At 63.1% G+C, this 57,671-nt stretch carries 49 protein-coding genes (2 of these 49 only partly in view); 20 read left to right on the top strand and 29 right to left on the bottom strand.

Annotation, left to right across the window (positions count from 1 at the left end; translation table 11 throughout):
* A protein-coding gene (locus AC1DVW_RS22010) for a M20/M25/M40 family metallo-hydrolase (RefSeq protein ID WP_477325861.1) crosses the window boundary here: on the bottom strand, positions 1–1,163 show its 5' portion. Its footprint begins 223 nt before the window's first position; 1,163 of the gene's 1,386 nt are visible here — the first part of the coding sequence; it begins with the start codon at positions 1,161–1,163; its stop codon lies beyond the left edge, outside the window.
* 412 nt (positions 1,164–1,575) lie between these two features.
* Between AC1DVW_RS22010 and polA the strand changes: the two genes are divergently transcribed.
* Complete coding sequence (gene polA, locus AC1DVW_RS22005; protein ID WP_477325859.1) at positions 1,576–4,536, top strand: DNA polymerase I; 2,961 nt, start codon at positions 1,576–1,578, stop codon at positions 4,534–4,536.
* Positions 4,537–4,542: 6 nt separating this feature from the next.
* Here the strand turns inward: polA and AC1DVW_RS22000 are convergent, their stop codons facing one another.
* A complete protein-coding gene (locus AC1DVW_RS22000) occupies positions 4,543–4,947 on the bottom strand; it encodes a Fur family transcriptional regulator (protein ID WP_023675234.1) in 405 nt (134 codons plus the stop codon).
* A gap of 247 nt (positions 4,948–5,194) precedes the next feature.
* On the opposite strand from AC1DVW_RS22000, the gene AC1DVW_RS21995 reads away from it, so the two are divergent.
* The 5 genes from AC1DVW_RS21995 to amrB all read left to right on the top strand — a co-directional run bounded on the left by AC1DVW_RS21995 (position 5,195) and on the right by amrB (position 13,317).
* Entirely contained in the window at positions 5,195–7,411 is a 2,217-nt protein-coding gene (locus tag AC1DVW_RS21995) for a caspase family protein (protein WP_477325857.1), read from the top strand.
* A 103-nt stretch (positions 7,412–7,514) separates the two neighbouring features.
* A complete protein-coding gene (locus AC1DVW_RS21990; RefSeq protein ID WP_477325855.1) occupies positions 7,515–7,892 on the top strand; it encodes a hypothetical protein in 378 nt (125 codons plus the stop codon).
* Positions 7,889–8,599: a DUF4760 domain-containing protein gene (locus AC1DVW_RS21985; protein ID WP_477325853.1), complete on the top strand. Its 711-nt coding sequence runs from the start codon at positions 7,889–7,891 to the stop codon at positions 8,597–8,599. The genes AC1DVW_RS21990 and AC1DVW_RS21985 overlap by 4 nt, the downstream gene beginning before the upstream one ends.
* A gap of 75 nt (positions 8,600–8,674) precedes the next feature.
* Positions 8,675–11,638, top strand: coding sequence for a caspase family protein (locus AC1DVW_RS21980; RefSeq protein ID WP_477325851.1), 2,964 nt, complete (start codon positions 8,675–8,677; stop codon positions 11,636–11,638).
* Positions 11,635–13,317, top strand: a complete 1,683-nt coding sequence (amrB, locus tag AC1DVW_RS21975) for an AmmeMemoRadiSam system protein B (protein ID WP_477325849.1) — start codon at positions 11,635–11,637, stop codon at positions 13,315–13,317. The genes AC1DVW_RS21980 and amrB overlap by 4 nt, the downstream gene beginning before the upstream one ends.
* A 29-nt stretch (positions 13,318–13,346) precedes the next feature.
* Here the strand turns inward: amrB and AC1DVW_RS21970 are convergent, their stop codons facing one another.
* Together AC1DVW_RS21970 and AC1DVW_RS21965 are read right to left on the bottom strand one after the other, a co-directional pair.
* On the bottom strand, positions 13,347–15,152 hold the full coding sequence (locus AC1DVW_RS21970) for an MORN repeat-containing protein (RefSeq protein WP_477325847.1): 1,806 nt from the start codon (positions 15,150–15,152) through the stop codon (positions 13,347–13,349).
* Positions 15,153–15,340: 188 nt separating this feature from the next.
* The gene (locus AC1DVW_RS21965) at positions 15,341–16,423 is read right to left on the bottom strand and encodes a trypsin-like serine peptidase (RefSeq protein ID WP_477325845.1); all 1,083 of its coding nucleotides are present in this window, start codon (positions 16,421–16,423) and stop codon (positions 15,341–15,343) included.
* Positions 16,424–16,817: 394 nt separating this feature from the next.
* Between AC1DVW_RS21965 and AC1DVW_RS21960 the strand changes: the two genes are divergently transcribed.
* Positions 16,818–17,906 (top strand): S1 family serine peptidase, encoded by a 1,089-nt coding sequence (locus AC1DVW_RS21960; protein ID WP_477325843.1) that lies wholly within the window; start codon positions 16,818–16,820, stop codon positions 17,904–17,906.
* A gap of 68 nt (positions 17,907–17,974) precedes the next feature.
* On the opposite strand, the gene mgrA is transcribed toward AC1DVW_RS21960, so the two are convergent.
* The 7 genes from mgrA to AC1DVW_RS21925 all read right to left on the bottom strand — a co-directional run bounded on the left by mgrA (position 17,975) and on the right by AC1DVW_RS21925 (position 25,727).
* Positions 17,975–19,021, bottom strand: a complete 1,047-nt coding sequence (gene mgrA / locus AC1DVW_RS21955) for an L-glyceraldehyde 3-phosphate reductase (RefSeq protein WP_477325841.1) — start codon at positions 19,019–19,021, stop codon at positions 17,975–17,977.
* A 137-nt stretch (positions 19,022–19,158) separates the two neighbouring features.
* Positions 19,159–20,301 carry a Gfo/Idh/MocA family protein gene (locus AC1DVW_RS21950; protein WP_477325839.1) on the bottom strand — a complete coding sequence of 381 codons (1,143 nt, stop codon included), beginning with the start codon at positions 20,299–20,301 and terminating at the stop codon, positions 19,159–19,161.
* Between the two features lie 11 nt (positions 20,302–20,312).
* The gene (locus AC1DVW_RS21945) at positions 20,313–21,059 is read right to left on the bottom strand and encodes a sugar phosphate isomerase/epimerase family protein (RefSeq protein WP_477325836.1); all 747 of its coding nucleotides are present in this window, start codon (positions 21,057–21,059) and stop codon (positions 20,313–20,315) included.
* 37 nt (positions 21,060–21,096) lie between these two features.
* Positions 21,097–22,194, bottom strand: a complete 1,098-nt coding sequence (locus AC1DVW_RS21940; RefSeq protein ID WP_477325834.1) for an ABC transporter ATP-binding protein — start codon at positions 22,192–22,194, stop codon at positions 21,097–21,099.
* Positions 22,195–22,199: 5 nt separating this feature from the next.
* The gene (locus AC1DVW_RS21935) at positions 22,200–23,135 is read right to left on the bottom strand and encodes a carbohydrate ABC transporter permease (protein ID WP_477325832.1); all 936 of its coding nucleotides are present in this window, start codon (positions 23,133–23,135) and stop codon (positions 22,200–22,202) included.
* Entirely contained in the window at positions 23,132–24,022 is an 891-nt protein-coding gene (locus AC1DVW_RS21930; protein ID WP_477325830.1) for a carbohydrate ABC transporter permease, read from the bottom strand. Before AC1DVW_RS21930 ends, AC1DVW_RS21935 begins: the two co-directional genes overlap by 4 nt.
* 178 nt (positions 24,023–24,200) lie before the next feature.
* Positions 24,201–25,727, bottom strand: coding sequence for an ABC transporter substrate-binding protein (locus tag AC1DVW_RS21925; RefSeq protein ID WP_477325828.1), 1,527 nt, complete (start codon positions 25,725–25,727; stop codon positions 24,201–24,203).
* 139 nt (positions 25,728–25,866) lie between these two features.
* Here AC1DVW_RS21925 and AC1DVW_RS21920 point away from each other — a divergent pair, with 139 nt between their 5' ends.
* The gene (locus AC1DVW_RS21920; protein ID WP_477248689.1) at positions 25,867–26,919 is read left to right on the top strand and encodes a LacI family transcriptional regulator; all 1,053 of its coding nucleotides are present in this window, start codon (positions 25,867–25,869) and stop codon (positions 26,917–26,919) included.
* Between the two features lie 10 nt (positions 26,920–26,929).
* Here AC1DVW_RS21920 and gndA read toward each other — a convergent pair whose 3' ends face one another.
* The 7 genes from gndA to AC1DVW_RS21885 all read right to left on the bottom strand — a co-directional run bounded on the left by gndA (position 26,930) and on the right by AC1DVW_RS21885 (position 33,135).
* Positions 26,930–28,357 (bottom strand): NADP-dependent phosphogluconate dehydrogenase, encoded by a 1,428-nt coding sequence (gndA, locus tag AC1DVW_RS21915; protein WP_477325826.1) that lies wholly within the window; start codon positions 28,355–28,357, stop codon positions 26,930–26,932.
* A 235-nt stretch (positions 28,358–28,592) separates the two neighbouring features.
* Positions 28,593–30,230, bottom strand: a complete 1,638-nt coding sequence (locus tag AC1DVW_RS21910) for a copper resistance CopC/CopD family protein (RefSeq protein WP_477325824.1) — start codon at positions 30,228–30,230, stop codon at positions 28,593–28,595.
* A 56-nt stretch (positions 30,231–30,286) separates the two neighbouring features.
* A complete protein-coding gene (locus tag AC1DVW_RS21905; protein WP_477325822.1) occupies positions 30,287–30,805 on the bottom strand; it encodes a YcnI family copper-binding membrane protein in 519 nt (172 codons plus the stop codon).
* Between the two features lie 40 nt (positions 30,806–30,845).
* On the bottom strand, positions 30,846–31,364 hold the full coding sequence (locus AC1DVW_RS21900; RefSeq protein WP_477325820.1) for a copper chaperone PCu(A)C: 519 nt from the start codon (positions 31,362–31,364) through the stop codon (positions 30,846–30,848).
* A gap of 102 nt (positions 31,365–31,466) precedes the next feature.
* Positions 31,467–31,823, bottom strand: a complete 357-nt coding sequence (locus AC1DVW_RS21895) for a DUF2946 family protein (protein WP_477325982.1) — start codon at positions 31,821–31,823, stop codon at positions 31,467–31,469.
* A 92-nt stretch (positions 31,824–31,915) separates the two neighbouring features.
* On the bottom strand, positions 31,916–32,842 hold the full coding sequence (locus AC1DVW_RS21890; RefSeq protein ID WP_477325818.1) for a GntR family transcriptional regulator: 927 nt from the start codon (positions 32,840–32,842) through the stop codon (positions 31,916–31,918).
* 62 nt (positions 32,843–32,904) lie between these two features.
* Positions 32,905–33,135 (bottom strand): hypothetical protein, encoded by a 231-nt coding sequence (locus tag AC1DVW_RS21885; protein ID WP_477248682.1) that lies wholly within the window; start codon positions 33,133–33,135, stop codon positions 32,905–32,907.
* Between AC1DVW_RS21885 and AC1DVW_RS21880 the strand changes: the two genes are divergently transcribed.
* The 6 genes from AC1DVW_RS21880 to AC1DVW_RS21855 all read left to right on the top strand — a co-directional run bounded on the left by AC1DVW_RS21880 (position 33,116) and on the right by AC1DVW_RS21855 (position 40,782).
* Complete coding sequence (locus AC1DVW_RS21880) at positions 33,116–34,621, top strand: UxaA family hydrolase (protein WP_477248681.1); 1,506 nt, start codon at positions 33,116–33,118, stop codon at positions 34,619–34,621. The two genes, AC1DVW_RS21885 and AC1DVW_RS21880, sit on opposite strands and share 20 nt — an antisense overlap.
* A gap of 60 nt (positions 34,622–34,681) precedes the next feature.
* Positions 34,682–35,680, top strand: a complete 999-nt coding sequence (locus AC1DVW_RS21875; protein ID WP_477271245.1) for an aldo/keto reductase — start codon at positions 34,682–34,684, stop codon at positions 35,678–35,680.
* 294 nt (positions 35,681–35,974) lie between these two features.
* Positions 35,975–36,970: a substrate-binding domain-containing protein gene (locus AC1DVW_RS21870; RefSeq protein WP_477248679.1), complete on the top strand. Its 996-nt coding sequence runs from the start codon at positions 35,975–35,977 to the stop codon at positions 36,968–36,970.
* A 149-nt stretch (positions 36,971–37,119) separates the two neighbouring features.
* A complete protein-coding gene (locus tag AC1DVW_RS21865; protein WP_477271243.1) occupies positions 37,120–38,673 on the top strand; it encodes a sugar ABC transporter ATP-binding protein in 1,554 nt (517 codons plus the stop codon).
* Positions 38,670–39,638 (top strand): ABC transporter permease, encoded by a 969-nt coding sequence (locus AC1DVW_RS21860; RefSeq protein ID WP_477248677.1) that lies wholly within the window; start codon positions 38,670–38,672, stop codon positions 39,636–39,638. Before AC1DVW_RS21865 ends, AC1DVW_RS21860 begins: the two co-directional genes overlap by 4 nt.
* Before the next feature lie 124 nt (positions 39,639–39,762).
* Positions 39,763–40,782, top strand: coding sequence for a zinc-binding alcohol dehydrogenase family protein (locus tag AC1DVW_RS21855; RefSeq protein ID WP_477325816.1), 1,020 nt, complete (start codon positions 39,763–39,765; stop codon positions 40,780–40,782).
* Between the two features lie 144 nt (positions 40,783–40,926).
* Here AC1DVW_RS21855 and AC1DVW_RS21850 read toward each other — a convergent pair whose 3' ends face one another.
* The 3 genes from AC1DVW_RS21850 to AC1DVW_RS21840 all read right to left on the bottom strand — a co-directional run bounded on the left by AC1DVW_RS21850 (position 40,927) and on the right by AC1DVW_RS21840 (position 44,250).
* The gene (locus tag AC1DVW_RS21850; RefSeq protein ID WP_477325814.1) at positions 40,927–41,778 is read right to left on the bottom strand and encodes a sugar phosphate isomerase/epimerase family protein; all 852 of its coding nucleotides are present in this window, start codon (positions 41,776–41,778) and stop codon (positions 40,927–40,929) included.
* A gap of 73 nt (positions 41,779–41,851) precedes the next feature.
* On the bottom strand, positions 41,852–43,042 hold the full coding sequence (locus AC1DVW_RS21845) for a Gfo/Idh/MocA family protein (protein ID WP_477325812.1): 1,191 nt from the start codon (positions 43,040–43,042) through the stop codon (positions 41,852–41,854).
* Positions 43,043–43,194: 152 nt separating this feature from the next.
* Entirely contained in the window at positions 43,195–44,250 is a 1,056-nt protein-coding gene (locus tag AC1DVW_RS21840) for a sugar phosphate isomerase/epimerase family protein (RefSeq protein ID WP_477325810.1), read from the bottom strand.
* 399 nt (positions 44,251–44,649) lie between these two features.
* Here AC1DVW_RS21840 and AC1DVW_RS21835 point away from each other — a divergent pair, with 399 nt between their 5' ends.
* The 5 genes from AC1DVW_RS21835 (at position 44,650) to AC1DVW_RS21815 (ending at position 48,982) form a co-directional block, all read left to right on the top strand.
* On the top strand, positions 44,650–45,537 hold the full coding sequence (locus AC1DVW_RS21835; protein ID WP_477248660.1) for a sugar phosphate isomerase/epimerase family protein: 888 nt from the start codon (positions 44,650–44,652) through the stop codon (positions 45,535–45,537).
* Between the two features lie 58 nt (positions 45,538–45,595).
* Entirely contained in the window at positions 45,596–46,765 is a 1,170-nt protein-coding gene (locus AC1DVW_RS21830) for a mandelate racemase/muconate lactonizing enzyme family protein (protein WP_477325808.1), read from the top strand.
* 2 nt (positions 46,766–46,767) lie between these two features.
* Positions 46,768–47,484, top strand: coding sequence for a FadR/GntR family transcriptional regulator (locus AC1DVW_RS21825; RefSeq protein ID WP_477248658.1), 717 nt, complete (start codon positions 46,768–46,770; stop codon positions 47,482–47,484).
* Positions 47,485–47,572: 88 nt separating this feature from the next.
* The gene (locus tag AC1DVW_RS21820; RefSeq protein WP_477248657.1) at positions 47,573–48,553 is read left to right on the top strand and encodes an NAD(P)-dependent oxidoreductase; all 981 of its coding nucleotides are present in this window, start codon (positions 47,573–47,575) and stop codon (positions 48,551–48,553) included.
* Between the two features lie 42 nt (positions 48,554–48,595).
* Positions 48,596–48,982 (top strand): hypothetical protein, encoded by a 387-nt coding sequence (locus tag AC1DVW_RS21815; RefSeq protein WP_477325806.1) that lies wholly within the window; start codon positions 48,596–48,598, stop codon positions 48,980–48,982.
* An 8-nt stretch (positions 48,983–48,990) separates the two neighbouring features.
* On the opposite strand, the gene AC1DVW_RS21810 is transcribed toward AC1DVW_RS21815, so the two are convergent.
* Positions 48,991–50,286 (bottom strand): amidase, encoded by a 1,296-nt coding sequence (locus AC1DVW_RS21810; protein ID WP_477325804.1) that lies wholly within the window; start codon positions 50,284–50,286, stop codon positions 48,991–48,993.
* Positions 50,287–50,407: 121 nt separating this feature from the next.
* On the opposite strand from AC1DVW_RS21810, the gene AC1DVW_RS21805 reads away from it, so the two are divergent.
* Entirely contained in the window at positions 50,408–50,737 is a 330-nt protein-coding gene (locus AC1DVW_RS21805) for a GFA family protein (RefSeq protein ID WP_477248654.1), read from the top strand.
* Here AC1DVW_RS21805 and AC1DVW_RS21800 read toward each other — a convergent pair whose 3' ends face one another.
* From AC1DVW_RS21800 to AC1DVW_RS21770, 7 genes are all read right to left on the bottom strand, one after another.
* Positions 50,738–51,178, bottom strand: a complete 441-nt coding sequence (locus AC1DVW_RS21800; protein WP_477248653.1) for a hypothetical protein — start codon at positions 51,176–51,178, stop codon at positions 50,738–50,740.
* The gene (locus tag AC1DVW_RS21795; RefSeq protein ID WP_477248652.1) at positions 51,175–52,263 is read right to left on the bottom strand and encodes an ABC transporter ATP-binding protein; all 1,089 of its coding nucleotides are present in this window, start codon (positions 52,261–52,263) and stop codon (positions 51,175–51,177) included. The genes AC1DVW_RS21800 and AC1DVW_RS21795 overlap by 4 nt, the downstream gene beginning before the upstream one ends.
* Position 52,264: 1 nt before the next feature.
* Positions 52,265–53,203, bottom strand: a complete 939-nt coding sequence (locus AC1DVW_RS21790; RefSeq protein ID WP_020629045.1) for a carbohydrate ABC transporter permease — start codon at positions 53,201–53,203, stop codon at positions 52,265–52,267.
* A gap of 3 nt (positions 53,204–53,206) precedes the next feature.
* Entirely contained in the window at positions 53,207–54,268 is a 1,062-nt protein-coding gene (locus AC1DVW_RS21785; protein ID WP_477248651.1) for a carbohydrate ABC transporter permease, read from the bottom strand.
* An 80-nt stretch (positions 54,269–54,348) separates the two neighbouring features.
* Complete coding sequence (locus AC1DVW_RS21780) at positions 54,349–55,782, bottom strand: ABC transporter substrate-binding protein (protein ID WP_477248650.1); 1,434 nt, start codon at positions 55,780–55,782, stop codon at positions 54,349–54,351.
* A gap of 46 nt (positions 55,783–55,828) precedes the next feature.
* Positions 55,829–56,941 carry an ABC transporter ATP-binding protein gene (locus AC1DVW_RS21775; protein WP_477325802.1) on the bottom strand — a complete coding sequence of 371 codons (1,113 nt, stop codon included), beginning with the start codon at positions 56,939–56,941 and terminating at the stop codon, positions 55,829–55,831.
* Positions 56,942–57,379: 438 nt separating this feature from the next.
* Positions 57,380–57,671, bottom strand: partial view of a TetR/AcrR family transcriptional regulator gene (locus AC1DVW_RS21770; protein ID WP_477325800.1) — the 3' portion only. The gene runs 356 nt beyond the window's last position; only the last 292 of its 648 coding nucleotides appear in the window; the start codon falls outside the window, past its right edge; the stop codon is at positions 57,380–57,382.

Genomic DNA, 57,671 nt, shown 5'->3' with positions numbered 1-57,671 from the left:
TTCTTGGCCTTGGCCAGGAACGGCGAGTCGTAGGAAAGCTGGATAGCCGGCGAGCCGCCATGCGGGTGGAATTCGACCGAGCAGTCCCCAGGAATGCGCTCCTGGACGAATTTCTGGAAAGCGGCGCGGATCTTCTCGGGATTCTGCTTGTGGACAAGGCGGAACGACACTTTCGCCGAGGCCTCCGCCGCGATCACCGTCTTGAAGCCCTTGCCGGTATAGCCACCAATGATGCCGTTGAACTCGGCCGTTGGCCGCGCCCAGGTCAGTTCGAGCACCGAGCGGCCCTTTTCGCCTGACGGAATCGACAGACCGATGGGCCCGAGGAAGGTTTCGGCCGTCTCGCCGAGCGTCTCCCACGATTTCAGGATCTGCGACGGGGTTTCTTCGACGCCGTCATAGAAGTCCGTAATGGTGATGCGGCCGTCTTTGTCGTGGATGTCGGCCAGGATCTTCGCCAGGATGCGGATCGGATTGGCGGCGGCACCGCCGTAGAGGCCGGAATGCAGGTCGCGATCGGCGGCCTTGACGGTGATCTCCTCGCCGACCAGCCCGCGCAGCGCGACGCAGATCGACGGCGTCTCGCGGTCCCACATGCCGGTGTCGCAGACCAGTGCGAAATCGGCCTTAAGTTCGGCTGCATTGGCTTCGAGGAACGGCTTTAGCGACGGCGAACCGGACTCCTCCTCACCTTCGAACAGGATGGTAATGCGGCACGGCAGGCCGCCATGCTCCTGTTTCCAGGCGCGGCAGGCCTCGACGAAGGTCATCAACTGCCCCTTGTCATCGGCCGAGCCGCGGCCGGTGATCACCTTGTGGCCGGGTGCGACCTCTTTCACCGCGGGTGCGAACGGATCGTTTTCCCAGAGCTCGATCGGGTCGACCGGCTGCACGTCGTAATGCCCATAAAACAGCACATGCGGGGCGCCGGCTGGCCCGTCATGATGCGCAACCACCATCGGATGGCCGGGCGTGTCGCGCACGCTGGCGTCGAAGCCGATCAGCTTGAGCTCGGCCACCAGCCATTCCGCCGCCTTGCGGCAGTCGGCGGCATAGGCCGGATCGGTGGAGATCGACTTGATCCTGAGCAGGCCGAACAGGCGCTCCAGGCTCTGGTCGAAATTGCTGTCGAGACGGTCGAGGACGGGGGAAACTGCGGACATCGGGTCAAGCCTTTCGATTCTGAGCGGCAACCCTAACGGCGCGGCTCCAGAACGAAAAGCCCGCGATCATTGGACCACGGGCCACCAATAGCTGTCGCAAGGCAAAAAAATGCCGCCGTGGTGGAGGGGGAACCACGGCGGCGTTTTACTCGAAACGATGCGGCAGCCCGGAGAGGGGGGATAGGCTGCCGCAAGTGTCCGGGATAGGCGGGGGACGGGCCTTGCTCCGGACTCGGCGAAAACTGCCGATGCGCTTTATTTGTGTCTTCGAACGTGGCGTTTCAAGGGCGCCAAAATTACACTTTTGTAACATGTGCGTGAGCCGACCACTCTGTCAGGGTGTTGCTGGAACCAGTGGTTGAAGCCGCCTTTGCCATGGACCGCAGCATCATGCCGCGCTATCCCTGCCGGCATGAAAAAAGGCGATCATCTCTTCCTTATCGACGGCTCCGGCTACATTTTCCGCGCCTATCATGCGCTACCGCCGCTGACCCGCAAATCCGACGGTCTGCCGGTCGGGGCCGTTTCCGGCTTCTGCAACATGCTGTGGAAGCTGATGCTGGATGCCCGCAACACCGACGTCGGCATCGTGCCGACGCATTTCGCGGTCATTTTCGACTATTCGTCGAAAACCTTTCGCAATGAGCTCTACCCGGAATACAAGGCCAACCGCTCGGCGCCGCCCGAAGACCTGATCCCGCAATTTGGGTTGATCCGCCAGGCGACCAAGGCCTTCAACCTGCCCTGCATCGAGATGGAAGGCTTCGAGGCCGACGATCTCATCGCCACCTATTGCCGGCTGGCAAGCGAAGCCGGCGGCGACGCCACCATCATCTCCTCCGACAAGGACCTGATGCAGCTGGTCGGCCCCACGGTCGGCATGTACGACCCGATGAAGGACCGCCAGATCGGCGTCCCGGAAGTCATCGAGAAATGGGGCGTGCCGCCGGAAAAGATGATCGACCTGCAGGCGCTGACCGGGGATTCGGTCGACAATGTGCCGGGCGTGCCGGGCATCGGGCCGAAAACGGCGGCGCAATTGCTCGAACAGTTCGGCGATCTCGACGCGCTGCTCGCCCGCGCCGGCGAGATCAAGCAGGACAAAAGGCGCGAATCCATCATCGCCAATGCCGACAAGGCGCGCATTTCGCGCCAGCTGGTGACGCTGAAGAACGACGTGCCGGTGATCGACGGGCTTGACGATTTCGTGCTGCATGAGCCCGACGGACCCAAGCTGATCGGCTTCCTCAAGACCATGGAATTTACATCGCTGACCCGCCGTGTCGCGGAAGCGACCGCAACTGAGGCCGGCGATGTCCAGGCTGTCACGGTCACCGTCGAGCGTGCCGATACGGCGCATGGTCCCGATGTCGGGTCGGGGGCGCCGATCGCCAAAAGCACGACGGACAGTTTGGCAGGGACAGGGGACGCAGCGGCAGGCACGCCCAGGGCGGAAGCGGCAAGGCAAGGCGACACCCCATCCCTGCTGTCGGCGCTTCGCCTGGAAGCTGCCGGCGCCGGCAAGATCGACACCAGCGCTTACGTCGCCATCCGCGACGCCGCCACGCTGAAGAGCTGGATATCAGAGGCGGTTGCCGCCGGCATCGTCGCCTTCGAGACCGAGACCACCTCGCCCGATCCTATGCAGGCCGAACTCATCGGCCTGGCAATCGCCACCGCGCCGGGTCGCGCCGCCTATCTGCCGCTGACCCACAAGAGCGGCAACGGCGACCTGCTCGGCGGCGGCGCGCTCGACAACCAGATCCCGGTCCGCGAGGCGCTGGCGCTGCTGAAGCCGCTGCTGGAAGACAAGTCCGTTCTCAAGATCGCGCAGGAGCTGAAATCCGGCCTCGTCGTCATGAGCCGCCACGGCATCGATATCGCGCCCTTCGACGACACAATGCTGATTTCCTACGTGCTCGACGCCGGCACCGGCCACCACACCCTAGCCGCTCTTTCTGAGAAATGGCTTGGCCACTCGACGACGCCGCTCAAGGAGCTGGCCGGTTCGGGGAAAAGCTTCGTCGGCTTCGACCAGGTCGATATCGACAAGGCGACGGCCTATGCCGCCGGGCACGCTGATGTGACGCTCAGGCTCTGGCAGGTGCTGAAGCCACGGCTAGCGGCCAAGGGCCTGGTCTCGGTCTATGAGCGGCTGGAGCGGCCGCTGGTGCCGGTGCTGGCCAGAATGGAACAGCGCGGCATCTCCGTCGACCGGCAGATCCTGTCGCGACTGTCAGGCGAACTGGCGCAAGGCGCTGCCCGGCTGGAGGAGGAAATCTACCAGCTCATCGGCGAGCGCATCAACATCGGTTCGCCCAAGCAGCTCGGCGACATTTTGTTCGGACGCATGGGGCTGCCCGGCGGTTCGAAGACCAAGACCGGGCAATGGTCGACCTCGGCGCAGCTTCTGGAAGACCTCGCCGCCGAGGGCCACGAACTGCCGCGCAAGATCGTCGACTGGCGCCAGCTCACCAAGCTGAAATCGACCTATACCGATGCGCTGCCCGGCTTCATCCATCCCGACAGCAAGCGCGTCCACACCTCCTACGCGCTAGCCGCGACGACGACCGGTCGGCTGTCGTCCTCCGATCCCAATTTGCAGAACATCCCGGTGCGCACGGCCGAAGGCCGCAAGATCAGGACCGCTTTCATCGCCGACAAAGGCAACAAGCTGGTCTCGGCCGACTACAGCCAGATCGAATTGCGTGTGCTCGCCCATGTCGCCGAGATCCCGCAGCTCAAGCAGGCCTTCGCCGATGGCGCCGACATCCACGCCATCACCGCGTCGGAAATGTTCAACGTGCCGGTCGAAGGCATGCCCGGCGAGATCCGCCGCCGCGCCAAGGCGATCAATTTCGGCATCATCTACGGCATTTCCGCCTTCGGCCTCGCCAACCAGCTGTCGATCCCGCGCGACGAGGCCGGCGCCTACATCAAGAAATATTTCGAGCGCTTCCCCGGCATTCGCGACTACATCGAAGCGACCAAGGCCTATGCCCGCGAACACGGCTTCGTCGAAACCATCTTTGGCCGCCGCATTCATTATCCGGAGATCAGATCGTCAAATCCCTCGATCCGCGCCTTCAACGAGCGCGCCTCGATCAACGCGCGCCTGCAAGGCACCGCCGCCGACATCATCCGTCGCGCCATGGTGCACATGGAGGATGCGCTGGACAAGGCCGGGCTCTCCGCCCGCATGCTGCTGCAGGTGCATGATGAGCTGATCTTCGAAACGGTGGAGGCGGAAGTCGAGGCGACGATCCCTGTCGTCCGCCGCGTGATGGAGAACGCGCCAATGCCGGCGGTTTCGATGTCGGTGCCGCTGCATGTCGATGCCCGGGCCGCCAACAACTGGGACGAGGCGCACTAAGCCAGTTCAGGCGGCCTCGGCCAGGCACTTCGCACAGGTGCCGCGGAACTCGATCACCGCCTTCTTGGCGGCAAAGCCGGTGGACCGTACCCATTCGTCCAGCCGGTGGCCGACATCATGGTCGGAGAATTCCGTCACCTGCCCGCATGTGTCGCAAATGGCGAAGGCGGTCATCGAATGGCTGTGGTCGTGCGGCTCGGCGCAGGCGACGAAGGAGTTGAGGCTTTCAAGCCTGTGCACAAAGCCGGACTTCACCAGCGTGTCGAGCGCGCGGTAGACTTGCAGCGGCGCGCGAAAGCCGCGCTCGCGCAGTTGGTCGAGCAATGTATAGGCGCTGAGCGGCCCGCTGGCAGCCTCGAGCTTCTCGAGCACGCACAGTTGGTTCTTCGTCAGCACATCCCTAGCGGCCATGATCCTGTTTCCAACCCGTCTGCGCCGTTGGTAGCCTATTTCTGTATGCGAATGGTTCCTGTGCCATTCAGATAGCGACGAACCGTCATTTTTGCTACTGTTTCTGGCTGACAAAGACGATATCGGCGTCTTCTCGGCTGGAAAGTCGGATTACGAGACGGTTCGCCGCACAACATTCAAAATGCTGACAAAATCCTCGACGAGGGTCGCGGCGCTTGGAAATTCGATCGGGCTTGGGGAAGCAATGATGATCAAATTGACACGACGGACGCTGCTTGTCGGCGCGTCCGCGCTGACGGTTGCCGGCACGCTATCGTTCCGGGCCTTGGCCGCCTCGCGCACCTACCACGCGCTTCTCGTCGCTTGCACCGACTACCCGAACCTGCCGCAGAAGAACTGGCTGATCGGGCCCAAGAACGATGCCGGTCTGGTGCGCGACTATCTCTTGAAGAATACGCCCGGCGGAGTGAAATTTGCCGCGGAAAACGTCACGCTGCTCGCGAAGGATGTCGAAGGCGCCAACGGCCTGCCGACGCACGCGGCGATCAAGGCCGCACTTGCCGATCTCGCCGCCAAGGTCCAACGCGACGATTTCGTCTATCTGCATTTGTCCGGTCACGGCGCTCAACAGCCGCAAGCCAAGGCGGGCGACGAGACCGACGGTCTCGACGAGATTTTCCTGCCCGTCGACATCGACAAATGGGTCAAGCGCGAAGAGGGCGTGCCGAATGCGCTGGTCGACAACGAGGTTGGCGCCGCACTCGACGCCATCCGCGACAAGGGCGCCTTCGTCTGGGTCGTGTTCGACTGCTGCCACTCCGGGACGGCGACGCGCGCCGCCGAAGTCGACGACGAGATGGAGCGCAAGGTCGAGTTCGCCGATCTGGTCGGTGGCGACGCGGCGGCGAAGGCCGCTGCCGTCAAGAGCTATGACGACATAGCCGCCGGCGCATCGCGCGGCTTCGACGAGAACGGCGGCCGCAAGCCTGCCTTCAACCTGACCCCAACCGGCGGCGAGCCGATCACCAAGGGCAAGCTGGTCGCCTTCTATGCCGCGCAGACGGTCGAAACGACGCCTGAGATGCCGTTGCCCAAGGGCACTGCCGATGCGCCGCGCTTCGGCCTGTTCACCTTCACCATCCTGTCGAAACTGGCCGAGAACCCTGATGTCACCTACCGCCAGCTCGGCCAGGCCGTGCTGCAGCAATATTCGGCCGACAGCCGCACGCGGCCGACGCCGCTGTTCGAAGGCGAACTCGACGCACGCGTCTTCGGCACCGACAAGACCGATGCGGTCATGCAATGGCCTGTTGTGATCAAGGATGACGAGGCGACGATCGGCGCCGGGCTGCTGCATCGCCTCACCCCGGGCAGCAAGCTCGCCATCCTGCCCTCAGCGCTGTCGCAGCTCTCCGAAGCGCTCGGCTATCTGGAAGTCGAGTCGGCGAAAAACCTGGAAAGCCGCGTCAAGCCGGTCGAGTTCGACAACAAGCCGGCGCTGAAGCTGGCGGACATTCCCGCCAACGCCTATGCACGGCTGGCCGAACTCGCCGTCGACTACAAGCTCGTGGTGGCACGGCCGGCAGCGACCGACGGTCTCGACAAGGAAACCGCCCTCGTCAATGCGGTTCTCGACGAACTGGCCGCCAAGGAGAACTCAGGCTTCCACATCGCGCTGGTCGAGCCCGGCAAGAGCGCCGACCTGCGGCTCGCAGTGCTGCGCGAAAATGCCATTGCCGGCGCCGCCAAGGATGCCACCGACAAGCCGGCGCTGTGGTTCCTGACCGCCTCGGGCGACGTGTCGCTGAAGGACGGCAGCAAGCCGCCGCTGATCATCATTCATCCCGATGACCGCGACAAGCTGGTCGACGCGACCGCCAGGAACCTGACGACGATCTTCCGCGCCACCGGCCTGTCAAGGCTCGCCGCCGCATCCGACTATCGGCCGGAAGAGGTCAGCGTCGAATTCCAGATCAAACGCAAGGACAGCGACGCACTGGAGCCGCTGCAGGCTTCGACCGTGCCGCGCGTGTCCCCCGGCGACCAGGTGCATGTCCTGGTTCGCAACGAATCGGACGCCTATGTCGACATCAATGTGCTCTATGTCGGCAGCGACTATTCGATCACCCATATCGTCGCCGAACGGCTGGCCCCTGCCAACGGATCGCCCGACGCCGGCTTGAAGGAAGGCCTGCTCGCCTTCACCGACACCAGCTTCGGCATGGAGCGGATGATCGCCGTGCTGACCGAGGCGCCGCCGCAGAGCGAGAAGGAAGATCTGAGCTTCCTGGGGCAGGACGGCGTACCCTCGGCGACACGCGCGGTCGGCGGGCAAGGCTTCTCCGCCATGCTGACCGACATCGGCATGGCGCCGGCGACGCGCTCGGTGATGAAGCTTGCCGACAAGAGCGGTCCGAAGGGCGCGGTGATGATCTTCCCGATGGAGACGGTGCCGCGCAGCTGAGCTGAGCCAGACTGGCATTGCCGTGACGGCCCTTGCGCGGGCATGATATGTGAACATTCGCGGCCCTGGCGACGGGGGCCGGATGAAACAGACGAGGACATTCGTGACTATCTCAGTGTTTTCCTGGCGCGCAACAGCCATCGGCCTCATGGCCGGGCTGTCGGTCGCCAATGCTTCGGCGGATGAGGCCTGCGGCCTGTGCGCCAAGCAGATCATCACCAATTCCGAGCTGGCGAGCTGCTTTCTCGACCAGTACGACCAGATCGCCAAAACCGGCAACGGCGCCGTCGTGGTCGATTTGAGCAACTGCGCCTCGCGCGGCGTGGTCGAGCCCTTGCCATCACCGAACAAGGCGCCTGCGGAACCGGACGTGCAGTTCATGATTTCACGCACGCAGCTCGATTGCCTGAAGAAGAAACTCGAGGCGCCCGGCGTCGTGCTGGACCCGACCGCCACCATCGAACTGGACAGCTGCGGATGAAAAAGCCGGGGGGCAACGCAACTCAACAGGCGCTGGCGGCGCAAGCGCCTGCACCGAACAAGAAGCCGGAGACCTTACCGGAAACCACCGAAGGCTTTCCGTGGCCGAGCGCCCACGAGATCAAGAAGGAGACCAACCCCTTCACCGATCGCGACTGGCGCATGCTCGTCTATGCCTGGGCGGGGTTGGCCGTGCGTCTGGCGATCATCTTCACCCTGGCCTTTTCGGTCTATCAGTTTCTCGCCAACCAGGACCAGAAGCGCGTCGAGCAGACGATGTCGCTGGTCGAGCTTTGGGAAAGCAAAGACTTCCATGAGGCGCAACGGGCGCTCAAGGAGCGGCTGGCGGCGCTCAATGCCAAATACGACAATCTGCTCAGCGCCAACCCGACGCCGACCGAGGAGCAGGTGTTCAGGCAGCGCATCGGCATCGAGGCGATGTCGGAAACTGGCGGCACCATGCCGCTTGCCGATTTCAGCGATAATTTTGATCGCGTCGTCTATTTCCTCAATCGCCTCTCCATCTGCGTTGATGGCAAATTGTGCTCCCGCGAAGTGGCCGACGCCTATTTCCGCGACTATGCGGTTTCCTTCTGGAGCTATTTTGCCGGCTATATCGATAAGGAGCGCAAGGCCGGTTCTTCCAACTTTGCCTCGGCGATCGAGACCTATGTGCACGAAGGGCCGCCTCCGGCTCAGTCCAAATAGCGGCCGCACATCATGCCGGGCCGCTCACCCCTTACGCGCGCTTTCCGGTGGCTGATCGTAGCCGGCGCCTTTGTGATGGCGTCAGCCGTACACGCCGAAGACGCGCCGGATTTCCACCTCGACCTCAACACCGGCGGCCACAGCGCGCAGGTCAACGACCTTGCCTTTACGCCGGACGGCCAGGAACTGGTCTCCGCATCGAACGACAAGACCATCCGCATCTGGGACTGGCAAAGCGGGGTGAGCCTGCGCACCATTCGCGGCTATCTCGGGCAAGGCAGTGACGGCAAGATCTTTGCGGTCGCGGTGTCGCCGGACGGCAAGACGATCGCCGCCGGCGGCTATTTCGGCGCCAGCCTCGGCGACAAGCCGCCCTATGGCGATATCAGGCTGTTCGATTTCGCCACCGGCAAGATCAAGGCGGTGCTGAAGGCTGCCGACTATGCGATCTATGACCTTACCTTCTCAGCCGATGGAAGGACCCTGGCAGCCGGCGGCGCCGACGGCTTCGTCTATCTGTGGCGGCCGGATGAGGCATCAGCGACCGGCTGGACACTGGGCAGCAAACTCGACGCCGATTCCTGGCATATCGACAAGCTCGCCTTCGCCGCCTCGGGAACTCGTCTGGCAGCGACAACCACCGACAACGGCATCCGGCTCTGGGATGTCGCCAAGGGCGAGGAGATCGCTCTGCCCGCCGAGGCCGAGGCGTTGCGGGACGTCAGCGTCGCCGCGCTCGCCGTGTCGCAGGACGGCAGCCTGTTTGCCACTGGCGACAAGGACGGGCTGGTGCAGCTCTGGCGCGCCGCGGACGGCAGGCTCGTTCGCGCCATGCCGAAGCAGGATTTCTTCATCGGTTCGCTGACCTTTGCTTCGGGGGCGCGGCTGGTCGCGTCCTGCGGCTATCGTTGTGCCGACAAGCATCGCTCCATCGTCTGGAACACCGACAGCGGCGCGGTCGAGCGCGACTACGGCGGCCATGACGGCACCGTCTTTGCCAGCGCCGCCAATGCCGACGGCTCGCTGGTGGCGACCGCCGGCGGCACCCGCAACGCCATCCAGGTCTGGGACCCCGCCACCGGCGAGCGCAAGGCGCTGCTGCAGGGCGCCGGCGAACCGGTGACCGCGGTCGGCATCGACGCGGCGAACGGCGTCGTCGCCTGGGGCAATGCCAATCCCTGCCCTGAACGCGTCTCCTGTCCGGAACGGCAAGGCGGGCTCGACAAGATGCTGGCATTGCCGACGGCGGAGCGTTTCTTCGACAACCCGCAGCCGGCGGCCGAACAGGGCGCCTATGCGCGGGCGGCTCTGGATGACGGCCAATGGTCGCTTCGTACCGCACCGGGCGGCAAGGACGCACTCGAAAACGCCGTGCTGGAAATCGTCAATGGCGGCAAGGTGGTGCGCAGCATCGAAAACGACGCTACCAACGGCTTCGTCCATTCGGCCTACACGCTGATCGACAATGGGCTTGGCCTGATCACCGGCGGCAATGACGGAACGCTGCTTGAATACAGAACCCCGACCGCCAAGATCTCCGGCGAATTCACCGGCCATACCGGCGAGATCAACGCCATGGCCGTCTCGGAGGACGCCGGCCTGCTGGTCACCGGCAGCGCCGACCAGACCTTGCGGCTGTGGAACCTGAAGACGCACAGGCTGATCGTGTCGATGTTCTTTGCCGGCTCAGAGTGGATCGCCTGGATGCCGCAGGGTTATTACTATTCGTCGGACGAGGGTGACAAGCTTGTGGGATGGCAGGTCAATCAGGGCCGCGACCATGAAGGCCGCTTCATCAGTGCCGGTCAATTGAAGAAATATCTGTGGAGCCCGGAAATGGTGCGCCGCGCGATCATCCTGCGCAGCGCCGAACAGGCGGCCGAGGAGATGCGGCCGGGCGTCGATCACGAGCTGCAGAAGCTGCTGCAGCGCAAGCCGCCGGAATTTGGCCTCAAGCTCGCCGCCGATCAGAGCAACGTCCGCGACGGCTATGTCGCTGTCGAGATCACCGGCGCCAGTGAAGCCGGCGCAAATGTCGCCGGTTTCTCGATCCTGTCGAACAGCCGCAATGTTGGCGACGTCACCGCGCGTTCGGTCGACGGCGGCAAAAACACCATCATCGAAGTGCCGGTCGAGAACGGCGAAAACACCATCCGCATCACCGGCACCAACGAATTCGGCTACCTCACGGAGCGCAGCGTGACGGCGCTGGCCAAGAAGACCGAGAAGATTGCCAACAAGGGCAAGCTCTATGTGGCCGTGATCGGCGTCGACAAATATCCTTTCCTCACCGAGGCCTGTGCCGGCCACGCATGCGATCTGCGCTACCCCGTCGACGACGCGACGGAATTCCTCAACGTGATCGCGCAGAAATCGGCGCCTTTGTTTTCGTCGATGGAGACGCTGGTGCTGGTCAACCGCGAAGCCCTGGACGAGACGCCCGACGGCGGCACGGATGTGTTCAGGGTCGCAAGCGCCGACAGCGTCCTGGAGCCCGACGCGGACACGATCGACGACCAGCTCGCCGATTTCCTCGACAAGCCAGGCGAGAACGACACCACCATCATCTTCGTCGCCGGCCACGGCATCAACATCGACGAGGACTACTATTTCATCCCGACCGACGGCCGCAAACAGGACGCCGAGCGCTGGAAGCGGTCTTCGCTGGTCGACTGGTCGAACATCCAGAAGTCGGTCGAGCGGGCTAAGGGCATGCGCTTCATGCTGCTCGACACCTGCCATGCCGCCAATGCCTTCAACCCGCGCCTGGAAAAGGACGCGCAGGATGCACGCATCGTCGTTTTCTCGGCCACGGCCGCCAACAACACCGCCGCCGAACTGCCCGAGCTCGGCCACGGCGTCTTCACCTATTCGGTCCTCGAAGGCCTGCGCGGCAAAGCCAAAACCTCCGATGGCGGCGTGACTTTGTTCGGCCTCGCCGACTACATCTCGCGCGAGGTGGTGCGACTGACCGCCTCGCGGCAGAAGCCGTTCTATTATGTCGGCGGTGTGGAGAACATCATCCTGGCCGAGCCATGACGGTTCGCCTGGCGCTGGCCATCCTGTCCCTGACTACGCTTGGAGCGGCCTTGGCCGCACCAGTCGCCTGCCCGCCAGGCAACGAAAACTTTTCCCGCTTCTACGACGACCCCACACTCTTCAACGACGCCATCGCCAAGGTCGCCGATGTCGAACCCTCCAACCAACGGCTGACCGGCATCACCGTGCCGCATCACCTTTTGACGGCCGATCTCGTGGCCCTCGGATTCCAGGCGGCGTCCGGCTTCCGCTACAAGCGCATCGTTATTCTGTCGCCCGACCATTTCCACAAGACGCAAAAACTCTTCGCCACCACGACGCGCGGCTTCGACACCGTGCTTGGCGAGGTCACCACCGATGCCGATGCAGCGCGTCGGCTGGAGACCAATAGCGACATGGTGGAGGACTCCTGCCTGTTCGCCCAGGAGCACGGCGTGCTGGCCATGCTGCCCTTCCTGCGTCACTATTTTCCTGAAGCCGAGATCGTGCCCGTGGCAATGTCGGTCAAGGCGCACCGCGGTGACTGGGATCGGCTGGCGGAAGCCCTGAAGGCGATCGTCGATGACGACACGCTGATCGTCGAATCGACCGACTTCTCCCATTATTTGCCGCAGCACGACGCCCGCCGCTTCGACCAGCAGACGCTGAACATCCTGGCCGCCGGCTCGCTCGACGGCATCGCGGCCCTGCGCCAGCCGGATCACGCCGATTCGGTCGGTGCGCTCTATATCCAGACCAAGCTGCAGCGGACGCTGTTCGGCGCCGGGCCGCTGGTCATCGCCAATGAGAATTCGCAAGCGCACACGAGCGACTATGTCGAGCGAACCACCAGCTATGTCGTGGCGCTGTTCGGCGCCTTCGGCCCCGGTTTCAACAACCCGGCCCGGGCGAAAGACAAGATCTTTTACTTTGCCGGCGACGTGAATTTCGGCCGCGCCATGCGCAAGATCTTGGTCCGCGACGGCGTCACTGAGCGGATCGTTGACAACGTCCTGGCATTGACCAGGTCGCGGCCGCTCATCGTCAACCTCGAAGGCGTCGTGCTGCCCAATGTGCCGGAGGCCATCGACGACATGACGCTGGCGATGCCCGAGGGGCTGGCTGTCGACATGTTGAAGAAACTGCATGTCGCCGCTGTCGGCCTCGCCAACAACCACGCCTTCGATCTCGGGCCATCGGGTTATGCCGAGACGCTGCACGCGCTCGATGCGGCGGGCATTGCACATTTCGGCCAGGGCGAGACGCTGGCGCTTGCCGATCTCGATCTCGTTGGGCTGACCGATATAGACACCAACGGCTCGAAGAACACCAACCTTTTGACGCCCACTCTGCTCGACCGGCTGCTGCACGAGAATGCCGAGCGGCCGGTGATCGCGTTCGTGCATTGGGGCCGCGAATACAAGACCGAGCCGTCGGCGCGCGAAGACATGCTGGCCGACCAGATGCGGCTGCGCGGTGTCTCGGCCATCATCGGCGGCCATCCGCATGTGTCGAGCGAAGCGATCCTGCCGCTCGGTGGCGGCGATGTGGCGGAGGTCTACTCGCTCGGCAATTTCCTGTTCGACCAGAGCGCCGAACGCTCGTCAGGCTCGATGCTGGAAGTGCGCGTTTTCGACCAGGGCACGATCTTTGCCCGGCTCATTCCGCTGCCCAACTATTTCGAGATGGGGCGCAAATAGGCGCCTTTCCGAAAGTCCGCGCGAATCGCTCAACCACATCCCGCCATCTCGCGTGGCAGATAGCAGGCCGCCGGTTCGGTCTTGGTCAGGAACAGCGCCTCCTTCGGCCGGAAATAGAAGAAGGTGACCGGCTTGCTTTCGCGGATGCTGCCGTCGGCGAAGTGGGCGGCGATGCTGAAGCGATGGATCGACGACATCGACGACCACATCTTCAGCCGCGCCGTATAGGCGCTGAGGTTCTTGTTGCCGCGCACCGGCATGGGGATGGTGTAGTCGCGCTTGCCGATCGGGAATTCGATGTTCTGATAGCGCATCGCTTCCGGCGTACCGCCGCCGCCGTCGCCGCATTCGGCCAACGATTCCGGAATCTCGAACACGACCAGGGTCATCGATACGCGAAACGGCTCACTCTGTTGCGTGACGTTGCCCTGATCGTCCGACCAGGAGTAGTCGAACTTGCCGATGGCGTTGACCGTCATTGCCTGGTTGCGGTTGCCGAGATAGTCGGCGACCTCACCGAACTTGATCTTGTTGGTGAGCTGGCTGCGGCAGACGTTGAGGGCATCGGCCGACTGGCAGGAGAAGCGTCCGGTTTCGAGGCTCGCCGTATCCACCCCCGCCTCGGCGAGCACGTTCTTGATCGACACATCGGCGCCCTCGCCGACAGTGCCGATATCCTTGGTGAACGTGCGGCTGGGCTCGCCGGTCGGGTTGTCCTCCTCATCAACAGTGGTGAACTGCAGCGACATCTTCATGTCCTTGGCTTCGCCCCAGCCATTGTTGAGGATCGAGAAATCCGGCCGGAAGCCGACACAGCCGAAATGCTCGACCAGCGACAGCATCGGCTTGCGATAGGCGTCGCTGGCGGCGACCTTCATTTCCAGACTGGCGAGCTTGACCTTCGACCGGTCGGTCGTCTTGAGATCGACCTCGGCAAAGGCCGGCGCATTCTCCCAGTCCATGCCCTCGTAGACATTGCTGGTGGTGATCTGGCCGGTGCCGTTCCAGCCGTTGTTGTATTCGTCCGAGCTCGGGTAGATCGCGATGTCCTCGTCGCGCACCAGATGCTGGTACTGCATGTCCGACTGCTGGGTCATGCGCTGGTCGACGGCAACGCCGATCTCGACCTTGTCGGCATCGCCGCCGCCGGCTTGCGCCTTGAGCAGTCCGCCCACCCCGGCGTCGGCCAGCACATCGGGACGCGAGCCGCCGATCTCCTTGCCCATTACCCACTGCGACTCATAGACAGTGCCGCCCGGCAGACGGGTTCGACCCTTGCCATTCTTCAGGCCGTCGGCAAATGAACCGGCAAAGATTTCGCCGGTCTTCGACAGCAAACGTCCCGCGCCATTCGGCACGCCGGCGACGAAATCGCCCTCATAGCGATTGCCGTCGGCATCGACATGGATGCCGCGGCCATCGAGTTCACCGGCAACCCAATGACCCTCGAGAATTTCGCCCGAGCGGAGCTCAAATCGGCCTTGCCCATCGGGCCGGCCGTTTTTGATGTCGCCGAAGTAGCTGGAGTAGACGGTCCTGGGGTCGTAGCTCGCCGAGCCGCGCACCCGCCAGACCAGCCTGCCCTTGCCGTTGACGGTGCCGTCGGCGGCGATCGTCCGGTCGGGCGACTGGCCGGCCGCCGGCTCCCAGACGAAGTCGAGATCCAGCTCCGGATGGAAGTCCCACACGCGCACTGTTTTGCGCAGCACCGAACGCGTCTCGCTCTGGTAGAGGATCTGCACCCGCTCGGCCCAGGCGCCAGCCTGCGGCGTACCGCCTTGGTTGGCCAAAGCTGGAAAACATGTCAGCGCAGCCAGCATCGATGCGGCCGCCATCGCCCTGATCGCTGAGATCGTCCCTGCCCGCACCATGACCCCCAACCCCTTGGAGCGTTGAGCGTAAGCGCCGATGCAAGCCGGCGCAAGGGAGCCGCGCCGGTACAAGAAACCGGCGGCGGGAACGTCCCGTCGCCGGTTTTCTGGATTGATGGTTTCTCGCCTTTAGGCGCGAACACCCGTCAGGTTTATTTGTACAGGCTGTTGATCCACTGCACATTGACGGCGCTGAGGCGCACGGCAGTGTTGGCATCCGGGCTTTCAGCCACGTTCACACCGGTGATAACGCGCTGCTTGGCGCCGTTGTCATAGGCATAGACCGAGCTGCCGCTCGATCCCGGATAGGTATCGCAGTCGTACTGGAAATACTCCGGGCCGATGTTTTCGGCATGCACTTCGCAAGTCGCCTTCCACATCGTGCCCATCGGCTTGTCGCCGGGATAGCCGACGATGTTGGCGGTGAAGTCGCCAAGATCGTCATAGTTGGCATAGCCGAGCCAGCCGAGATTGGTACCGACATCCTGCTTCAGCGTGACGATGCCGAGATCCCACGGGATAACCGAACCGTAGTAACCCTGGTAGTTGTCGATGAAGCCCTGGACGATGTAGGCGCTTTCATAGGTGAAGGCGCCGAACGGTGCGTCGTCGGCGGTGCTGCCATTGAGAGCCGGCACGAACAGGAGGTCGTCGAGCCAGGCTTTGTCTTCGTGGCTGTACAGGCAGTGCGCCGCAGTGAGCACCGTACGCGGGCCGATCAGCGTCGCCGAGCAGCTGCCATAGCTGCCGCTCTTCGATTTGCCTTCGAGATACCCGATCGCGGTGAACGGGTAGGTCTTGGTGTTCTTGATCTGCTCGCGGTCGTCCGTTCCGAAGACCTGACGGCCGGCTTCTTCACCGCCGGTCAGCCCGGAATTGTCCGACTTCTTTCCATCGGCCGGCGCATTCAGTTCCTTGATGACAAGGTCCCTCAGCGTCTCGCTGGCGTCGACCTTGATGTCCTTGCCATCGGCGGAATGTCCGACGATGCCGTAGGATTTGACTGCCGTTGCCTCGTCGGTCAGCGGCGCTGCACGGCTGGCTTCGTCTTCCGTCAGTTTCGGCGGCGCGATCGGCTTCGCCCGGCCAGGCTGGTAGTCGCCCGTCCCGACATCGCGCATGCTTTCGCCGTTGCCGGCATTCGCGGAGCCAGGATCGGAGGCGAAGGCGGGCAGCGCCCACATTGCAGTGGAAAGCAATGCGGATACTAGGATGGTGTTTGTCAGTTTTGTCATGGTGAGACTCTCCCAAAAGTCAGCAAGGAGTGGATCAAAATAGAGAAATATTGTCGAGATCGTGGTGGCGCCGAAAAATGATATTGGTTAATCGCAACTGTACCGGATTGTTGCTCAGAGCCGCCGGTTCAAGGCCCCCGCCAAAAACCGCCGCGACGGCATATTGCCTAAAATAATCCAACATTGGCAATGACAAATCACTTCCACGTAGCCCGTGGGGGGCTATAGGGTTTTGAGCGGGTTCTGCTCGCGGGCACGATTAGCAAAAGTGGCAGTCGGTTTTATGACCGTTCGCGCACCGATCTGTTTTGGTGCATGGTTCGGCCGCCGGTCCACCTCAGCCGATCATGTGCCGGGCTGGCTTGTTCGGGAACGTTCGTCTCAGGAGGTCCAGGTGAAAATAGTCCATCGGTCCAGGCCGATCGCAGCAGCAATGTTGCTTGGCGTCGCGGCCATCTTTCCGGTCGTCAACGCAACCCGTGCGGCCGACGACGCCGTCAGGCCGGAAGCGGCGGTCTCGCCGATGAAACGCGTGGCGGACGCCAGGGCAAAGGCCCTGGCTGAGAACCCCGACGCCGCCGACCGCGTCTACGGCGGCAATCAGGCCGAGAAAGGCGCCTATCCGTTCCAGGTGGCGCTGCTGACCACCGACAGGCTGGACCCGAGCCCCGCCTCGCAGCCGAACGCGCAATTCTGCGGCGGCAGCCTGATCGCGCCGCAATGGGTCCTGACGGCGGCGCACTGCCTCAACGACAAGGGCCAGCCGATCTCCCCGGACGTCGTCACCGTGCTGACCGGCGCCACCGATCTGACCGAGGGCAAGCGCTACAAGGTGGTGCAGGTCATCGTCAACGAGGGCTATAGCGAGCAGACGCTGGACAACGATCTTGGCCTGCTGCGGCTGGCCGAACCGGCCGACGCGCCGACCATCAAGGTCACCCATGACGCCACGCCCGACACCGGCAAGACGACGGTCATCGGCTGGGGCAAGATGCAGGACGGAACGTTCCCCACGGCACTGATGGTGGCCGATCTCGACCTCGAGCCGAATGCCGTCTGCAACAGCGGCATCAAGGACATCTATGCGCGTGACTTGAAGGCGGCACTCGACGATCTCTCCCATCGCATGCGCTATTCGGAAAAGGGCGTCGACGCCGCCGCCAACGCCATTGCTGCCGACATGTCCGATCCGTTGACCAACAACATGATCTGCGCCGGCACAGCCAGCGGCGAGCGTGACGCCTGCAACGGTGACAGCGGCGGGCCGCTGTTCGTCACCGGCGCCGGCGGCCCGGTCCAGGTCGGCATCGTCAGTTGGGGTGAGGGTCCGTCCGACGGCACCGCTGCCTGCGGCCACAAGAACGCCTACGGCATCTACACGCGGCTGGCCAACTACACCGGCTGGATCGAGGAAAAAATGAAGACGCCGGCTCCGCCACCCGCAGCGCCCAAGCCCGGCCTCGGCACCGCCAAGAAGCCCTGAGAACCAGGCTTGAAACACAGACGGCGGGAAAACCCCGCCGTCGCATTGATCGATAATTTGCCGGCGGATTACTTCCTCGGCGGACCTTTGCGCTCCGCCGAAGCCGCCCACAGATTGATGTCGGACTCGCGCGCGTAAGTGTCGATCTCGGCGAGCTCGGCATCGCTGAAGTCGGGCGCCTTCAGCGCCCCGACACAATCCTCGACCTGTTCCGGCCGGCTGGCGCCGATCAGCGCCGAGGTCACCCGGCCCTTGCGCAGCACCCAGGCCAGCGCCATCTGCGCCAGCGTCTGGCCGCGCTTGCCGGCAATCGCGTTCAGCGCCTGGATGTTGGCGATGGTCTTGTCGTTGATGAAGGCGGGACGCAACGACTTGCCCTGTGAGGCGCGGCTACCTTCAGGGATGCCGCCGAGATATTTGTCGGTCAGCATGCCTTGCGCCAGCGGCGAGAACACGATCGAGCCGACGCCCAGCCCTTCCAGCGTGTCGAGCAGACCGTCTTCCTCGACCCAGCGGTTGAGCATCGAATAGCTTGGCTGATGGATGACGCAAGGCGTGCCGAGCTGCTTCAATATGTCGGCGGCCTCACGCGTGCGCTGCGAATTGTAGGACGAGATGCCGGCATAGAGCGCCTTGCCCGAGCGCACGGCATGGTCGAGCGCGCCCATCGTTTCTTCCAGCGGCGTGTCGGGATCAAAACGGTGCGAATAGAAGATATCGACATAGTCGAGGCCCATCCGCTTCAGGCTCTGGTCGAGGCTGGCCAGCACATATTTGCGGCTGCCCCATTCTCCATAAGGTCCGGCCCACATTTCGTAGCCGGCCTTGGTCGAGATGATCAGCTCGTCGCGGTAACCGGCAAAGTCCGTGCGCAGGATCTCGCCGAACGCCGTCTCCGACGAGCCGGGCGGCGGACCGTAATTGTTGGCGAGATCGAAGTGGGTGATGCCGAGATCAAAAGCCTTGCGTGCGATCGCCTGCTTGGTCTTGTGCGGCGTGTCATCGCCGAAATTGTGCCAAAGCCCGAGCGAGATGGCCGGCAGCTTCAGGCCGGATCGCCCACAGCGATGATAGATCATTTTTTCGTAACGGTTTTCGGCGGGGATATAGGGCATGGGGTTCCTCTAAATCGAAACGGGCCGACAACTGCCACCGCGACGCCGCGGCGAGTCGACCCTGCCCCTCACCCTTTACCCTCTCCCCGTCAGAACGGGGAGAGGGTCTCGTCAAAAATTATCGATAATCGCCACGGCTACTTTTTCTTCGCCAGCAGCCCTTCAGCATCCTTGACGCCAAGGGCGGTCGGCCGCTCGCAGGTGGTCTGCATGGCTACGAACTTGCCCGTCTCGCCTGAGCGCAACAGGCCGGTCATCACCTCAACGGCATGCAGCGCCAGCTCCATCGAGCAGCGATGCGGCCGGCCCTCGGCGATCGCCTGCGCCATATCGGCGAGACCGGCGGTGCGGTAGTTGGCCATCATGCCTTGTCCATGCATCTCATTGGGCACACCAAACGGATGCTTCCATTTCGGCAGTTTCTTGACCGGCTTGGCAGCCTCGGTGAAGCGCACGTCGCCGCCGAAAAAATTCGGATCGGGAACGAACACGGTGCCCGCCTCGCCATAGAGCTCCATTGGCGCGTGGCCATGGGCCCAGACGTCCCAGCTGGCATTGAGCGTCACCACGGCGCCGTTCTCGAACTCCATGACGCCGTGGATGGTGGTCGGTGTGTCCACCGGGATTTTTTCACCCGCGCGCGGTTTGGACGAGATCGTCCGTTCCTTCGCCGGGATCGAAGCGAAGGCCGCGACCTGCTTCACCGGTCCGATCAGCTGGATCAGATTGGTGATGTAGTAGGGTCCGACATCGAGCACCGGCCCGGCCCCCGGCTGGAAGAAGAAATCCGGATTGGGGTGCCAGTGTTCCATGCCATGGCTCATCACGTAGCAGGTGCCGCTGGTGATCTTGCCGAGCTTGCCGGTGTCGATCAGGTCGCGGACCAGCTGATGCGCGCCGCCGAGGAAAGTGTCGGGGGCCGAGCCGACGCGCAGCCCCTTTTTTTCCGCCCGCGCCTTCAGGTCGAGCCCTTCCTTGACCGACAGCACGAACGGCTTTTCCGAATAGACGTGCTTGCCGGCGTCGAGGATCTGCTTCGACACCTCGTAGTGCACCGCCGGAATGGTCAGGTTGACGATGATGTCGATATCGTCGGCCTTGAGCAGTCCTTCGACGGTCTCGGCGCGCAGCTTGAATTCCTTCGCCCGTGCCTTCGCCGCATCCAGGTTGATGTCGGCGCAGGCGCGCATCTCAATGCCGCGAAACAGCGGCGCCAGCGAGAAATACGCCTTCGAGATGTTGCCGCAGCCGATGACGCCTATACCAAGTTTCTTTGCCATGCTGATTGCTCCTAGTAGGTCTTGGCGGCAGCGATCGAACGGCGGGCGAAACGCTCGATGTCGTTGGGATTGTCCTGTTCCATGACGTAGTATCTGGCGGTGCTGTTGGCGCGCAGCGCCTTGATCAGGCCGGCCCAGTCGATCGTGCCATGGCCGACATCCGACCAGCCGTCTTCATCCAGGCCCTCGCCGGGCTTGGCCATATCCTTGACGTGGACGGCGCTGATGCGCTTGCCGTGCTTTTCGATCCAGGGCAGCGGATCGACGCCACCGCGCACCACCCAGGCGACGTCCATCTCCCAGCCGATATCGGGCGCAGACGACAGGATGTGGTCCTGCGGCACCGAGCCGTCGGCGAGTTTCTTGAACTCGAAATCATGGTTATGCCAGGCAAAGCCGTAGCCAGCCTTTTTTGCGGTTTCACCCACCTTGGCCAGACGCTCGCCAAAGCCGCGCCAGCCGGCGGCATCGGCCGGCCGCTGCTCAGCCAGCAGATAGGGACAGATGAGCAAGGTGACGCCGAGCGCGTCGGCAATCTTGCGCACGCCGTCAAAGTCCTTTTCGAGCGCATCGATCGAAAAATGCCCGGTCGGCATGGCGAGCCCGTTCTTGTCGAGTTCGGCGCGGAACGCCTTCGGGTCGTCATAGACGCCGCCGAAGCCCTCGACCTGGCTGTAGCCGAGTTCGCCCAGCGTCTTGAGCACGCCTTCCCAGGGCTGGAAATTGCGGGCGCTGTAAAGTTGGAATGACCAGTTCATCGTCTCTGTCCGTTTCTTGGGGGATGGGTCTTGGGTGTTAAATGCGGTTGCCTGTTGCGGCGTCGAACAGCGAGGCGCGGGCCGGATCGAAACCGAACCGGATCGGGTCGCCGTTGCGGAGCGTCCTTTCCGCATCGACGCGGAAGGACAAATTGTGGCCGCCGAGCTTGGTCCATACCAGGGTGTCCGAGCCCATCGGCTCGACGATCTCGACGGCTCCGTCGGCGCTGAAAGGCATCGACCGTGCAGCCTCGCCAAAGGCAATGTGTTCGGGCCGGATCCCAAGCACGCACGCACCTGCGGGACGGTCCGTGCTGTCGAAGACATAGCGGTCGAGCGGCACCGAGACACCATCGGTCCTGAACACTGCGCCAGCGCCTGCCTCCACCTCGCCCTCGAGAAAATTCATCGCCGGCGAGCCGAGAAAGCCGGCGACAAAACGGTTGACCGGACGGTTGTAGATCGTCTGCGGCGCATCGAGCTGCTGGATGACGCCGCCACGCATGACCGCGATACGGTCGGCCAGCGTCATTGCCTCGATCTGGTCATGGGTGACGTAAATCATGGTGTTCTGCAGCTTGCGGTGCAGCAGCTTTATTTCGACGCGCAGTTCGGCGCGCAGCTTGGCGTCGAGGTTGGACAGCGGCTCGTCGAACAGGAAGACGTCGACATCGCGCACCAGCGCCCGCCCGATCGCCACGCGCTGGCGCTGGCCGCCCGAAAGCGCTGCCGGCTTGCGCTGCAGCAGCGGCTCGATCTGCAGGATTTCGGCGGCCCGCGCGATGCGCTTGGCAATCTCGTCCTTGGACGTGCCGGCGACGCGCAGCCCGAAGGACAGGTTCCTCTCCACCGTCATCTGCGGATAGAGCGCATAGGACTGGAACACCATGCCGATGCCACGGTCCTTGGGCTCTTCCCAGGTGACGTTCTTGCCCTTGATAAAGATGCGGCCTTCCGAAATGTCGAGCAGGCCGGCAATGCAGTTGAGCAAGGTCGACTTGCCGCAGCCCGACGGACCGAGCAGCACGACGAATTCGCCTTCGGCGACATCGAGATTGAGCGCCTGCAGCACCGTAACCGAGCCGAAATTCAGCGACAGATCCTGGATCGAAACGCTGGTACCGTTCTGCGCCATGTCAACTAGCCTTTCACCGCGCCAGCGGCGATGCCGCGCACGAACCATCGTCCGGAGACAAAATAGATGATCAGGGGCACCGCCGCCGTCAGGATGGTCGCCGCCATGTTGACATTGTACTCCCGCACGCCGGTGGTGGTGTTGACGATGTTGTTGAGCTGCACCGTCATTGGCCAGTTGGACCGCCCGGCGAACACGACGCCGAACAGGAAGTCGTTCCAGATGCCGGTCACTTGCAGGATGACGGCGACGACAGTGATCGGCACCGACATCGGCAGCATGATGTAGAAAAAGATCCGCCAGAACCCCGCTCCGTCGACGCGCGCCGCCTTGAACAGCTCGACCGGTATTGCCGCGTAGAAATTGCGGAACAGCAGCGTCAGGATGGGCATTCCGAAGATCGTGTGCACGATGATGATGCCGGGAAGCGAAGCGAACAGCCCGACCGAGCTCAGTCCGATGATCAACGGATAGATCACCACCTGATAGGGCACGAATGCGCCAAACACGAGCAACCCGAAGAGAAAGTTGGCGCCCTTGTATGGCCAGAAGGTCAGCGCGTAACCGTTGATCGACGCGCAAATGATGGAGATGGCCACGCTGGGCAGGGTGATCTTCACCGAATTGTAAAAGCCGGGGCTGAGGCCGTTGCAGTCGCGACCGGTGCAGGCATGCAGCCAGGCGTCGGCCCAGGGCTGAAAGGTCGGCTCGCCAGGAAGGTTGAAAAGGTGTCCGAGCCTGATCTCCGGCATCCCCTTCAGCGAGGTGACGATCATGATGTAGACCGGGATCAGGAAGAAGAGAGCCGCAACGACCAGGAAGACATAGAGGCCGATGCGGCCGGCCGATATCCGTCGCGGTTTCGGCCCGACAGGCCCCACGCCAGCCTGATCCGGCGCTTCCCGGGCAGGCTGAATTGCAGTGATCTGGCCGGCGGTCATGTGATCGCTTCCCGATTTCGCCGCCACAGCAGAATTCCGCCGAAGGCCAGCACGACCAGGACCGGCAGCAACATCATCGTTGCCGCGGCCATGCCCTGGCCGACGTTCTGGCGCACTGTGATGAGCTGGATGACGTAGACTGCCGGCATCGACGTGGCGATGCCGGGACCGCCGCCGGTCATGGCGATCACTAGGTCGTAGACGCGCACCACGCTTACGCATTGGAGAACGAAGGCGGTGGCGAAGGCGCCCTTCATCATCGGTGCCACGATGGAAAGGTGCGTGCGCCACGTCGGGATGCCGTCGACCCTCGCCGCTTTCCAGATCTCCTCGTCAACGCCGCGCAGGCCGGCAAGCAGGATCGCCATCGTCACGCCCGAGCCCTGCCAGATGCCGGCCACGACCAGCGCATATATGGCGGTCGAGGCATCGACCAGCGGCGCGAAGCTGAAGCTCGACCAGCCTAGATTGCGCAGCGCCGCCTGCAGGCCGAGATTGGGGTCGAGCACCCATTGCCACACCAGCCCGGTGACGATCAGCGACATGGCGAAAGGATAAAGGAAGATCGAGCGGAACAGGTCTTCCTGACGGATGCGCTGGTCCATAAAAACGGCGAGCAGGTAGCCGAACACCATGTTGCAGGTGATGGACATCAGGCCGAAGAACCAGATGTTGTTGACCGAGACGAGCCAGCGGCTGTCGGCCCAAAGGCGCCGGTACTGCGCCAGACCGACGAAATCATAGGTGGGGAAGAGCTTCGAGCTGGTGAAAGACCATAGCACCGAGAAGCCGATGCCGATCACGAACACGCCGACGGCAACGAGGATCATCGGTATCGTCCCGATGACGGCAGGCAGGTGAAATCTGTGCCTCCAGCTCTTCTGCATCGTCCGTCTTTCTCCGCTTCCACCGACGCGAAAGTCAGCGTTATCCGAACCACCGGCTCCGGACCGCCGCAGCTTCCCGTCCTGAGATTGTCAGCCCGTCGCCGAAGGAAGGCTTCTTCGGGTCGGGGGCGCGACCGAGGCGCCGCAAAGGCGGCGCCTCGGGATATTGATCGGGCTCCTAGTCGGAACTGCCGATGATAGTAGCGAACTTCGCAGTGGCGTCTTCAGCCGTCATGGTGTCATCCGCGAAGTACTGCGCGACGAGCTCATTGATCTGCTGATTGGTGTTCTCGGTGATGAACCGGTTCGTCGCCGTGACGATGTTGGCCGGGTCTTCCACCGCTTTCAGCGACTTCTGCATGCACGGATCGGCCGTCGACATGTCGACATCGGCCCGCACGGGCATGGAGCCCTTGGCGTTGTTGAAGGCGACCTGAACTTCCGGGCTGATGAGGAGTGCTGCAAGACGCTTCTGCGCTGCCTCGACATCCGCATTGCCCTGCTTGAAGAACAGGATGATGTCGCCGTCGGTGCTGACCACCGGCTTGGCCTCGTTCAGGCCGATCATGCAGCCGAAATCCTTGACCCCGGTCATGCCGGCGGCCGCGAACTCACCGCGCGCCCAGTCACCCATCACCTGAAGTCCGGCCTTGCCGGTGATGACCAGATTGGTGGTGTCGTTCCAGTTGCGGTTGGCATAGCCGTTGTCGGTGAACTGCTTCAACGCCCTCAACTGCGTGAAGACGCCCTTCATCTCGGGTCCGCCGGCAATCTCGGCGCTCTTCTTGGTATACATCTCGTCACGCTTGGCGACACCGAGAGCCTCGGTAACCATGTCCTGGAAGAGCAACTGGATCTGCCAGCCGTTTCCGTCGCCACCGATGGCGAAGGGAATGAAGCCCGCCTCCTTGATCTTCGGCGCGGCCGCGATGAAATCGGCCATGCTCTTCGGCTCTGGCACGCCCGCTTTCTCGAACACCGGCTTGGAGTACCAGGCCCAGTAGTTCGAATGAATGTTGACCGGAACGCACCACCAGTGGCCGTCGACGAGGCAGGCGCTGCCGATCGCCTTCGGGCGAATGATATCAGCCCACTTTCCGGCGGTGGCGACGTCCGTGAGGTCGAGCAGCTTCCCGCCCGAAATCAGTTCCTCGTACTGCCGACCGGGATTGAACTGCGCGGCACCGGGCGGATCGTTGCCGAGCACGCGCTGCATGACGGTCGAGCGGGCGGTTTCGCCCAGAGCGATGGCGCTGTCCACCCAATGGTCGCCCTTGCCGTCATTGTCGAAGGCTTTTGCGAACTGCGAGACCGCCGCCGACTCGCCCTTCGACGTCCACCAGTGAATCACTTCCAGATCGGTCGCGGCCGCCGGACCGGCAAACTGCAGCGCGACCGTCGCTGCCAGCGCAGCAGTCATAAGTTGATATCGCATTTCGGTTCCTCCCAGAATCTGAAACGTTACAGATTTTCGATACGGCAATTGCGCCGGGTGTGCAACCCCTCGGACAAAGGCAGTTTGATATTTTTTCGAGTCGCGAACAAATTCGCTCGACCTCGCTGAGCCTTGTTGCATCGCAATATGCGCAACTGCACTGCAAAAAACCCATGCTGCAACGCATGAAAGTTGACAAAAGGCCGGTAGAGACGTCGCTTCCTCAGCTTTTTGGCGGTTTTTCCACAGCGCCTTCGAGGCCTCTGACATCGCTTTGGAGCAACGATAGTGGCAACCTGTAACGTTTCAGTATATTGAGGCTCCCATCGGGCGGAGAGGGGTAATGCGCCGCGATGCCGGTGATTGCCGGCATCCCCGGCGACTGCTATGCGCCTGACGGGGCGGGATGATGGACAGGGATCAGACAGGCAAGGACGACGAGGCGTCGGCGCAAGAGCGGCCGACGTTGAAGACGCTCGCCTTCATGACCGGGCTGGGCGTCACAACAGTGTCGCGCGCGCTCAAGGACGCACCCGAGATCGGCGCCGAGACCAGGCGGCGCGTCCAGCTCGTCGCCAGGCAGATCGGCTACCGACCGAACCGTGCCGGTGTGCGCCTGCGGACCGGCAAGACCAATGTCATCAGTCTCGTGCTCAACACCGAGCGGGAGATCATGAGCTTTGTCTCCGATATCATCTATGGCGTCTCGGAAGTCATCGCCGACACGCCCTACCACCTGATCGTCACGCCCTATTCGCGCTCGCAGGATCCGCTGGATCCCATACGCTACCTGGTGGAAACCGGTTCCGCCGACGGCATCATCATTTCGCGCACGCAGCCGAACGATCCGAGAGCCCGCTACCTGCTGGAACGCGGCGTTCCCTTCGCCACGCATGGCCGCACCGACATGGGGTTGAACCACCCCTATCACGACTTCGACAATTACGCTTTCGCGGCCGAGGCGGTGCGCCATCTCGCGGGCATCGGCCGCCGCAGGCTGGCTTTGCTGGCACCGCCGGTTGGGCTGACCTACCACGGTCATACGCTGAACGGCTTTACCGATGCGCTGAGCGAGGTCGGCGCCAGCGAAATCGCCTTCAACACCGTTTCAATCGACCATTCGATCGAGCAGATCAGAATGAGGACCGCCCAAATCATGCGTCGCGATATCAGACCGGACGGTTTCGTCAGCAGCGCTGCCGCCGCGACGCTGGCCATCGTCGCCGGCATCGAGGATGCCGGCCTCAAGCTCGGCCGCGACGTCGACGTGGTGTCCAAGCAGTCGTCGGACCTGCTGCACCTGTTCCGCCCGGAATTGCTGGTCGTCAACGAGAACTTTCGCCTGGCCGGTGCCGAACTCGCCCGCTCCGTGCTGGGCTGGATCGGCGGTGCAGAACCTGGCGCCTTGCAAAGCCTGAGCGTGCCGAGCGAGGTTCTGGCCTCCAGCCGTTCCGTCGATTAGGAGGCGCTCGTCAGCCGGCAGCTCCACTTCCCCACGGCCCATGGAACGCGCCCGAGCCGTCGATGCGCTCAAAACCATGCGCGCCGAAGAAATCGCGCTGCGCCTGGATCAGGTTTGAGGTGCCGCGGCCCTGGCGGTAGCTGTCGAAATAGGCGAGCGCCGAAGACAGCGCCGGCACTGGCGCGCCAGCCTCGGACGCCCTTGCCACGATACGACGCAGCGACGGGTGCGCCTCCTGCATCAACGAGATAAAGGCCGGCGCCATCAAAAGATTGGTGGCTGCGCCGCCGGTGCTGAAGGCGTCCGCCATGGTGTCCAGCATTTGCGAGCGGATGATGCAGCCGGCGCGCCAGATCTTGGCGATGGTCGGCATCGGCAGGTTCCAGTTGAATTCCTTCGACGCGCCGCTCATCACAGCGAAGCCTTGCGCATAGGCGGCGATCTTGCCGGCAAACAGCGCCAGCTCGAGATCCTTGAGCAGCGCTGCCTTGTCTCCGGAGATCTTCGTCACGCCGCTGCTGCCATAGGCTTTTTCGGCGGCCAGCCGTTCGTCCTTGATCGACGACAGCACGCGCGCCGCCACAGCAGCCTCTATCGCTGTCGCAGGAATGCCAAGTTGCTGCGCCTCGATGACCGACCATTTGCCGGTGCCCTTCTGGCCGGCGCGGTCGACGATGATGTCGACCACCGGCTTGCCGGTCTTCGCATCGTCGGCGGCCAGCACCTTGGCGGTGATCTCGATCAGGTAGGAGTTGAGCCGGCCCTTGTTCCAATCGGAAAACACGGTGCCGATTTCCTTCGGCCCCATGCCGAGCCCGTCGCGCAGGATGCCGTAGATCTCGGCAATCATCTGCATGTCGGCATATTCGATACCATTGTGGATGGTTTTCACAAAATGCCCGGCGCCGTCAGTGCCGAGCCAGGCAGCACAGGGCTCGTCCTTGAATTTTGCCGAGATCGCAGTCAGGACGCTTTCAACGCGCTTCCAGGAGTCTTCGGTGCCGCCGACCATGATCGACGGCCCGTGGCGCGCACCTTCCTCGCCGCCGGACACGCCCATGCCGATGAAGGTGAGGCCGGAGCCGGACAGTTCGGAAAAACGCCGCATCGTGTCGCGGAAATTGGCGTTGCCGGCGTCGATGACGATGTCATTGGCCGACAGCACGCCGCGCAAAGCCGCGATCTGCTCGTCGACCGGCTTGCCGGCCAGCACCATGATGATGATCGGCCGCGGCGGCCGGATGGCGGCGGCGAGTTCCTCCAGGCTGTAGCAAGGCACAACCATGTTCTTCAGCGCGCCGGCATTCTCGACAAAGGCGTCGGTGCGCGCCCTGGTGCGGTTGAAGACGGCGATGCGGTGCCCGTGCTCGGCAATGTTGAGCGCCAGGTTGGAGCCCATCGTGCCAAGGCCGATCAGGCCGATTTCGGCTTTTTCCATCGTTTCTTCCCTGTTTTCGGATTTTGTTGAGGCCGCGTTTTGCCGGGATGATTGACGGGCCTTTCGCGCCGCGTCAACCGCCTCGCCGAATTGTGTTGCGGCCACGGCGTGTGGGATTCAGGTCAGGCCGAGCCGAGAATGGTGGTCTTCGAGAACCGGAGCGGAGCGTACTTTTGGGTACGCGAGCACCGGAAGCGCAGAAGACTGCCGTTCGCAGGCCGGCATCGCCTGAATATCACTCGGCGCGGATGTCGATCGGCGCCTCGATCTTCACCATGTCGAAGTCCGAGACGAGGATATCGAGCCGTGCCGTCCAGCGGCCGGGAAGCGGAATGACGAGATTGTCGACCCGCCAGGTGCCGTCGCCGGGTTTGGTCGCCGCGCGCTTCAGCGGCTCGATGCCAGAATCGGGCTTTGACAGCACCAAAGTCACCTGCTTGGCGTCGAGCGGGCCGAAATCGCCGGTCATGATGACGATCGAAGCGGTGACCGGCCCGGTATGGCCGGGGGTGATATCGAGGTCGGCCATCGCCTGCAGCGTATGGATGTGGATCGACGCTGGCTGTGCCGCGGCGATTGCCAGCGCGCGCGGCGGCGGCGTGAAGCGCCAGCCGGCGGCAACGCCGAAGATGGCCAGCACGATCAGCACCTCGATGCAGATCGAACGGACCAGCCTTCGCTGGACTTCCGTCTCCCCCGCTTCGGCCGGTGCGGTAAGCCGCCAGCGGTTGACGGCGGCGAGCGTGAACAGAAAAAGCAGCAGCGCCAGCTTGATCAGCAGCAACTCCCCATAGGCGGTATCGACCAACGCCGCTGGCGTCTGCACCTGGATGACGGCCAGCACGGTGCCGGCTGCCGCAAGCACCGCCACGACATAGGGAATCGCGCGCGAGAACCGGCGCAGGAATGGCCCGGCCGCGGCCGGCTGCTGCCGCAAGGCAAGACCGAGCGGCAGCAGCGCTCCGGCCCAGAAAGCGATGCCGGCGCCGTGCAGAAACACCATCGGCCTGGTCAGCCATTGCGGCTCGGCGGCACTGGCATGCCCGCTGGCGGCAAGGGCGGCACCGACACAGGCCAGTCCGGCAAGGGCAAACAGTTTTGCATCGGCGCGCGGCACGACCAGCGACAGCAGGCCGAGCCCGAGCGCCATCAATCCGATCAGCACCGTCCAGCCAAAACTGGTGGCGAGCGCCGTCTGCCAGATGATCGGCTGCGCCAACCGGGCGAGCGGTGCGCCGAGCGCGTCGAGCCCCTGCAAGCCAAGCGACAGCGGCGCTGCGACAAGCCCGCACAGCATTGCGGCGATGACAAAACGCTGCCCGGAACGCCCGCTCTGCGCCAGCCAGGCCAGCGCAAAGGCGCCACCAACGCCGAGGAACAGACCTATGTAGAGAAAAACCTTGCCGATCCAGATTGCCGCCCTCAGCCCCCAGTCGATGGGCTCGGCGACAGCCGGCGCTTCGCTGGGTGCGCCGAGGGAAAACAGCAGCGAGCCGCCGACCGGATGGCCGTCGGCGGAAATCACCCGCCAGCTCAGCACATGCGTGCCGGACTTCAGCACCTGCGGATTGTCGATGGCGACGGTCTGGTCGCTGAGGCGGAAGGTTGTCAGCGGAACCGCTGTGCCGTCAGGCCGGATCAAGGTCAGCACCAGCGGCGACACCGGTTCGCTGAAGGTCAGCGAGAACTGCGTTGGGCTCTGGGCCAGCACCGCGCCGTCGGCTGGCTCGGCCTTGATCAGTGCCGCATGGGCAAAAGCACGATCCGGCAAAGCAATGGCGGCCAACAGCACGAGCGCCGCGAGCAAGCCAAAGGCAAGCCGCGCCGTTTTGCCGGCCGTGCGGGCCGTTCGCAGGAAAGATGCCGTCCGCATACTACCTTCACAAAAACAGCGGCGCGCTCCTCGAACAGAGCGCGCCGCCAGAGAGATCATTTCTTCGGCAACAGCGTGATGCCTGGCGCCGGAAACTCTAACGCATCCTCATCCTGCCCCGCCGCCGGAATCTCTATCCAACGATCGGCAACGCCGTCGCATTCCTGCACCACCGGAAAATACAGCTTCTCGCCGGCGGGCAGATCCGCCGCCAGCGTGCCGCGAAAAACGAACTCGTCGTAGAATTCGTCCGGCAGGCTGCCGCCGCTCCAGTCGACTTCCTTGACGCCGTCGGTCACCGCCTGGCCGTAGAGCTGGTAGGACTTCTCGTACTTGCCCTTCTTGGTCTGCAGCGTCCAGCCGGGCTTGGGCATCGGCTTCACCGAAATCACCCCTTCCGGGATCTGCACGCGCACTGCGGTCGTTGCCTTGCCGTCGCAGCCATGCGGCACGCGCAGGATTGCCTTGTAGGTCGAGCCGACCGGCGCCTCCTGGGTTTCGAGCGTGATGTGAGCGAAGGCCGCGCTTGTCCCGAATAACAGAAATGCAGAGGCAGACAAAAGATACCTGTTCATGATGGTCTCACTTGAAAACTTGATTGGCAAAATGATTTGGTCAGTCGTTGTCTTCTTGCGGCGCCGGGCTGCCGATGGCTTGCACGGCGAATTTGACCGTCACCGTCCCGGCCTTCTCGAAGGTCAGCGTCGCGGCAAACATCTCGCCTTCCCTGGGCGGCTGCTTCAAATCCATGAACATCACATGATAGCTGCCCGGCCCCAGGGTGACCTTGCCGCCGGCTGGAATTTCAAGCCCACCGGTGACCGGCCGCATGGTCATGACACCGTCCTTCACGCCCATCTCATGCAGTTCGGCCTTGGCCGAAATGTCCGACGAGATCGATAGCAGACGGTCCGGCGAACTGCCGGTGTTGGTGATGGTCAAATAGCCGCCGGCCACTTTGGCACCCGCCGGCGTCGCGCGCGACCAGGGATGCCCGATCTCGATATCGCCGACCTTGAACTCATGCGCGAAGGCGGATTGGGCGCTGGCGAACAACAGGGCGAGAACGAAACCGGCAATGCCGAGGCGCGCTTCGAAGCTGCGTAGCAACCGCGCGTGGAATGAATGAGACATGATGGCTCCATGAATTGAATTAGGAGATCGCGCCGTTGCCGGTCGCGAACAATTCTGATGTTGGATGAATGCGCCCGCGAAAGGTTCCGCGAGGCGAACGGTTCAGGCCGTCGCCGGCGGTGCGCGCGGGTTCGACGGAGAGCGGTCGCGGGCAAAGTCGAGATGCCGGAATGCCGGCAGCAAAAAGGCGACGGCTTCGAAGGAAAGGCTGGCGGACACTGTACCGGCAGCGGGCGGCGGCGCGTGGGCAGCCGACACCTTGCTGCAGCCAAGCATGCAGCACGCCGGCATGTGCTGCTGGTGCGGGTCGCCACCGGGAATCTGGGCCGCACCCTCATGGGTGCAGATGACGTTGCCGAAGGCATCGAGTTGCGAAGCATCCGGGCCGGCGCCGAAGGCGAAGGCGCCAAACATCGACTGGAGCAGCAGCAGATAGGCCGCGGCGAATGCGACCGGTATGCCCCATCGTCTCCACCGGATCTTCAAAAACGGCCTCTCCACGCAACAGCGCAGATACCTAGCACGCGATCAACGGCCGGAAAATCGCCAAATCACAGCTGCGGCAACGCAGCGCGATCAGAAGCGCTGCGGCTGCCGGCTTCGGGGATCGAGGTCAAAAGCGTGTGGCGCGCCGATTTCAGGTGTTTGCGGCAGGCAGCGTCGACCTTGCCGAGATCGCGCGATTTCAGCGCCGCGATATAGGCCAGGTGCTCGGCGACAGCCACTTCGTTGCGCTCGCGCTCCTGCGCCTTGTTCCACTGATAATGGTAGTGGAAGATCATCGCGATCACATCGTAGAAATCGACGATGAAGCGGTTGAGCGATGCGCGGTGGATCAGCCGGTGAAAGCGCTCGTCCAACTCCGAGAATTCGTTGAAGCGGGTGGCGATCTCGCGCGCCAGCAGCCGATGCTCGTCTTCAAGCCGGTCGAGGTCGGCCCAGACCGGGCTGTCTTCCGGCAGGGCAGCAAAGGCGGCGGCCGAGCGCAGTTCGAACATCTCACGGATTTCAGTCAGCTCCAGTGCGAAAGCGCGGGTAAAGCCCTTCAACACCCAGTGGCTGTTGCGCCGCTTCTCGATCAGGCCGAAGCGGGAAAAACGGATCAGGAACTCGCGCACGCTGGTGGTGCCGACGCCGATCTCGCGCGCCAGTTCGAGCTCGTTGATCTGCATGCCGGCCTCGGCGCCGCCGGCCAGCAGCCGCCGCATGAAGGAGCGCTCGATGATCTGCGCCAGCGTGTCGGTCTCTTCCTCGGGGAAAAAGTCGTCCGGCCGCGGCTCGCGCAAAACCGTCTTGGCGCGCTTGTTCCAGGCAATCAGCCCGGTCTCTTCCATGCGCGCCAGGATGGTGCGCACCGTCGTGCGGCTGACCCCAAGCAGCGTGCCCAGCTCCGGCTCCGACGGCAGGCTCTTCGTTTCATCGAGTAGCCGCAGGCAGCGGTTGTAGGCGTCTTTGTAGACGTTGTTGCTCTTCGACATCCCCTGCCCCGTTGCGCGCCGGCGCTTGCGGCCAGCTTGAAGCGCGATATGACAGACATTCCCTAGCGCATGGCACCGAAAATCGGAATCGCTTTCGAAAAAGCACCATGCGCGATTCCAGCTTTGGTTGCAGCGTCGTGCGCCCAAAGGCCGCGCGACACCCAGCGAAAAAACAATTGACGCAAAAATGTTTTTTCACGATAAAAGACATTATCTGTTAAAAGGCGCGTGTCAATCCGCCCGCGCTTCCCAGGAACACCCAGGAAACTGCCCGTGAACGCCTCAAACAGCATTCTTCTGTCTCCCGCCGACAATGTCGCGGTCGCCAACGGCCGTATCGAGATCGGCACGGTACTGCCCGGCGGCGCCGTCGCCACCGCGCTGATCGAGCCTGGCCACAAGGTGGCGATCAAGCCGATATCAGCCGGTCAAGCCGTGGTGAAATATGCCCAGGCGATCGGTCGTGCCACGCAGGATATCGCGCCGGGCGAGCATGTTCATTCGCACAATCTGGTCTTTGAATCCGGGCGTTTGCCTGTCGTGCCGCCGAGCGAGGCCGTGCACGAGACCGAGGCCGACCGTAGCAGAACCTTCATGGGCTACCGGCGCGCCGACGGCCGCGCCGGTACCCGCAACTTCATCGGCATCGTCGCCAGCGTCAACTGCTCGGCCACCGTTTGCCACGCCATCGCCGACCAGGCGAACCGCGAGTTGCTGCCCAAATATCCAGGCATCGACGGCTTCGTTCCGATCGTCCATGGCCAGGGCTGCGGCATGAGCGGCACCGGCGATGGAATGATGGTGCTGCACCGCACGCTGGCCGGCTATGCCCGTCATCCGAATTTCGGCGGCGTGCTGATGGTCGGGCTCGGCTGCGAGGTCAACCAGCTTACCCTTTACGGCCAGAAGGGTGTTGCCGCGGGAAAGCGCCATTTCAACATCCAGGACGCGGGCGGCTCGCGCAAATCGGTCGAGAAGGCGATGCTGGTTCTGGCCGAAATCGCCGAGGAAGTCGGCAAGCTCGAGCGTGAACCGATTCCGGTCAGCGAGATCGTTGTCGGCCTGCAATGCGGCGGCTCTGACGGCATGTCCGGCATCACCGCCAACCCGGCGCTGGGCGCCGCTGTCGACATCCTCGCCGGCGTCGGCGGCATCGGCATCCTCTCCGAGACGACGGAAATCTACGGCGCCGAGCATCTGCTCGCCTATCGTGCGGCGACCCCGGAGATCGCCGCCAAGCTCGATGGCTTCGTGAAGTGGTGGGAAGACCACGTCGCCAAGCATGGCGCCTCCATCGACAACAACCCCTCGCCCGGCAACAAGCGCGGCGGCCTGACAACAATCCTGGAGAAGTCGCTGGGCGCGGTGGCCAAGGGCGGCCAGACGCCGCTCAACGGTGTCTTCGGCTATGCCGAAAAGGTCACCGGCCACGGTCTCGTGTTCATGGATACGCCCGGCTACGACCCGGTCTCGGCCACCGGCCAGGTTGCCGGCGGCGCCAACGTCATCGTCTTCACCACGGGTCGCGGCTCCTGCTTCGGCTGCCGGCCGACGCCGTCGATCAAGGTCGCCAGCAACTCGACCATGTATCACACGATGGAAGAGGACATGGACGTCAACTGCGGCGTCATCGCCTCGGGCGAAAAGACCATCGCCGGCATGGGCCGCGAGATCTTCGAACTGATCGTCGAGACGGCTTCGGGCCGCAAGACCAAGAGCGAGGCGTTTGGTTACGGCGACAATGAGTTCGTGCCCTGGCACCTCGGAGCGACTCTCTAGGCCAACAGTACTGACCAGGACAATTGCGAACCGGCAGACAGCCGGCAGGGGAGGGTTTGCATGAAGAAACGCCGCATCGGTACAACTGCCCTTGAGGTCACCGAGGTGAGCTTCGGCGGCGCGGCACTTGGCGGCCTCTACCGGGCCTGTCCGCGCGAGGCAGCGATGGACACGCTGCAGGTCGCCTGGGACGCCGGGCTGCGCTATTTTGACACCGCGCCCTTCTACGGCTTCGGCCTTTCGGAACGGCGCGTCGGCGATTTCCTGCGCGACAAGCCGCGCTCGTCCTACGTGCTGTCTACCAAGGTCGGGCGGCTGTTTCGACCGGTGCCGGAAGACCAGGTCCCCGATCACTCCTATGTAGATCCGCTGCCTTTCGCGCTCGACTACGACTATTCCTATGATGGCATCATGCGCTCGGTCGAGTTCTCCTATGCGCGGCTCGGCCTAAACAGGATAGACATCCTGTTTGTGCACGACATCGGCACCTACACGCACGGCGTCGAGAAGACCAAGCTGCACTTCCGCCAATTTATGGAGGGTGGGCTGAAGGCGCTGGAGGAGCTGAAATCGTCCGGCGTCATTTCTGCCTATGGTCTCGGCGTCAACGAGGTGCAGATCTGTCTTGATGTGCTGCAACAGGCGCCGCTCGACTGCATCCTGCTGGCCAGCCGCTACTCGTTGCTCGACCGCTCGGCCGAAGCCGAACTGCTGCCGCTTTGCCGCAAACAGCAGACCTCGCTGATCATCGGCGGCGTCTTCAACTCCGGCATCCTGGCGACCGGCCCGGTGCCGGGTGCGCATTTCGACTATGCTCCGGCCACAACGGACATTCTCGACCGTGTCGATGCGATGGAAAAGATCGCCGCCAAAGGCGGCTATCCCCTGGCGGCGGCCGCGTTCCAGTTTCCGTTGCACGAACCCGTGGTGGCCAGCGTGCTGACCGGCACGGCCAAACCGGCCAATCTGACGCGCAACCTCGAACTGCTCGGCATCGAGGTGCCGGAAACGGAATTCGCCCGATACGTGCCCTATACGATCGTGCAGAAACTTGGCTGACGCTCGAGGTCAATCAAGAGAGAATAAACATTCCATGTTGACATAATAATGGAATTATTGTTCCATATTGCTCGGAGGAGATCGGAAGCATCGGAACGTGACATTGGGCATCGGCCGGGAGGCCTGCTTATCTCAGGACCTCACGCAAACGGCACCAAACACCGCTTGCATCGACCGAACCGATGCACTATCAAAATCTGGTAAATGTTTTTTATTGATAAAGTTCTGTTTGGGCCCCGCCTATCCGAATGGAGCTTCCGTAACCTTCACCGGGCGTCCTAGGGAGGAATCCGCATGAAATTCGTAACCAGCATTCTCAACCGCCGCGCCTTTGTGGCACTCGCAGCCGCCTCGATGCTTGCCGGCGTGATGCATTCGGCGCCGGCTTCGGCGGCGGACGTGACCATTCCGATCATCGTCAAGGACACCACGTCCTTCTACTGGCAGATCGTTCTGGCCGGCGCCCGCAAGGCCGGCAAGGACCTCGGCGTCAACGTGCCGGAACTCGGCGCCCAGGCTGAGACGGACGTCAACGGCCAGATCTCGATCCTCGAGAACGCCGTTGCCGGCAATCCGGCTGCCGTCGTCATCGCCCCGACCGAGGCCAAGGCGCTCGGCAAGCCGATCGACGAGGCCGCCACCAAGGTCAAGGTCATTGGCATCGACTCCGGCGCCGACTCCAAGGCCTTCACCTCGTTCCTGACCACCGACAACGTCCAGGGCGGCCGCGTCGCCGCTGACGGTCTTGCCGCTGCCATCGGCGCCGCCAATGGTGGCAAGGTCGAGGGCAAGGTTGCGCTGATCACCGCACTGCCCGGCGCCGGCTCGCTCGAGCAGCGCGCGCAGGGCTTCAAGGAACAGCTCAAGGCCAAATATCCAGGCCTTGAACTGGTCGCCGACAAGTATGCCGACGGCCAGGCCACCACCGGCCTCAACATCGCCACCGACCTGATCACCGCCAATCCGGACCTCAAGGGCATCTTCGCGTCCAACCTGATCATGGCGCAGGGCGTCGGCCAGGCGATCGCCGAGAACAACCTTGCCGGTAAGGTCGGGCTGATCGGCTTCGACAGCGACGAGAAGCTGATCAAGTTCCTCAATGACGGCGTCATCTCCGGCCTCGTCGTCCAGGACCCCTACCGGATGGGCTATGACGGCATCAAGACCGCTCTCGCCGCCTCCAAGGGCGAAAAGGTCGAAGCCAATGTCGACACCGGCGCCAATCTGGTCACCAAGGCCAATATGAAAGAGCCGAAGATCGACGCGCTGCTCAACCCGAAGCTCGACTAGGCATCGGCATAGGCGCACTGTTTCCGGGGCCTCAACGCCCCGGAAACATCCAATGCCCGCTTGGATATCCGCCGGTTTGAATTACCTTGGCGATGCGGCGGAGCCGCATCGCCAAGTGCCAATTGCAAGGCCGATCTGGGAGGATTGTCATGACGTCGACGGCGCAGGAACTGCACCCGCACCCAACGCTGGAACCCGGCAGGACGATTCTCGAACTGCATGGGCTGGAAAAGCGCTATCCCGGCACGCATGCGCTGAAGCCGGTCCACCTCGCCTTCAAGGCTGGCGAAATCCACGCCATCGTCGGCGAGAACGGCGCCGGCAAATCGACTTTGATCAAGCTTCTGACCGGCGTCATGCCGCGCACCTCCGGCGACGTCATCTGGGAAGGCAAGCCGGCAGCTCTGGCGACACCGCACGAAGCGATGGCGCTCGGCATCAATGCGGTGCACCAGGAAGTGGTGTTGTGCCGCCATCTCACCGTTGCCGCCAACATGTTCCTCGGCGAGGAGGACTCGCGCTACGGCATCCTGCAGCAGCGCGCCATGGTCAGGGAAGCCCAGAAGATCATCGACGGTCTCGGCTTCGACCTGCCGGCGCATGTCACCCTCGGCGACCTCACCATCGGCCAGCAGCAGCTGATCGCCGCCGCCCGCGCCACCGTGCGCGGCACCAAATTCCTGATCTTCGACGAACCGACCGCCTATCTCACTCGCAAGGAGGCTGACCAGCTGTTCACGCTGATCCGCCGGCTGAAGGGCGAAGGCGTCACCATCATCTACATCAGCCACCGCATGGAAGAGGTGTTCGAGCTCGCCGACCGCGTCTCTGTGCTGCGCGACGGCACGCTGGTCGGCACAAGGAACATCAGCGAGACCAACGATGCCGAACTGGTCAAGATGATGATCAACCGCTCGATCGAGCAGGTCTACCACAAGGAGCATTTCACTCCGGGCGCGATGATCGTCGAAGCCCGGAACCTGTCGGGCAAGGGTTTTGAAGACGTTTCCATGTCGGTTCGGGCCGGCGAGATCGTCGGCCTCTACGGCCTGATCGGCGCCGGCCGCAGCGAGTTCGTCACCACGCTCTACGGCCGTCATCGCAAGTCGGCCGGCCAGATCCTGTGGGAAGGCAAGCCGGTCCAGGTCAACTCCGAGCACGATGCGATCAGGCTTGGCATGGCACTGGCGCCGGAAAGCCGCCGCGATCAGGGCCTTTGCCTCAATTTGCCTGTCGGCCTCAACCTCAATCTGCCGATCTACAAACGCATCTCCAAGAACATGCTGATCTCCGGCGCGAAGGAGAAGGCCGAGGCCGATCGCCAGATTGCCGATCTCAGGATCAAGACGCCGACGCGCAGCGCGCTCGCCTCCAGCCTATCCGGCGGCAACCAGCAGAAGATCGTCATCGGCAAATGGCTGGCGCACGGCGCCAAGCTGTTCATCTTCGACGAGCCGACGGTCGGCGTCGATGTCGGCACCAAGGCGGAGATTTACCGCCTGTTCGGTGCACTGTTGTCCAGGGGTGCCGGCATCATCCTGATCTCGTCCTATTTGCCGGAGGTCTATGAACTCTCCGACACGCTGCACGTCTTCCGGCGTGGCAAGCTGGTCGCCACGCACGGGTTCCGCACCGCCGACCACGAAGAAATTCTCACGCAGGCGCTCGCCGAGAAACAAGAAAAGCTGGGAGGACAGACATGAGCACGGAAGCAGCAGCCGTCGAAAAACCGAAACGCAATTACAATGCCCTGTTCGGGCTGACGCTGCTGGCGCTGCTGGTCCTGTTGTGGGTCATACTGTCGGTGTCGACGCAGAGCTTTGCCTCGGGCAACAACATCTCGAACCTTCTGCGCCAGGGCTCGATGATCGCCATCCTTGCGGTGGGTCAGACCTTCGTCATCATCACCGGCGGCATCGACCTGTCCGTTGGCGCCGTGGTCGGCTTTGCAACCGTCATCGCCGCCATGCTGATCAATGCCGGCGTGCCGGTCATCCTCGCCATTCTCATCACCTTGCTGGTCGGCGTCGGCATCGGCCTGTTCCACGGCTTCGGCATCGTCAAGATGGGACTGCCGCCCTTCATCATCACGCTGGCGACGCTCACCTCATTGCGCGGCATCGGCCTGTTGATGACCAACGGCAACTCGATCTCGATCAACAACGACGCCTTCCAGGAGTTCTCGCGCAACTCCTTCCTCGGTGTCCCCAATCTGTTCTGGATGGTGATCATGGTCGGCATCCCGGCCTATATCTTCCTCCACCACAGCCGCTGGGGCCGCTATCTCTTTTCGGTCGGTTCCAACGCCGAGGCCTCGCGTCTGTCGGGCGTCAATGTCCAGCGCACGATCTACATGGCCTACACGCTGTCGGGCCTCTGCGCCGCCTTTGTCGGCGTGCTGCTGGCCTCGCGCATTGGTATCGGCAACCCGACCCAGGCCGAGGGCTGGGAACTGCAGGCGATCGCCTCCTCGGTGATCGGCGGCACCTCGCTGTTCGGCGCCGTCGGCTCCGTGCACGGGCCGCTGCTTGGCGCCTTCATCCTAGCCACCATCAACAACGGCGCCAACCTCTTGAACGTCAACGCCTTCTGGCAGCGCATCATCACCGGCGTGCTGATCATTGTCATCGTCTACTTCGACGGCCTGCGCCGCCGCGGCGGCAAATAGTCCCACCGAAATTGATCGCCGGCCCGGCCTGGCCGAAGGCCGGCGATTTCATCAGTTCTAGGAAAAGTGAGAAGCGGTTCTCCCTAGGAATTGCGTCAAACAAAGAACCCGACTGGATTGAAGCATGAAAGCCGTTGTCTGCCGCTCGCCCGGCGACCTTGTTGTGGAAGATCGCCCCGCACCTGGCGCACCGCCCTCCGGCTGGGCGCTGGTCGCGGTCAGCCATGTCGGCATCTGCGGCACCGATTTTCACATTTTCGAAGGCAAGCACCCGTTCCTCGCCTATCCGCGCATCATGGGCCATGAGGTCTCGGGCACGGTGATCGCCACGGGCGACGGCGTCGAACTCGCCGTCGGCGAACCGGTGATCATCAACCCCTATCTGGCGTGCGGAAAATGCATCGCCTGCCGCCAAGGCAAGCCAAATTGCTGCGTCAGCATCGAGGTGCTCGGCGTGCATCGCGACGGCGCCATGGGCGAGCAGATCCTGGTGCCGGCGCAAAATCTTTATCCGGCAAACGGCCTGTCGCTGGCCGACGCCGCTGCCGTCGAATTCCTGGCCATCGGCGCCCATGCCGTGCGACGCGCGCAGGCTGAACCAGGCGCCCGCGCGCTGGTCATCGGCGCCGGGCCGATCGGGCTCGGCACGGCCCTGTTTGCCCGCATTGCCGGGCTTGACGTGACCCTGCTCGACATGAGCACTGAGCGGCTCAGCTTTGCCGCAAGCGAACTCGGCTTTTCGACACTTGACGCTTCACAGGCGACAGCGGCCGATCTGGTGCGAGAGGCGACCGGCGGCGAAGGGTTCGACGCGGTCTTCGACGCCACCGGCAACACCGCCTCGGTGCAGTCGGCCTTCGCCCATGTCGCGCATGGCGGGACGCTGGTGCTGGTCAGCGTGGTCAAGGACGACATCACCTTTTCCGACCCTGAATTCCACAAGCGTGAGATGACCCTGATCGGCAGCCGCAACGCGCTGCGCGCCGACTTCGACCATGTCGCCGCCTCGATCCGCAACGGCGCGGTGCCGCTGGCCAAGCTCGTCACCCATCGCACGACGCTCGGCGATACGCCGCGCGATCTTGCCCGCTGGGCGCATGAGAAATCCGGCCTGATCAAGGCCGTGATCGAGGTGGGGGCATAGCATGCCAGGCGGTGAATCCGGCCCGGATTGACGACGGCCCGCGCAGGTCGACCCCCACTCCGTCGAGCTTCGCAGCGACGGAGTGGGGGAACCACCTGGCAACCGCCGCGAACGCAAATAGAAAATGGACCAGGCGCAGGGCGCCTAAGCCGCCCTCTTCCACCCATCCCTGATATGCCTGTACCCCTCGCGATACACGGCCTCAGGACTCTCGGCAAAATCCCGCCACACCTTGGTCGCCGCGGCCAAATCCTTCAACGAACGCCCGAAGGCCTCGATCGTCAGCCAGTCGTCATAGCCGCTCTTGCGGATGGCCGAAAATGTCTCTTTCCACGGGATGTTGCCGCGCCCCGGCACACCGCGATCGTTCTCCGAAATATGGATATGCACGACATTCCGGCGATGCTTCGTATAGGCGCCGATCGGGTCGGCCTCCTCGATATTGGCGTGGAACGTGTCGTACATCGCCTTGATGTGCGGCCGGTCGATCGCGTCGATATGCTCCGACAGATCTGCCATCGTGTTGAGGAGATAGCACTCGAAGCGGTTGAGCGCCTCCAGCCCGATGGTGACGTTCTTCTTGCCGGCGTGGTCGCCGATGGCGCGTTGCGAGGCGACCGAGCGCTTCTTCTCGGCCGCCGTCGGCCCGCTGCCGGAAAAGGCGCCGAGCGTCGAATGCAGCGGGCCGCTCAGCTTGCTGGCGCCGAGCGCCTGGGCGCAGTCGATCGCCCATTTCATGTAGGCGATGCCAGCCTTGCGCGTTGCCCCATCCGTCGAGATCAGGTTCATCGCCGGATCGCCCATGGCTGACACGGCGGTGCGTTGCAGCCCGATACGGTCGAGCAGCTCGCCGAGCCTTCTGTAGTCGTCCGGCGTACCTGAGAAGATCGGTATCTCGACGCCGTCAAAGCCGGTCGCCTTGATGTCCCTGAGCAACGGCTCGTGCTTCTTCGACACCGCCGTCGTCCACAAGAACATGCACATGCCGATTTTCATCGACGCCCCCTCCCCATGTGACGGCGCGCCGGCTGTCCCGCCGGCTGCGCGATGTCCCCTTCCGGCCGCGTGTTTAGAGTTTGGTCCACGCCCCATTCTTCTTCGACGACTTCACGCAGGCTTCGATGAAGGCCATGCCTTCGACGCCGTCCTGGATGGTCGGGAAGACGACATCCTTGCCCGGTTTGCCGCCCTTCTTGCGTGCTGCCCGAATCGCCCGCGCGGCCTCCTGGTAGATGTTGGCGAAGCCTTCGAGATAGCCCTCGGGGTGGCCTGACGGCACGCGGCTGACGCGGCCTGCCACCGGCAGCGCACCGGCGCCATTGCGGGTGAGCAGCTGCTTCGGCTGGCCAAACGGCGTGTACCAGAGATAGTTCGGGTCGGCCTGCACCCACTCCAGCCCGCCCTTGGAACCATAGATGCGCAGCTTCAGCCCGTTCTCATGGCCGGGCGCCACCTGGCTGGCCCAGATCATGCCCTTGGCGGCGTGCGCCTTGCCGACCGGCTTGAAGCGCAGCAGCGCGTTGACGTTGTCGTCGAGCTGCCGCCCCGGCACGAAGGCGTCGAGATCGGCCGACAGCGAATCGAGCTCCAGCCCGGAGACGAAGCGCGCCAGATTGTAGGCATGCGTGCCGATGTCGCCCAGCGCACCGCCGGCGCCGGCCTGCTTGGGATCGGAGCGCCAGGCCGCCTGCTTCTGGCCGGTGGCGGCAAGATCTTCGGTCAGCCAGTCCTGTGGGTACTCAGACTGCACGATGCGAATGTCGCCGAGCACGCCTTTGGCCACCATCTCGCGCGCCTGGCGGATCATCGGATAGGCGGTGTAGTTGTGCGTCAGCACGAACACCTTGCCGGTCTTTTCGACCACTGCCGCCAGCTTCTTCGCTTCGGCAAGGGTGGTTGCCAACGGCTTGTCGCAGATGACGTGAATGCCGACTTCGAGAAACGCCTTGGCCGCCGGCACATGCACATTGTTTGGCGTGACGATGGCCACCGCCTCGATGCCATCCGGCCGCTTGGCCTCGGCCTTGGCCATCTCAGCATAGGAGCCGTAGCTGCGTGCGGGATCGAGCCCGAGTTCGGCGGCCGATGCCTTGGCACGCTCGGGATTCGCCGACAGCGCGCCGGCGACCAGCACGAAGTCATTATCCATGCGCGCCGCGATCCGATGCACAGCGCCGATGAAGGCGCCTTGCCCGCCGCCAACCATGCCGTAGCGGATCGGGCCGCCGCCTCCCGTTTCTGACTTCGATGCGCCAACCATTTTTTCGTCTCCCTCGTTGTTTTACCTCCCCCTTGAGGGGAGGTCGATCCGCGCGGCGGATCGGGTGGGGTCGCCGGGGTTGAGCTCGACTGGAACCGACCCCACCCGGCCCTTCGGGCCACCCTCCCCTCGAAGGGGGAGGGAAAGCCGCGCTAGATTCCCATCATCGCGCGCAGCAGCTTCTTGTCCGTGGTGCCGCTGGCAAAATCATCGAATGCCCTTTCCGTCACGCGGATGATGTGATGCTGGATGAAAGGCGCCCCTTCGGCCGCACCGTCTTCAGGATGCTTCAGGCAGCACTCCCATTCCAGCACTGCCCAAGAATCATAATTGTACTGCGTCAGCTTGGAGAAGATGCCGCCGAAATCCACCTGCCCGTCGCCGAGCGAGCGGAACCGCCCGGCACGGTTGGTCCAGCTCTGATAGCCGGAATAGACGCCTTGCCGTCCCGTCGGATTGAACTCGGCGTCCTTGACGTGAAACGCCTTGATGCGCTCGTGATAGATGTCGATGAATTCGAGATAGTCGAGCTGCTGCAGCAGGAAGTGCGACGGGTCGTAGTTGATGTTGCAGCGCTTGTGGCCGCCGACCGCGTCGAGGAACATCTCGAAGGTGGCGCCGTCGAACACGTCCTCACAGGGGTGAATCTCGTAGCCGACATCGACGCCATTATCCTCATAGACATCGAGGATCGGCTTCCAGCGTTTGCCGAGCTCGCCAAAGGCCTCCTCGATCAGTCCGGCGGGCCGCTGCGGGAAGGGATAGAGGTAAGGGAAAGCCAGCGAGCCGGTGAACGACACCGAAGCATTCAGTCCGAGATTGCGCGATGCCTTGGCGCCGAACTTCATCTGCTCGACCGCCCATTTCTGCCGTGCCTTCGGATTGTTGTGCACCGAGGCCGGCGCGAAGCCATCCATCTGCGCGTCATAGGCCGGATGCACCGCCACCAACTGCCCCTGCAGATGCGTCGACAGTTCGGTGATCTCGACGCCGGCGTCAGCGCAGATGCCCTTCACCTCGTCGCAATAGGCCTTGGAAGTGGCTGCTTTCTTGAGGTCGAACAGGCGCGCGTCCCAGGTCGGGATCTGCACACCCTTGTAGCCGAGCCCCGCTGCCCATTTGGTGATCGAGGCCAGCGAATTGAACGGCGCGGCGTCGCCCGCGAACTGCGCCAGAAACAGCCCAGGGCCCTTCATTGTCGTCGGCATCGGCATCCTCCAAAATCATTTTCCAGGGACCAAGCATAGCGCCTGATGAAGGCAGGGCCAGCCTCTTTGGTCTTTTCGCATCATGCGGCTGTGCATTGCCATTCTGGTATTACCAAATGCCAAATTCTGGTCAAGCTGTTTGATGCATGATCACCGCCAGTTGCGCACGCGGCATTGGCTCACATATTTCAATATAATCAATATGGTAGATCACGGTCGAGAGGGTGCGATTGCGCTTCTTGCCGTCCGCGGGAAATTGCTGTAGACCTCCCTTCAGGCCCAATTGGTCGAACCAGTTTGAGAAAAATACTGGAGCGCCTTGGGGAGGAAACTGGCCGCACGCTCCGGTGGGATGCGTCGCGGGCGAACTGGTACAGGCGAATCTGGGAAGGACAGACCATGCATCTTTCGACGCACAACTGGATGCGGGCGGAGCCATTGGAAACGACGCTCAAGCGGATCAAGAAATTCGGCTACGAGTCGATCGAGATTTCCGGCGAACCCGAGCAATACAAGACCAAGGAGACGCGCGCGCTGTTGAAGGAGCACGGCATCCGCTGCTGGGGTGCTGTGACGCTGATGCTGGGCGAGCGTAATCTCGCCGCCAAGAACCAGGGCCAGCGCGAGCGCTCGGTGCAGTACGTCAAGGACGTGCTGACCATGGTCAGCGAACTCGACGGCGAGATCATCACGCTGGTTCCCGCCACCGTCGGCAAGGTGGTGCCGGACGGCACCGAGGAAGAGGAGTGGAAGTGGGTGGTCGACGCCACCCGCGAATGCTTCACCCACGCCAAGAAAGTCGGCGTCAAGATCGCGGTCGAGCCGCTCAATCGCTTCGAGACCTATCTGTTCAACCGCGGCGCGCAGGCGCTGGCGCTGGCCGATGCCGTCAGCCCGGAATGCGGTGTCTGCCTCGACGCCTACCACATCCACATGGAAGAATTTAACGTCTATGAAGCCATCCGCCAGGTCGGCAAGCGCCTGTTCGACTTCCACGTCGCCGACAACAATCGCTTCGCCGCAGGCCTTGGCCAGATCGACTGGAAGAAGATCGTCGCCACGCTGAAAGAGGTTGGCTATGACGGCGCGCTGACCAACGAATTCGTCGCGCCCGTCGACCGCACGCCGGCCGCGCCCTATCCCGACATGGTCGAACGCAACCCGGTCGACATCTCGCCCGAGCAGCTCAAGTTCATCCAGGACCACGGCTCCAGCGTGCTCACGGAAAAATTCTACACCGACCAGATGCGCATCAACGCAGAAACGCTGCTGCCGCTGATCAAGTAGTCGATCCGTTTGGAAATGAGCCTTTCCGCCCAGACCGGCGGCAAGGCCGGGGATGAACATGCGCATCAGAAACGTCCAGGCCTGGTGGGTCCGCATACCGATCGAAGCCGCGAAGCAGCATCGCAGCGACTTCGGTCAGGTAGCGACCTTCGACGCCGCCATTCTGCGCATCGAGACGGACGACGGGCTGGTCGGCTGGGGCGAAGGCAAGAACGCCGCCGGCAGTGCCGGCAGCTATGGCGCGCTCGTCCATATGCTGAACCACGAGGTCGGCCCGCAATTGATCGGCCGCGACCCCGCCGACATCGGCGTGATCTGGGAGATGCTCTACAATGGCGTGCGCCACGACAGTGCGGCGCGCGCCGGCCACGCCATGCCGCAACTGGCGCGCCGTGGCATGAGCGTCGCCGCCATCAGCGCCGTCGATATCGCACTCTGGGATATACTGGGCAAATCGCTCGGGGTTCCGGTCTGGCGGCTGCTCGGCGGCCGTAAGCTCGATCGCATGCAGGCCTATGCGTCCGGCGGTTGGGCGCCCGCTGACACCATCGGTGAGCAGCTGAAATCCTACATTGCCAAGGGCGGCTTCAAGGCGCTGAAGATGCGGATCGGCGCCATGGATGGCGCCCCGCACATTTCCGCAGCCCGCGTGCGTGCGGCGAGACAGGCACTTGGTCCCGATGTCGACCTGATGGTCGATGCGCATGGCACCTATACGGTGGCCGAAGCCAAGCGCTTCATCCATCTCGCCGCCGACCTCGACCTCGCCTGGTTCGAGGAGCCGGTCATAGCCGACGATAAATCGGGCATGGCCGAGGTTCGCGCCTGTGGCTCGATCCCGATCGCCACCGGCGAAAGCGAGGCGACGCGCTATGCTTTCCGCGATCTCGCGGTGCTGAAATCCGCCGACATCTTCCAGCCGGATCCCGCCTTTTGCGGCGGCATCAGCGAAGCGATGAAGATCGGCACCATAGCCAGCGCCTTCAATTTGCGTTTCGCGCCGCATCTATGGGCCGGCGCCCCTTGCTTCTTTGCCGGACTGCATGTCTGCGCTGCTTCGCCGGCGAGCTTCACCGTCGAATATTCGCTCGGCGCCAACCCGATGATCCATGATCTTGTCGAAGAGACTGTCGAAGCAAAGGACGGTATGATAGCGATCCCCGAAAAGCCGGGACTGGGGTTCACCATTTCGGAGCGGTTTCTGGAGGCGCACGCGCAACGCAGTTGACGATGAAAGAAAAGAACCTTCTCGCCGAACTCGCCGCCTATCTCTTCTCCCATTCGGACAAGGAGACGGGCCGCACGCCGTCGGAGCGCGAACTGGCGGAGCACTTCGGCGTCAGCCGCGGCCAGATCCGCGAGGCGCTGGCCATTCTCGAAGCCATGCGCATCGTCGAGCGCCGCGCCAAATCCGGCATCTACATCGACACCAAGCAGGCCAGCGTGGAAGCCATGGCGCTTTTCGCCCGCGCCGGCCTGCCGCTTGACCCGATCCAGATCTACGAGACGGTCGAGCTGCGCAAGATCCATGAGATCAAGGCAGCCGAACTCGCCTGCTCGCGCGCCACCGAGGAGAATTTCGAGCGGCTGCGCGAAATCCTGAAGGCCTCGGAAGACCGCATTGCCGCTGGCGAGGGCCTTGCTAAGGAAGACCGCGAATTTCACCTCGAGATCGTGCGCGCGACCAAGAACAGCGTCTTCCACAATGTCTGCAGCGTCTACTACATGATGGGTGAGCTGCGCCTGCCGATCTATTTCAACGATCCCGAGCGCTCAGTGCGCTCGCATGCCGAGCACATCCAGATTTTCGAGGCGCTGCTACGCCGCGACGGCAATCTCGCCCAGGCGCTGATGAGCGCGCATCTGCAAGGCGCGGAGAGCTACTGGAAGGGCCTGATCGAAGGCCGTGAGGCAGACCCGCCAAGTCCGGCGCTCGAAAAGGCCTAGGCAACTCCAGGAAAAGTGTGAAACGGTTTTCCCGGGGAAGCGCGCAGCGCTGTCCCTGGGGACTTGCTGATAAACAAACGGGAGCCCTATGCCCAAGATCCTGTCGACGCACACGCTGCATCCGCGCGCCGCTGCCATGCTGGTGGGCGCCGGCGAGCTTGTCATCGCTTCCAATGTCGATGCAGCCACGCTGGCCGGCGAGGCGAGGGACGCCGACATCGTCATCGTCCGCGCCCACCTGCCGCCGGCCCTTTTCGAAGGCGCAACGAAGCTGAGGGCGGCCATCCGCCACGGCGCCGGGCTCGACATGATCCCGATGGAGGCGGCGGCCGCCGCCGGCGTGCTGGTGGCCAACGTGCCGGCGGTCAATGCGCGCTCGGTCGCCGAGCACGTGATGTTCGTGGCGCTGGCACTCTCCCGCCGCTTCCGCGTGGTCGATCGCGATCTGCGCGCGAAAGGCTGGCTTGCCGGCCGCGAGCACGCCAATTCCAACAGCGAACTCGCCGGCAAGACCGTCGGCATTGTCGGCCTTGGCGCAGTCGGCCACGCCGTCGGCCATATCGCCGCGCACGGCTTTGACCTCAATGTAGTGGCGACGACGCGCAGCCTGCAGCCGGCGCCCGAAAGGGTCGGCTTCCTGTCGATCGACGCGCTGGTCGAGCAGAGCGACATCATCGTTTTGTGCTGCCCGCTGACGCCCGAGACGCGCGGCCTGATCAGCCGCGAGCGCATCGCCCGCATGAAACCGCATGCGCTGCTGATCAATGTATCGCGCGGCCCGGTGATCGACGACGATGCGCTGATCGAGGCCTTGCAACAGCGCCGCATCGGCGGCGCGGCGCTCGACGTCTTTGCGACGCAGCCGCTGCCTCCAGGGCATCCCTATTTCGACTTCGACAATGTCATCATTACCCCGCATATGGCCGGCATTACCGAGGAATCGATGATGCGCATGGGCGTCGGCGCGGCCGGTGAAACCTTGCTGGTGCTGGCCAACAAACTGCCGGTCAACCTGCGCAATCCCGAAGTGGTCGAGCACTACCGCAAGCGGTTTCCGGCAGGCGTCTGAACGCGCCTCAATTTTCTCGAATTCGCCAGCGACCTTGGCGCCATGTCGAAGATCGTCGCATCAACGCTCATGGCTGTCAGTTTCTGCATTGCAACGGCACAGGCTGGGGCCGCTGGGCAGAACAGCTATGTGCCATGCGACAACGGCCTGCGTTGCGTTGTGGCGCCTTGCCCTTCCACCAGCGCGCTCGACCTCGCCACCGGCATGGTTGTGAAAGGTGTGTGGGTCGATATCGACGGCCTGTCGCAGCAGGACAAGGCACTCAACCTCCCCGACAAGCTCTATGCCGGCAAGCTTGTTGTCGCGGGTACGATCGAGAACCGGCCGCAGAGCTTCAACGGCAAGCAGTACAGCCTGCCGACACTGATCGTGACCGGCATCGAACGCACCGCCAAAGACAGCGAACGCAAGCACTGCTCGTCACGCTGAAACGCCGGTCAGCGGCCAAGCAGCCGCTCGACTCCGGCCGCGATGCGCAGCAAATGATGGTCATGGCCATTGCGCGCCACCAGCATCAGCCCCGCCGGCAGCGTCATATCAGGCATCGGCAGCGAGATCGCGCACAGGTCGAACTGGTTGGCGACCTGGGTGTTGCGCAACAGCAGGCCTTCGGCCTTGTTGCGTAGCGCTTCGTCACTGGCCATGGTGGCGATCGAGGGCGCGACGATCGGTACGGTCGGCAGGGCAAGCACATCGATCGACGCCAGGCGTTCGACCATGGCAGCGGCGAGTTCGCCGCGGCGGCGGATGGTCCTGATATAGACCGAGGCAGGAATGGCGAGCGCCCGCGAAAGCGGGCCGCTGACATGCGGGTCCACCGGCACCGATGCTCCGACGGACAGCCAGTTCGCATGAACCTCCGCGCCCTCCATCGACGCGATCGAGGCGCGTTTGGTCGCTGTGCGCATCTCGGCAATCAGATCGTCGATCGGCGGGTCGACGACACGCGCGCCGCTTTGGTCCAGCGCGCGAATGCATCGCTCGAAGCCTGCTGCGACCTCCGGTTCCGTGTCTTCGAACAAAACGCCGCGCGGGATGCCGATGCGAAGCCCGGCAAGTGAAAACGGCAGCAGTGCCGGCATCGCCTCGCCAGCCATCGCCGCGTCCGCAGCAGCGCATTGGGCGACGGTTCGAGCAAGCGGCCCGATCGAGTCCAGTGTGGCGGACAGTGGATAGGCGCCGGTGAGCGGCACCCGCCGCGCTGTCGGCTTGAAGCCGACAACACCGTTCAGCGACGCCGGAATGCGCACGGAACCGCCAGTGTCGGAACCGATGGAAATCTCGCACGTCCCCTCGCCTACCGAAACCCCGGCGCCGGATGACGACCCGCCCGGAATCCGGCTGGTATCAGCGGCATTACCTGGCGTGCCGTAGTGCAGGTTGTCGCCGATGGCGGTGAAGGCGAATTCGGTCATGTTGGTCTTGCCGAGGACCACAGCACTTGCCTGCCGCAGCCGGCTGACGACGGTGGCGTCGCGCAAAGCGGGCGCGGTGTTCCGCAGCATCAGCGAGCCGGCCGTGGTCGGCTCGCCGGCGACATCGAACAGATCCTTGATCGAGACAATTGTTCCGTCGAGCGGTCCAAGTGTCACGCCAACCTTGCGCCGCGCATCGGCGGAATCCGCCGCCACGCGTGCGGCTTCGACATAGAGCTTGGTGAACACGCGTTCTTCATCCGCACGAGCAGCGACACGGGCGAGGATCATTTCGAGGTGGTCACGGACAGATTGCATTTCGGTGTCGGACTCCTGACGCCCTGAACGTCATAACGGGGTGCGGCAGTTCATGGCTTGCCGAGACTTAACCCGGCGCAGGCGGTTTTGCACACCCCTGCCGGACGGAAGGAGGAAGCCGATGCTGTACAAAGGCAGCTGTCATTGCGGCAAGGTCGCCTTGGAGTTCAAAGTCGAACTGATCGGCGCCGTGCGGTGCAATTGCTCGATCTGCTCACGCAAGGGCGCCCTGCTGTGCGCCATCCCGCATGACAGTCTCACAGTCCTGGCCTGGGGCGATGATCTCGGCACTTACACATTCGGCAATCATGCGATGGCGCAGCGGTCCTTGATCTCGGCGTCGGGTCTTCCGGTCAAGCCGGAGGATGACGGCGTGAGAGTTGAGAGGGCGACGCAACCGACCGTCGCGGACCGGCGCGTGCGCGACCTGCCGGATAGCGTCAGCTGCTGATCATCGCGCTGTCTTGTTGAGAGCGGTGACGACCAGCGCGAGAACCACCGCCGCGGCGGCGATTTCCCACACGAAAGCCTGCTTGTAGAAAGGCGGCGTGGCGAGCTGCGCCTTGCCGGCGAGAGTGTTGGGGTCCGGTGGATTGAGGAAGAAGACGCCGTAGAGATGCGCCGCCGTGATCGAAACCAGCAGCACAATGCAGAAGACCAGCGCCACGACCAGCGCTACGGTCACCACACTGCGCACCTTGACGCCCGGCTGGGCCAACGGCAGCAGGTTGTTGATGAGTCCGGCAAGCACCACGAGACCGCTGCCGACCGCGTACAGGCCGATGGAAAAGGGTTGGAAGATCAGCACCAGCGCCATGACGCCGAGGCCAATGATGAAGACCTCGAGGGAGAACGCGCCGGCGCGGCTCATGCCGGAAGAACTGTCGCTCATGACCGCACCGCCTTTCCGGCGCCATCGAAGACATGGGTTTGCCTGGGATCGGGGCGTAGATTCAGCGCCTCGCCGACCTTGACTCGCTGGCTTCTCGTCACCACGACGCGGATGTCGGCGCCTGCCGCCGTGCGGGCATGAATAAGGGTTTCGGCGCCCATGGGCTCGATGAGCTCGGCCCGGGCGGAGATGGTGCCACGGTCCCCCGTATCGGTCGCGGTGAAGGCGCGGGGGCGGACACCGATCGTCACCTTGCCGGGCTGCAGGCGCGCGACCGCCGCGTCCGTGCGGATCGCCAGACTAGTGCCGGCCACGGTCATGTCCGCCATGCCATCGGCGAAGGTCTTGAGGTCGGCCTCGAGAAGATTCATCTGCGGCGTGCCGATGAAGCTCGCCACGAAAGCATTGGCGGGCTTGGCAAATACCTCGTGCGGTGAGCCGACTTGCTCGATCAGGCCGTCCTTCATGATGGCGATGCGGTTGGCCATGGTGAGCGCTTCGAGCTGGTCATGGGTCACGATCACGGTCGCTTTGGAGAGGCCCTGCAGCACTTCCTTGATCTGGCCACGCATGGTCTGGCGCAGTTCGACATCGAGACGCGACAAGGGCTCGTCGAAGAGGAAGCAATTGGGGTCGCGGACGATGGCGCGGGCCATGGCGGCGCGCTGCTTTTCGCCCTCGGATATCTGGTTCGGCAGCCGGTCGAGAACGTGCTCCAAGTGGAGGATCGCAGCGACGCGGTTGACGCGGGCAGTCCGCTCAGCCCCGGAAATGCCGTCATGATAGAGCGGGAAGGCGATGTTCTCGCCGACCGATGCCGACGGGTAGAGCGCGTAGAACTGGAACACCATGGCGATGTCGCGCTTTTCGGGCGGCAGGTTGTTCATCACCTTGCCGGCGATGACGACCTCGCCGTCAGTGACGCGTTCCAGCCCGGCGATGACGCGCAAGGTCGTCGTCTTGCCACAGCCGGACGGGCCGAGAAGGCAGACGACCTCACCGGCGGCCACCGACAGGTCAACGTCCTTGACCGCGGTGAAGGAGCCGAAGCGCTTGGTGACTTTGCGGAGTTCGATGGTTGACATCTCAGCGCTTCACTGTGCCGAAGGTAACGCCGCGCAATAGATGGTTTTGCAAGAAGAAGGTGACCAGGAAGACTGGGACGAGGAACAGGGTTTCGATGGCGGCAAGCAAAGTCCAGTCGGTGCCGCGTCCACCCGACGACACGGCCTGGTTCATGGCGACCGGGACCGTCCTGGTGTCGGGCCCCGAGAGCAACAGGGCGAAGAGGAACTCGTTCCAGGTGAGGATCAGGCCGAACACGAACGTGGCGGCGAGCCCGGCAATGACCTGGGGCAGGCAAATCTTGAAGAACACCCGCATTCCGGACGATCCGTCGATGCGGGCGGCATCCTCGACGTCTGGCGACAATTCATCGAAGAAGCTCTTCATCATCCAGATGGTGAAGGCCAGGTTGAAAGCAGTGTAGAGCATGATGATGCCGAGATACGAGCCCGACAGGCCCACTACGCGGAACATCAGGATCACCGGAATGATCACCACAATCGCCGGCAGCATACGCGTGGTCAGGATGATGAACAGGTAGGTGTCATTGCCTTTCAGCGGATAGCGCGAGAAGCCGAAGGCCGCCAGGGTGCCGATGACCAGCGCCAGCAGCACCGACGCCGAGGCGATGAAGATCGAGTTGAAGAAATAACGGTCGAATCCTGTCGCTTCCGGGGCACCGTCCGGCGTCATCGAGCGAGAAAAGACGGACCCAAAATTTTCGAGCGTGGGCTTGAACACAAAATGGTCCGGAATCAAGCCGAACAGCGACGTGGGCGACAGCGTCGGAGGCACCAGGAGCGCGTCGCCCTGCGGTTTGAAGGCGGTGAATATGATGAACAGCACCGGCAGAAAATAGATAAAGGCGACGACGGCCACGGCGAGCGTCCGCCCCCAGCCGGCCTCGTCTACTCCGCTGGCCCTGCGGAAGCCGAGCTTTCCCAATATCGATTCGGCCACGGGTTAGGCTCCCTTCGTACGGCGGTTTGCGAGGTACAGGTAGAGGTTGGTGAGAACGATCACCATGAACAGCATCAGATAGGAGATCGCCGCGCCCTCACTCGTCTTGTTCTGCTCGTTGGCGATGCGGATCAAGTGATAGGAGATCGTCAGCGTGTCGTTGCCGCCCTTGGTGAGGAGGATGACGAGATCCGCCAGCTTGAATGCCTCGATGGTGCGGAAGAGAAGGGCCAACATTAGAAGGCCTCGGATGTAGGGGAAGGTGATCATCCAGAATTGCCGCCAGCCGGAAATACGGTCGATGGCAGCGGCCTCGTAAAGGTATTTCGGCACCGAGACGAGGCCCGCCAGCACAAGGAGCATGACGAAGGGCGACCACATCCATGCGTCGGCGAAAACGATTCCCGCCACGGCACCGACTTTGTTGCTCATCAGGATGAACTGGTTGCCGGAGATGGAATTGATGACGTAGCTGAGAATCCCGAATGTCGGGTCATAGTAGTAGGTGAAGAACACGCCAGAGGCGACAACCGAAAGCATCATCGGTGTCAGCACCAGGATCAACAAATACTTGCGCAGCGGAAATTGCTTGGCGAACAGGATGGCCAGCAGAAAGCCGACGATCATCTGCGCGGAGACGGTGAACACGACGAACATGGCGGTATTGATCAGCGCGCCCCAAGTCGCGTGAGCAGCGAGATCGTTGGTAAGGATCCGGACGTAGTTCCCGAGTCCGACGAAGCGGATCGTCTGCTGGTTTGCCTGGTAGGCGAAGAACGAAAGGCCCAGCGACCACAGCAGGGGGAAGATATTCATCACAAACAGGACGGCGATTGCCGGAGCGACCAGCAAGGCGCCGAAGTAGTGGCGGCGATACGCGTTGACGGTAAATGCGGCCGCGACCAACGCCGCCATGGCACCCACCACCCAGAAGGAGACAGCCGCCGGCAAGCCCGCCATTGATATGGCCGACACGACGACAGCGACAGCGATGGCGAGTTTCCAGTTGTGGGCAACAACCGCGGTAAGGCGTGGTGTCTGCAGCGTGCTTGAAACAGCGGTCATGGGAGTCCGAAATATGGAGCGCCTGACGTGGCAATGACGGGGAGCGGCTTTTGCCCGCTCCCCGCAGCTATGTCGGAAGGTTACTGGATAAGGCCATCGTTCTTCAGGAGGTCCTCCTGGAACTTGGCGATGTTATCCAGGGTGGTCTTGGCGTCCTGCTTGCCAGTGATGGCTAGGTCGTACTGGTCCTGCTGCTGGGTGAGCAGTTCGAAGAACTGCGGCACGTGCCACATGTCCTTCTGCCAGTCGAGCGAATTCGCCCAGGCGCGGTCCCACGGACGATAGGTCGCATACTTCGGATCGCTGTAGACCGACTTGATCGCGGACTGGCCGCCGGCGGCGGCGAACTGGTGCTGGATATCAGGCGAGAGCCACCACTTCACGAAGCCCACCGCTTCCTTGATTTGCTCAGGCGTCGTCCAGGTGGTGAGAACGAAAGGCTGTCCGCCGATCTGTGACGTACGATTCACCTTGCCGTCGGCGCCGCGCAGGCCTGGCGCCAATCCGAACACCAGCTTGTCGGAAACCTTCGACGTCTTGGGATCGAGCGAGGCTTCGGCGAGACCGATCCAGTCGATGTTCATGGCCACCTTGCCTTCACGGAACAACTGGTCCGAGACGAAGATGTCCATGGTGCCGGTCTTGACCACCGGCGGCATGTACTTCAGCAATTTGAGGAAATGCTCCATGCCCTCGATGGACTTCGGGGAGTTTACGACGCCTTCGGCATGTCCGGTCGGGGCCTTGGTTTCATCCCAGATGCCGCCGCCATGCTCCCAGACGAACGTGTGGACCGAGCTCGTCGAGAAGTCGTAGCCTTTGCCTGCCTGATAGGCGATGCCATAGAAATCGTCATCCAGCACTTGGCCGGCGAGCTTGTCGCCCTTCTTGCGCTGGAAGAATTCGCCAACATGCTCGAAGGTGTTCCAGTCCATGGCGTCGATTTCTTCGCCGGTGCAGGGCAGCTTCTCATTGTACTTCGCCTTGTAAGCGGCCTGCTCGTCGGCGTTGCAGAGCACGTCCTTGCGGCCGTAGGTGACCAGCACGTCCGGGAACTGCGGGAAGCCGTAGTAGTTCGGCGTGCTGTTGGGATAGGTCGAGTAGGCGTTGAGCACGGCGGGATGCATCGACTCCATCGTCGCCTTGAGTTCCGGGTCGGCATCGATGAGATCGTTGATCTTGCGGAAGTAGCCGCCTTCGACGAAGGCGCCCAGCCACTGCGAGTCCGACACGATGAAGTTGTACTTCTTTTCGCCCGAGGTCAAAGAGGCGTTGACGCGGGTGTAGAAATCCGGCCACGGAATGAAGTCGACATCGAGCTTCACGGTATTGCCAGACTTTGGCTTGTACTGCTCGTCGAAGAACTTCTTCATAATGCGGGTCGGGGGCCAATCCGGCACCGCCATCGTCAACGTCACTTCTTCGGCAGAGGCATAGGTCACGCCTCCCACCAGTAGCGTGGCAGCGAAGCTTGCGGCTGTCGCTAGGCCTTTCACTTTGGTCATCGCCGTCATTCGCGTTTCCTCCCTTGGTTAACCGTATTGCTTCTCGCCGTTCGCGTCAGGTCATTGCCTGGCCGCTCGCGGCGCGGAAGACGTGGATTTTCCTGTTATCGATGGCGATCGATGCCGAATCGCCGGTCCTGATGCTGGCGGCGATCGCTTCCGGCAGCACCATGCGCAACATCTGGCCGCCGGCCTCGACCGAGACGATTGTGATGTCGCCGAGGGGTTCGACCAGATGCACCTTCGAGGCAACCCCGGCTTCGCCCTTGGCGGCGAGCCGAATGTCGCTCGGGCGAATGCCGATCAGCGCGGCCTCGCCGGCATCGGCAGTCTCTGGCGCCGTCGCCGGAACCAGAGTCCCGAGCGGCGTGTCGAAAGACCTGGTGTCGGCGCGCACCGAGGCCGTGAACAGATTCATGTGCGGCGAGCCGATCTTGCTGGCGACATAGGTATGGATCGGCTGCTCGTAAAGCTCGTCCGGCGTGCCGATCTGGACGATGCCGCCATCGCGCATGACGGCGATCGTCTCGCCCATCGAGAGAGCCTCGAGCTCGTCGGGCGTGGCATAGATCACGGTCATGCCGAACTGGCGGTGCAGCCGCTTCAGCTCGGCGCGCGTCTCGTGCCGAAGCTTGGCGTCGAGATTGGTGAGCGGCTCATCGAGGAGAAGAATCTTTGGCCGGCGGATCAGGGAGCGGCCGAGCGCGACGCGCTGCTGCTCTCCGCCGGACAGGGTTGCCGGCTTGGCCTTCAGGCGGTGTGTCAGCTTCAGGATCTCGGCGGTCTCTTTCACCCGCTTGTCGATCTCGGCGCTCTCGGCTTTCTCCTCGCGCAGCGGATAGGCGAGATTGTCATAGACCGTGAGGTGGGGGTAAAGCGCGAAAGACTGGAAGACCATCGAGATGCCGCGGCCGGCGATCGGCGCATGGGTCATGTCGCGGCCGCCGATCTCAAGCGTGCCGGAGTCGGCCTGGACGAGGCCGGCGATAGTGCGCAGCGTCGTCGTCTTGCCAACCGAGCTCGGCCCGAAGAGTACGAAGAAGCGGCCTTCGTCGACGGCGAAGCTCAGGTCGTTGATGGCGCGCACGGATCCATAGGCCTTACTGAGCCCATCGAGGCGCAGCGCAATCCCCTTGCCGGCACTGGCGCGAGGCGACGTCTGCGTCACGATGCGCCACCTCGTGCGGACGGAACACGCGCCATCCGTATGATCCTCCTCGCCCTGCCGAAATAGACTGCGGCTGTCATTCCCGATCCGCCTTTTCTTTCCTAATCTGGTATTACCAATTTAAGATGCCCGTCAAGCGCTTTCTTGAAATTCGCCGTCACCAAAATAAGCTGGAAACGTCCGCTATATGTTCGTATTTCCTTCATTTTTGGCAGTTCTCCACCTTCATCCAGTTCGCAAAACGCCAATCCCCGGAATTACTGAAATCGCCGACCTTCAAATCTGGTCGAACCAGATTCGCTCCGAGCTACCGCAGCGACCGCCCCGGATTGCCCTCGACAACCCCCCAATCGGTCCGCATCGGGAGAAGTCTCATATCCTGCATCCGCCTTCGTCCAGCCCTCCTCCATGCCCAATTCACGCCGCCACCACCCCTGGTCAGGATGGCGTCCGGAGTCGCGCCTGCCGCACCAGCGCTGAGGCCGCCCATTGGGCGACGGCCAGGGTCTTTCCGCTGTCCAGGCCCCAGATGTCCTTCAGCACAATCAGCAGTTCGACGCCGAAAATCAGCGACAGCGCCTGCGCCAGGCGCTCGAATTCGCGCGGCGGCAGCTCGCCCCTCAGTGGCGCAAGCGCATCCTCCAGCAGGCCCATGCGATGGCCGCGGGTAAAGGCCGGCTCGCCACCCAGCGCGCCTGCCTGCTGGCGGGCCCACTGGTCGAGCGACAAT

It is taken from the genome of Mesorhizobium sp. P3_B5, from assembly GCF_056402815.1.
This window is presented reverse-complemented; position numbering and strand designations above follow the sequence as displayed.

What these genes read in the sequence shown, in the direction of transcription:
- polA (WP_477325859.1), top strand. Translation starts at nt 1,576, where the DNA reads ATGAAAAAAGGCGATCATCTCTTCCTTATCGACGGCTCCGGCTACATT.
- AC1DVW_RS22000 (WP_023675234.1), bottom strand. Translation starts at nt 4,947, where the DNA reads ATGGCCGCTAGGGATGTGCTGACGAAGAACCAACTGTGCGTGCTCGAG.
- AC1DVW_RS21995 (WP_477325857.1), top strand. Translation starts at nt 5,195, where the DNA reads ATGATCAAATTGACACGACGGACGCTGCTTGTCGGCGCGTCCGCGCTG.
- AC1DVW_RS21985 (WP_477325853.1), top strand. Translation starts at nt 7,889, where the DNA reads ATGAAAAAGCCGGGGGGCAACGCAACTCAACAGGCGCTGGCGGCGCAA.
- AC1DVW_RS21980 (WP_477325851.1), top strand. Translation starts at nt 8,675, where the DNA reads ATGGCGTCAGCCGTACACGCCGAAGACGCGCCGGATTTCCACCTCGAC.
- amrB (WP_477325849.1), top strand. Translation starts at nt 11,635, where the DNA reads ATGACGGTTCGCCTGGCGCTGGCCATCCTGTCCCTGACTACGCTTGGA.
- AC1DVW_RS21970 (WP_477325847.1), bottom strand. Translation starts at nt 15,152, where the DNA reads ATGGCGGCCGCATCGATGCTGGCTGCGCTGACATGTTTTCCAGCTTTG.
- AC1DVW_RS21965 (WP_477325845.1), bottom strand. Translation starts at nt 16,423, where the DNA reads ATGACAAAACTGACAAACACCATCCTAGTATCCGCATTGCTTTCCACT.
- mgrA (WP_477325841.1), bottom strand. Translation starts at nt 19,021, where the DNA reads ATGCCCTATATCCCCGCCGAAAACCGTTACGAAAAAATGATCTATCAT.
- AC1DVW_RS21950 (WP_477325839.1), bottom strand. Translation starts at nt 20,301, where the DNA reads ATGGCAAAGAAACTTGGTATAGGCGTCATCGGCTGCGGCAACATCTCG.
- AC1DVW_RS21945 (WP_477325836.1), bottom strand. Translation starts at nt 21,059, where the DNA reads ATGAACTGGTCATTCCAACTTTACAGCGCCCGCAATTTCCAGCCCTGG.
- AC1DVW_RS21940 (WP_477325834.1), bottom strand. Translation starts at nt 22,194, where the DNA reads ATGGCGCAGAACGGTACCAGCGTTTCGATCCAGGATCTGTCGCTGAAT.
- AC1DVW_RS21935 (WP_477325832.1), bottom strand. Translation starts at nt 23,135, where the DNA reads ATGACCGCCGGCCAGATCACTGCAATTCAGCCTGCCCGGGAAGCGCCG.
- AC1DVW_RS21930 (WP_477325830.1), bottom strand. Translation starts at nt 24,022, where the DNA reads ATGCAGAAGAGCTGGAGGCACAGATTTCACCTGCCTGCCGTCATCGGG.
- AC1DVW_RS21925 (WP_477325828.1), bottom strand. Translation starts at nt 25,727, where the DNA reads ATGTCAGAGGCCTCGAAGGCGCTGTGGAAAAACCGCCAAAAAGCTGAG.
- AC1DVW_RS21920 (WP_477248689.1), top strand. Translation starts at nt 25,867, where the DNA reads ATGGACAGGGATCAGACAGGCAAGGACGACGAGGCGTCGGCGCAAGAG.
- gndA (WP_477325826.1), bottom strand. Translation starts at nt 28,357, where the DNA reads ATGGAAAAAGCCGAAATCGGCCTGATCGGCCTTGGCACGATGGGCTCC.
- AC1DVW_RS21910 (WP_477325824.1), bottom strand. Translation starts at nt 30,230, where the DNA reads ATGCGGACGGCATCTTTCCTGCGAACGGCCCGCACGGCCGGCAAAACG.
- AC1DVW_RS21905 (WP_477325822.1), bottom strand. Translation starts at nt 30,805, where the DNA reads ATGAACAGGTATCTTTTGTCTGCCTCTGCATTTCTGTTATTCGGGACA.
- AC1DVW_RS21900 (WP_477325820.1), bottom strand. Translation starts at nt 31,364, where the DNA reads ATGTCTCATTCATTCCACGCGCGGTTGCTACGCAGCTTCGAAGCGCGC.
- AC1DVW_RS21890 (WP_477325818.1), bottom strand. Translation starts at nt 32,842, where the DNA reads ATGTCGAAGAGCAACAACGTCTACAAAGACGCCTACAACCGCTGCCTG.
- AC1DVW_RS21885 (WP_477248682.1), bottom strand. Translation starts at nt 33,135, where the DNA reads ATGCTGTTTGAGGCGTTCACGGGCAGTTTCCTGGGTGTTCCTGGGAAG.
- AC1DVW_RS21875 (WP_477271245.1), top strand. Translation starts at nt 34,682, where the DNA reads ATGAAGAAACGCCGCATCGGTACAACTGCCCTTGAGGTCACCGAGGTG.
- AC1DVW_RS21870 (WP_477248679.1), top strand. Translation starts at nt 35,975, where the DNA reads ATGAAATTCGTAACCAGCATTCTCAACCGCCGCGCCTTTGTGGCACTC.
- AC1DVW_RS21865 (WP_477271243.1), top strand. Translation starts at nt 37,120, where the DNA reads ATGACGTCGACGGCGCAGGAACTGCACCCGCACCCAACGCTGGAACCC.
- AC1DVW_RS21860 (WP_477248677.1), top strand. Translation starts at nt 38,670, where the DNA reads ATGAGCACGGAAGCAGCAGCCGTCGAAAAACCGAAACGCAATTACAAT.
- AC1DVW_RS21855 (WP_477325816.1), top strand. Translation starts at nt 39,763, where the DNA reads ATGAAAGCCGTTGTCTGCCGCTCGCCCGGCGACCTTGTTGTGGAAGAT.
- AC1DVW_RS21850 (WP_477325814.1), bottom strand. Translation starts at nt 41,778, where the DNA reads ATGAAAATCGGCATGTGCATGTTCTTGTGGACGACGGCGGTGTCGAAG.
- AC1DVW_RS21845 (WP_477325812.1), bottom strand. Translation starts at nt 43,042, where the DNA reads ATGGTTGGCGCATCGAAGTCAGAAACGGGAGGCGGCGGCCCGATCCGC.
- AC1DVW_RS21840 (WP_477325810.1), bottom strand. Translation starts at nt 44,250, where the DNA reads ATGCCGACGACAATGAAGGGCCCTGGGCTGTTTCTGGCGCAGTTCGCG.
- AC1DVW_RS21835 (WP_477248660.1), top strand. Translation starts at nt 44,650, where the DNA reads ATGCATCTTTCGACGCACAACTGGATGCGGGCGGAGCCATTGGAAACG.
- AC1DVW_RS21830 (WP_477325808.1), top strand. Translation starts at nt 45,596, where the DNA reads ATGCGCATCAGAAACGTCCAGGCCTGGTGGGTCCGCATACCGATCGAA.
- AC1DVW_RS21825 (WP_477248658.1), top strand. Translation starts at nt 46,768, where the DNA reads ATGAAAGAAAAGAACCTTCTCGCCGAACTCGCCGCCTATCTCTTCTCC.
- AC1DVW_RS21820 (WP_477248657.1), top strand. Translation starts at nt 47,573, where the DNA reads ATGCCCAAGATCCTGTCGACGCACACGCTGCATCCGCGCGCCGCTGCC.
- AC1DVW_RS21815 (WP_477325806.1), top strand. Translation starts at nt 48,596, where the DNA reads ATGTCGAAGATCGTCGCATCAACGCTCATGGCTGTCAGTTTCTGCATT.
- AC1DVW_RS21810 (WP_477325804.1), bottom strand. Translation starts at nt 50,286, where the DNA reads ATGCAATCTGTCCGTGACCACCTCGAAATGATCCTCGCCCGTGTCGCT.
- AC1DVW_RS21805 (WP_477248654.1), top strand. Translation starts at nt 50,408, where the DNA reads ATGCTGTACAAAGGCAGCTGTCATTGCGGCAAGGTCGCCTTGGAGTTC.
- AC1DVW_RS21800 (WP_477248653.1), bottom strand. Translation starts at nt 51,178, where the DNA reads ATGAGCGACAGTTCTTCCGGCATGAGCCGCGCCGGCGCGTTCTCCCTC.
- AC1DVW_RS21795 (WP_477248652.1), bottom strand. Translation starts at nt 52,263, where the DNA reads ATGTCAACCATCGAACTCCGCAAAGTCACCAAGCGCTTCGGCTCCTTC.
- AC1DVW_RS21785 (WP_477248651.1), bottom strand. Translation starts at nt 54,268, where the DNA reads ATGACCGCTGTTTCAAGCACGCTGCAGACACCACGCCTTACCGCGGTT.
- AC1DVW_RS21780 (WP_477248650.1), bottom strand. Translation starts at nt 55,782, where the DNA reads ATGACGGCGATGACCAAAGTGAAAGGCCTAGCGACAGCCGCAAGCTTC.